This is a genomic window from Psychromonas sp. KJ10-5, assembly GCF_055808325.1.
Genome location: NZ_CM147864.1, coordinates 1,499,457 through 1,557,127 on the forward strand (window position 1 = coordinate 1,499,457; position 57,671 = coordinate 1,557,127).

Annotated in this window: 56 protein-coding genes and 1 pseudogene (2 of these 57 cut by a window edge); 21 read left to right on the top strand and 36 right to left on the bottom strand. The window is 37.1% G+C overall.

Annotation, left to right across the window (positions count from 1 at the left end):
- From crr to AC0L3W_RS06710, 4 genes are all read left to right on the top strand, one after another.
- On the top strand, positions 1 to 348 hold the 3' portion of the coding sequence (crr, locus tag AC0L3W_RS06695) for a PTS glucose transporter subunit IIA (RefSeq protein WP_290037785.1). Its footprint begins 162 nt before the window's first position; the window shows 348 of its 510 coding nt (coding positions 163-510); the start codon falls outside the window, past its left edge; it ends in the stop codon at positions 346 to 348.
- Positions 349 to 473: 125 nt separating this feature from the next.
- Complete coding sequence (locus AC0L3W_RS06700) at positions 474 to 824, top strand: ArsC family reductase (RefSeq protein ID WP_290037783.1); 351 nt, start codon at positions 474 to 476, stop codon at positions 822 to 824.
- A 9-nt stretch (positions 825 to 833) separates the two neighbouring features.
- On the top strand, positions 834 to 1,967 hold the full coding sequence (gene dapE, locus AC0L3W_RS06705; protein WP_290037782.1) for a succinyl-diaminopimelate desuccinylase: 1,134 nt from the start codon (positions 834 to 836) through the stop codon (positions 1,965 to 1,967).
- Positions 1,964 to 2,635, top strand: coding sequence for a M15 family metallopeptidase (locus AC0L3W_RS06710; RefSeq protein WP_409439344.1), 672 nt, complete (start codon positions 1,964 to 1,966; stop codon positions 2,633 to 2,635). The genes dapE and AC0L3W_RS06710 overlap by 4 nt, the downstream gene beginning before the upstream one ends.
- Before the next feature lie 87 nt (positions 2,636 to 2,722).
- Here AC0L3W_RS06710 and AC0L3W_RS06715 read toward each other — a convergent pair whose 3' ends face one another.
- Positions 2,723 to 3,205: a YajQ family cyclic di-GMP-binding protein gene (locus AC0L3W_RS06715; RefSeq protein WP_290037777.1), complete on the bottom strand. Its 483-nt coding sequence runs from the start codon at positions 3,203 to 3,205 to the stop codon at positions 2,723 to 2,725.
- A gap of 180 nt (positions 3,206 to 3,385) precedes the next feature.
- On the opposite strand from AC0L3W_RS06715, the gene AC0L3W_RS06720 reads away from it, so the two are divergent.
- The gene (locus tag AC0L3W_RS06720; RefSeq protein ID WP_409439343.1) at positions 3,386 to 4,312 is read left to right on the top strand and encodes a ketopantoate reductase family protein; all 927 of its coding nucleotides are present in this window, start codon (positions 3,386 to 3,388) and stop codon (positions 4,310 to 4,312) included.
- Here AC0L3W_RS06720 and AC0L3W_RS06725 read toward each other — a convergent pair.
- The 6 genes from AC0L3W_RS06725 to yejK form a co-directional block, all read right to left on the bottom strand.
- Positions 4,290 to 5,294, bottom strand: coding sequence for an LPP20 family lipoprotein (locus AC0L3W_RS06725; RefSeq protein ID WP_290037774.1), 1,005 nt, complete (start codon positions 5,292 to 5,294; stop codon positions 4,290 to 4,292). The two genes, AC0L3W_RS06720 and AC0L3W_RS06725, sit on opposite strands and share 23 nt — an antisense overlap.
- Positions 5,295 to 5,317: 23 nt before the next feature.
- Entirely contained in the window at positions 5,318 to 6,550 is a 1,233-nt protein-coding gene (locus AC0L3W_RS06730; RefSeq protein WP_290037772.1) for a COG3014 family protein, read from the bottom strand.
- Between the two features lie 59 nt (positions 6,551 to 6,609).
- Positions 6,610 to 7,209, bottom strand: a complete 600-nt coding sequence (locus AC0L3W_RS06735) for a penicillin-binding protein activator LpoB (RefSeq protein ID WP_290037770.1) — start codon at positions 7,207 to 7,209, stop codon at positions 6,610 to 6,612.
- A 64-nt stretch (positions 7,210 to 7,273) separates the two neighbouring features.
- Positions 7,274 to 7,621: an HIT domain-containing protein gene (locus AC0L3W_RS06740; RefSeq protein WP_409439342.1), complete on the bottom strand. Its 348-nt coding sequence runs from the start codon at positions 7,619 to 7,621 to the stop codon at positions 7,274 to 7,276.
- 112 nt (positions 7,622 to 7,733) lie between these two features.
- Complete coding sequence (locus tag AC0L3W_RS06745) at positions 7,734 to 8,600, bottom strand: 6-carboxytetrahydropterin synthase (RefSeq protein WP_409439341.1); 867 nt, start codon at positions 8,598 to 8,600, stop codon at positions 7,734 to 7,736.
- A 67-nt stretch (positions 8,601 to 8,667) separates the two neighbouring features.
- On the bottom strand, positions 8,668 to 9,744 hold the full coding sequence (yejK, locus tag AC0L3W_RS06750) for a nucleoid-associated protein YejK (RefSeq protein ID WP_409439340.1): 1,077 nt from the start codon (positions 9,742 to 9,744) through the stop codon (positions 8,668 to 8,670).
- 190 nt (positions 9,745 to 9,934) lie between these two features.
- On the opposite strand from yejK, the gene AC0L3W_RS06755 reads away from it, so the two are divergent.
- Positions 9,935 to 10,159 carry a YejL family protein gene (locus tag AC0L3W_RS06755; RefSeq protein ID WP_290037766.1) on the top strand — a complete coding sequence of 75 codons (225 nt, stop codon included), beginning with the start codon at positions 9,935 to 9,937 and terminating at the stop codon, positions 10,157 to 10,159.
- A 4-nt stretch (positions 10,160 to 10,163) separates the two neighbouring features.
- On the top strand, positions 10,164 to 11,975 hold the full coding sequence (locus tag AC0L3W_RS06760) for a DUF3413 domain-containing protein (RefSeq protein ID WP_290037765.1): 1,812 nt from the start codon (positions 10,164 to 10,166) through the stop codon (positions 11,973 to 11,975).
- Between the two features lie 131 nt (positions 11,976 to 12,106).
- On the opposite strand, the gene pncB is transcribed toward AC0L3W_RS06760, so the two are convergent.
- Together pncB and AC0L3W_RS06770 are read right to left on the bottom strand one after the other, a co-directional pair.
- Positions 12,107 to 13,327 carry a nicotinate phosphoribosyltransferase gene (pncB, locus tag AC0L3W_RS06765; RefSeq protein WP_290037763.1) on the bottom strand — a complete coding sequence of 407 codons (1,221 nt, stop codon included), beginning with the start codon at positions 13,325 to 13,327 and terminating at the stop codon, positions 12,107 to 12,109.
- Entirely contained in the window at positions 13,327 to 13,971 is a 645-nt protein-coding gene (locus AC0L3W_RS06770) for an isochorismatase family protein (RefSeq protein ID WP_409439339.1), read from the bottom strand. The genes pncB and AC0L3W_RS06770 overlap by 1 nt, the downstream gene beginning before the upstream one ends.
- A 310-nt stretch (positions 13,972 to 14,281) precedes the next feature.
- On the opposite strand from AC0L3W_RS06770, the gene AC0L3W_RS06775 reads away from it, so the two are divergent.
- The 3 genes from AC0L3W_RS06775 (at position 14,282) to AC0L3W_RS06785 (ending at position 17,184) form a co-directional block, all read left to right on the top strand.
- A complete protein-coding gene (locus AC0L3W_RS06775) occupies positions 14,282 to 15,664 on the top strand; it encodes a sodium-dependent transporter (RefSeq protein ID WP_409439338.1) in 1,383 nt (460 codons plus the stop codon).
- 182 nt (positions 15,665 to 15,846) lie between these two features.
- A complete protein-coding gene (locus AC0L3W_RS06780; protein WP_409439337.1) occupies positions 15,847 to 16,143 on the top strand; it encodes an HlyU family transcriptional regulator in 297 nt (98 codons plus the stop codon).
- Between the two features lie 90 nt (positions 16,144 to 16,233).
- Positions 16,234 to 17,184 (top strand): AEC family transporter, encoded by a 951-nt coding sequence (locus tag AC0L3W_RS06785; RefSeq protein WP_290037758.1) that lies wholly within the window; start codon positions 16,234 to 16,236, stop codon positions 17,182 to 17,184.
- 27 nt (positions 17,185 to 17,211) lie between these two features.
- On the opposite strand, the gene AC0L3W_RS06790 is transcribed toward AC0L3W_RS06785, so the two are convergent.
- The 4 genes from AC0L3W_RS06790 to AC0L3W_RS06805 all read right to left on the bottom strand — a co-directional run bounded on the left by AC0L3W_RS06790 (position 17,212) and on the right by AC0L3W_RS06805 (position 21,490).
- The gene (locus tag AC0L3W_RS06790) at positions 17,212 to 18,006 is read right to left on the bottom strand and encodes a HalD/BesD family halogenase (protein ID WP_409439336.1); all 795 of its coding nucleotides are present in this window, start codon (positions 18,004 to 18,006) and stop codon (positions 17,212 to 17,214) included.
- A 210-nt stretch (positions 18,007 to 18,216) separates the two neighbouring features.
- Entirely contained in the window at positions 18,217 to 19,254 is a 1,038-nt protein-coding gene (locus AC0L3W_RS06795) for a YHYH protein (protein ID WP_409439335.1), read from the bottom strand.
- Between the two features lie 61 nt (positions 19,255 to 19,315).
- Positions 19,316 to 20,761: a bifunctional diguanylate cyclase/phosphodiesterase gene (locus tag AC0L3W_RS06800; protein WP_409439334.1), complete on the bottom strand. Its 1,446-nt coding sequence runs from the start codon at positions 20,759 to 20,761 to the stop codon at positions 19,316 to 19,318.
- Positions 20,762 to 20,899: 138 nt separating this feature from the next.
- Positions 20,900 to 21,490 (bottom strand): glutathione S-transferase family protein, encoded by a 591-nt coding sequence (locus AC0L3W_RS06805; protein ID WP_409439333.1) that lies wholly within the window; start codon positions 21,488 to 21,490, stop codon positions 20,900 to 20,902.
- Positions 21,491 to 21,952: 462 nt separating this feature from the next.
- On the opposite strand from AC0L3W_RS06805, the gene AC0L3W_RS06810 reads away from it, so the two are divergent.
- Together AC0L3W_RS06810 and AC0L3W_RS06815 are read left to right on the top strand one after the other, a co-directional pair.
- Entirely contained in the window at positions 21,953 to 22,945 is a 993-nt protein-coding gene (locus AC0L3W_RS06810; protein WP_409439332.1) for an XdhC family protein, read from the top strand.
- Positions 22,942 to 23,634, top strand: coding sequence for a nucleotidyltransferase family protein (locus tag AC0L3W_RS06815; protein ID WP_473574835.1), 693 nt, complete (start codon positions 22,942 to 22,944; stop codon positions 23,632 to 23,634). The genes AC0L3W_RS06810 and AC0L3W_RS06815 overlap by 4 nt, the downstream gene beginning before the upstream one ends.
- Positions 23,635 to 23,713: 79 nt before the next feature.
- On the opposite strand, the gene AC0L3W_RS06820 is transcribed toward AC0L3W_RS06815, so the two are convergent.
- The 3 genes from AC0L3W_RS06820 to AC0L3W_RS06830 are packed head-to-tail and all read right to left on the bottom strand — an operon-like array spanning position 23,714 to position 27,800.
- Positions 23,714 to 26,017, bottom strand: a complete 2,304-nt coding sequence (locus AC0L3W_RS06820) for a xanthine dehydrogenase family protein molybdopterin-binding subunit (RefSeq protein WP_409440418.1) — start codon at positions 26,015 to 26,017, stop codon at positions 23,714 to 23,716.
- Positions 26,001 to 26,480 (bottom strand): (2Fe-2S)-binding protein, encoded by a 480-nt coding sequence (locus AC0L3W_RS06825; RefSeq protein ID WP_290037749.1) that lies wholly within the window; start codon positions 26,478 to 26,480, stop codon positions 26,001 to 26,003. Before AC0L3W_RS06825 ends, AC0L3W_RS06820 begins: the two co-directional genes overlap by 17 nt.
- A gap of 18 nt (positions 26,481 to 26,498) precedes the next feature.
- The gene (locus tag AC0L3W_RS06830; RefSeq protein ID WP_409439330.1) at positions 26,499 to 27,800 is read right to left on the bottom strand and encodes a c-type cytochrome; all 1,302 of its coding nucleotides are present in this window, start codon (positions 27,798 to 27,800) and stop codon (positions 26,499 to 26,501) included.
- 766 nt (positions 27,801 to 28,566) lie between these two features.
- Between AC0L3W_RS06830 and AC0L3W_RS06835 the strand changes: the two genes are divergently transcribed.
- From AC0L3W_RS06835 to AC0L3W_RS06850, 4 genes are all read left to right on the top strand, one after another.
- Complete coding sequence (locus AC0L3W_RS06835; RefSeq protein ID WP_409439329.1) at positions 28,567 to 29,712, top strand: alcohol dehydrogenase family protein; 1,146 nt, start codon at positions 28,567 to 28,569, stop codon at positions 29,710 to 29,712.
- 104 nt (positions 29,713 to 29,816) lie between these two features.
- Entirely contained in the window at positions 29,817 to 30,656 is an 840-nt protein-coding gene (locus tag AC0L3W_RS06840) for a hypothetical protein (protein WP_409439328.1), read from the top strand.
- Positions 30,657 to 30,779: 123 nt separating this feature from the next.
- Positions 30,780 to 31,358, top strand: a complete 579-nt coding sequence (locus AC0L3W_RS06845; RefSeq protein WP_409439327.1) for an acyl-CoA thioesterase — start codon at positions 30,780 to 30,782, stop codon at positions 31,356 to 31,358.
- Positions 31,359 to 31,686: 328 nt separating this feature from the next.
- Positions 31,687 to 32,463: a haloacid dehalogenase type II gene (locus tag AC0L3W_RS06850; RefSeq protein WP_290037740.1), complete on the top strand. Its 777-nt coding sequence runs from the start codon at positions 31,687 to 31,689 to the stop codon at positions 32,461 to 32,463.
- Between the two features lie 90 nt (positions 32,464 to 32,553).
- Here the strand turns inward: AC0L3W_RS06850 and AC0L3W_RS06855 are convergent, their stop codons facing one another.
- The 4 genes from AC0L3W_RS06855 to AC0L3W_RS06870 all read right to left on the bottom strand — a co-directional run bounded on the left by AC0L3W_RS06855 (position 32,554) and on the right by AC0L3W_RS06870 (position 36,184).
- Complete coding sequence (locus tag AC0L3W_RS06855) at positions 32,554 to 33,063, bottom strand: 3'-5' exonuclease family protein (RefSeq protein WP_290037739.1); 510 nt, start codon at positions 33,061 to 33,063, stop codon at positions 32,554 to 32,556.
- A gap of 57 nt (positions 33,064 to 33,120) precedes the next feature.
- Positions 33,121 to 33,540, bottom strand: a complete 420-nt coding sequence (locus AC0L3W_RS06860; protein ID WP_409439326.1) for a DUF4174 domain-containing protein — start codon at positions 33,538 to 33,540, stop codon at positions 33,121 to 33,123.
- Positions 33,541 to 33,622: 82 nt separating this feature from the next.
- Positions 33,623 to 35,332, bottom strand: coding sequence for a bifunctional protein-serine/threonine kinase/phosphatase (locus AC0L3W_RS06865; protein WP_409439325.1), 1,710 nt, complete (start codon positions 35,330 to 35,332; stop codon positions 33,623 to 33,625).
- A gap of 39 nt (positions 35,333 to 35,371) precedes the next feature.
- Complete coding sequence (locus tag AC0L3W_RS06870; RefSeq protein ID WP_290037733.1) at positions 35,372 to 36,184, bottom strand: formate/nitrite transporter family protein; 813 nt, start codon at positions 36,182 to 36,184, stop codon at positions 35,372 to 35,374.
- Positions 36,185 to 36,713: 529 nt separating this feature from the next.
- Here AC0L3W_RS06870 and AC0L3W_RS06875 point away from each other — a divergent pair.
- Positions 36,714 to 37,253 carry a PEP-CTERM sorting domain-containing protein gene (locus AC0L3W_RS06875; RefSeq protein ID WP_290037732.1) on the top strand — a complete coding sequence of 180 codons (540 nt, stop codon included), beginning with the start codon at positions 36,714 to 36,716 and terminating at the stop codon, positions 37,251 to 37,253.
- A 63-nt stretch (positions 37,254 to 37,316) separates the two neighbouring features.
- On the opposite strand, the gene AC0L3W_RS06880 is transcribed toward AC0L3W_RS06875, so the two are convergent.
- Positions 37,317 to 37,727, bottom strand: a complete 411-nt coding sequence (locus AC0L3W_RS06880; protein ID WP_409439324.1) for a hypothetical protein — start codon at positions 37,725 to 37,727, stop codon at positions 37,317 to 37,319.
- Between the two features lie 594 nt (positions 37,728 to 38,321).
- Here AC0L3W_RS06880 and AC0L3W_RS06885 point away from each other — a divergent pair.
- On the top strand, positions 38,322 to 39,869 hold the full coding sequence (locus AC0L3W_RS06885; RefSeq protein WP_409439323.1) for an alanine/glycine:cation symporter family protein: 1,548 nt from the start codon (positions 38,322 to 38,324) through the stop codon (positions 39,867 to 39,869).
- Positions 39,870 to 40,253: 384 nt separating this feature from the next.
- Entirely contained in the window at positions 40,254 to 40,820 is a 567-nt protein-coding gene (locus tag AC0L3W_RS06890) for a hypothetical protein (protein WP_409439322.1), read from the top strand.
- Between the two features lie 23 nt (positions 40,821 to 40,843).
- On the opposite strand, the gene AC0L3W_RS06895 is transcribed toward AC0L3W_RS06890, so the two are convergent.
- The 3 genes from AC0L3W_RS06895 to AC0L3W_RS06905 all read right to left on the bottom strand — a co-directional run bounded on the left by AC0L3W_RS06895 (position 40,844) and on the right by AC0L3W_RS06905 (position 43,576).
- Positions 40,844 to 41,104: a YrhK family protein gene (locus tag AC0L3W_RS06895; protein WP_290037725.1), complete on the bottom strand. Its 261-nt coding sequence runs from the start codon at positions 41,102 to 41,104 to the stop codon at positions 40,844 to 40,846.
- Between the two features lie 375 nt (positions 41,105 to 41,479).
- Positions 41,480 to 42,256, bottom strand: a complete 777-nt coding sequence (locus tag AC0L3W_RS06900) for a DODA-type extradiol aromatic ring-opening family dioxygenase (protein ID WP_409439321.1) — start codon at positions 42,254 to 42,256, stop codon at positions 41,480 to 41,482.
- A gap of 870 nt (positions 42,257 to 43,126) precedes the next feature.
- Positions 43,127 to 43,576, bottom strand: coding sequence for a DoxX family protein (locus AC0L3W_RS06905; RefSeq protein WP_290037723.1), 450 nt, complete (start codon positions 43,574 to 43,576; stop codon positions 43,127 to 43,129).
- A gap of 166 nt (positions 43,577 to 43,742) precedes the next feature.
- On the opposite strand from AC0L3W_RS06905, the gene AC0L3W_RS06910 reads away from it, so the two are divergent.
- Positions 43,743 to 44,651 (top strand): LysR family transcriptional regulator, encoded by a 909-nt coding sequence (locus AC0L3W_RS06910; protein ID WP_290037722.1) that lies wholly within the window; start codon positions 43,743 to 43,745, stop codon positions 44,649 to 44,651.
- Between the two features lie 184 nt (positions 44,652 to 44,835).
- On the opposite strand, the gene aphA is transcribed toward AC0L3W_RS06910, so the two are convergent.
- From aphA to AC0L3W_RS06955, 9 genes and pseudogenes are all read right to left on the bottom strand, one after another.
- Complete coding sequence (aphA, locus tag AC0L3W_RS06915) at positions 44,836 to 45,546, bottom strand: acid phosphatase AphA (RefSeq protein WP_409439320.1); 711 nt, start codon at positions 45,544 to 45,546, stop codon at positions 44,836 to 44,838.
- A 244-nt stretch (positions 45,547 to 45,790) separates the two neighbouring features.
- Positions 45,791 to 46,390 carry a YitT family protein gene (locus tag AC0L3W_RS06920; RefSeq protein ID WP_290037719.1) on the bottom strand — a complete coding sequence of 200 codons (600 nt, stop codon included), beginning with the start codon at positions 46,388 to 46,390 and terminating at the stop codon, positions 45,791 to 45,793.
- A 381-nt stretch (positions 46,391 to 46,771) separates the two neighbouring features.
- Positions 46,772 to 47,860: a rhomboid family intramembrane serine protease gene (locus AC0L3W_RS06925; RefSeq protein WP_290037718.1), complete on the bottom strand. Its 1,089-nt coding sequence runs from the start codon at positions 47,858 to 47,860 to the stop codon at positions 46,772 to 46,774.
- 10 nt (positions 47,861 to 47,870) lie between these two features.
- A complete protein-coding gene (locus AC0L3W_RS06930) occupies positions 47,871 to 48,488 on the bottom strand; it encodes a hypothetical protein (protein ID WP_409439319.1) in 618 nt (205 codons plus the stop codon).
- Between the two features lie 186 nt (positions 48,489 to 48,674).
- Positions 48,675 to 48,803, bottom strand: a pseudogene (locus AC0L3W_RS06935) (VOC family protein); the annotation flags it as partial.
- A gap of 45 nt (positions 48,804 to 48,848) precedes the next feature.
- On the bottom strand, positions 48,849 to 49,127 hold the full coding sequence (locus AC0L3W_RS06940; RefSeq protein ID WP_409439318.1) for a LysR family transcriptional regulator: 279 nt from the start codon (positions 49,125 to 49,127) through the stop codon (positions 48,849 to 48,851).
- A 210-nt stretch (positions 49,128 to 49,337) separates the two neighbouring features.
- Entirely contained in the window at positions 49,338 to 49,928 is a 591-nt protein-coding gene (locus AC0L3W_RS06945) for a P-loop nucleotide/nucleoside kinase family protein (protein WP_409439317.1), read from the bottom strand.
- Positions 49,929 to 50,053: 125 nt separating this feature from the next.
- On the bottom strand, positions 50,054 to 51,214 hold the full coding sequence (locus tag AC0L3W_RS06950) for an alpha/beta hydrolase (RefSeq protein ID WP_409439316.1): 1,161 nt from the start codon (positions 51,212 to 51,214) through the stop codon (positions 50,054 to 50,056).
- 50 nt (positions 51,215 to 51,264) lie between these two features.
- Positions 51,265 to 52,314 carry an acyltransferase gene (locus tag AC0L3W_RS06955; protein WP_290037708.1) on the bottom strand — a complete coding sequence of 350 codons (1,050 nt, stop codon included), beginning with the start codon at positions 52,312 to 52,314 and terminating at the stop codon, positions 51,265 to 51,267.
- A gap of 414 nt (positions 52,315 to 52,728) precedes the next feature.
- Here AC0L3W_RS06955 and AC0L3W_RS06960 point away from each other — a divergent pair, with 414 nt between their 5' ends.
- Entirely contained in the window at positions 52,729 to 53,982 is a 1,254-nt protein-coding gene (locus AC0L3W_RS06960) for an MFS transporter (protein WP_409439315.1), read from the top strand.
- Between the two features lie 65 nt (positions 53,983 to 54,047).
- On the opposite strand, the gene AC0L3W_RS06965 is transcribed toward AC0L3W_RS06960, so the two are convergent.
- The 3 genes from AC0L3W_RS06965 to carB form a co-directional block, all read right to left on the bottom strand.
- Positions 54,048 to 55,319, bottom strand: a complete 1,272-nt coding sequence (locus tag AC0L3W_RS06965) for a DUF2254 domain-containing protein (RefSeq protein ID WP_290037706.1) — start codon at positions 55,317 to 55,319, stop codon at positions 54,048 to 54,050.
- Between the two features lie 837 nt (positions 55,320 to 56,156).
- Positions 56,157 to 56,741, bottom strand: a complete 585-nt coding sequence (locus AC0L3W_RS06970) for a uracil-DNA glycosylase family protein (RefSeq protein ID WP_409439314.1) — start codon at positions 56,739 to 56,741, stop codon at positions 56,157 to 56,159.
- Positions 56,742 to 57,372: 631 nt separating this feature from the next.
- A protein-coding gene (carB, locus tag AC0L3W_RS06975) for a carbamoyl-phosphate synthase large subunit (RefSeq protein WP_290037703.1) crosses the window boundary here: on the bottom strand, positions 57,373 to 57,671 show its end. It continues 2,932 nt past the right edge of the window; the window shows 299 of its 3,231 coding nt (coding positions 2,933-3,231); its start codon lies beyond the right edge, outside the window; its stop codon occupies positions 57,373 to 57,375.

Below are 57,671 nucleotides of genomic sequence, written 5' to 3' on the forward strand. Positions count from 1 at the left end.
CCTACTGGTAACAAAATGGTCGCACCATGTGACGGAGAAATTGGTAAGATTTTCGAAACTAACCATGCATTTTCGTTAGAATCTACGGATGGTATTGAACTATTCGTACACTTTGGTATCGATACTGTTGAGTTAAAAGGCGAAGGTTTCACGCGTATTGCTCAAGAAGGACAGAAAGTAAAAGCAGGTGATACTATCATCGAATTTGATCTAGCTTTATTAACCGAAAAAGCAAAATCTATTTTAACGCCTGTTGTTATTTCTAACATGGATGAAATTAAAGAGTTACAGAAAATGTCAGGCACTGTTGAAGTGGCGTCTGACCCTGTACTTAAAATCGTTAAATAATCATAACTATCCTTCGATAAAAAAGTCGCTTTTGCGGCTTTTTTCATTTTAGCCCTACCTTGTTCTTAACTTCTCTTTCTTGTTACAATCATTTATCTTTTTATTTCACATTAGAAGCATTCTTAATGACAACAACTATGTACGGTATCCCTAATTGCGATACCATAAAAAAAGCACAGAAATGGCTAAAAGAAAACGATATTGCATTCACTTTTCATGATTACCGCAAAGATGGGTTAGATGACACACTATTAACTCAATTTTACACAGTGACTTCATGGGATGAGCTATTAAATAAACGCAGTACCAGTTACCGCGCACTAACAGATCAGCAAAAAGAAAACCTTGGTGAACATACCGTAAGTGCTCTTTTCATTGAGTCACCTACTTTAATTAAACGCCCTCTTATTATTCATAATGGTAAAGCCATTGTTGGATTTAATGCCAAAAACTATCAATCTTTTTTTGCTGTATAAGGAAATACAATGAGCAATTCACCAGTCGTATCGTTATTAGAAGATTTAATCAGTCGTCGCTCTGTTACTCCGGAAGACGCTGGATGCCAAGCCCTACTTATCTCACGTTTAGAAAAACTGGGTTTTGTTTGTGAAACAATGGAATTTGAAGATACATTAAACCTATGGGCAAGAAGAGGCACTGAAGCTCCTTTGTTTTGTTTTGCTGGACATACCGACGTAGTGCCACCAGGGCCAGAAGAAAAATGGAATACACCACCATTTGAACCAACAATTATCGATGGCATGTTATATGGTCGTGGTGCCGCTGACATGAAAAGTGGTATCGCTTGCTTCATGTTAGGTTTAGAAGCATTTATCGAAGAACATCAAGATCATAAAGGGTCTATTGCCCTGTTAATTACCAGTGATGAAGAAGGTCCTTTTATCAACGGTACAACACGTGTGATAGATGTTTTAGAAGCGCGTAATGAAAAAATTGATTACTGTATAGTTGGTGAACCATCAAGTACTAGCCATGTTGGCGACATTATAAAAAATGGCCGTCGAGGTTCATTAACTGCAGACATTACCGTTAAAGGTACACAAGGACATGTTGCCTATCCGCACCTTGTTAACAATCCGATTCATTTAGCTTCTCCTGCTTTAGCAGAATTAGTACAAACTGAATGGGATAAAGGCAATCAGTATTTCCCTGCAACTAGTTTTCAAATTACTAATTTCAATTCTGGTACCGGTGCGAGCAATGTTGTACCCGGGGATGCAGTTGTACAATGTAACTTCCGTTATTCAACAGAGCTAACAGCTGAAATGTTAACTGAAAAAGTGGAAGGTATTTTGAATAAGGCTGGCTTTGAATACGATATTAAGTGGACTTATAACGGCCAACCTTTTATCACTGAGCCAGGCTCATTAACTGATGCTGTTGCTCAAGCTATTTTAGCGACAAACGGCATCACTACAGAGCTTTCGACCAGTGGTGGTACTTCTGATGCGCGCTTTATTGCTCCAACAGGTGCTCAAGTAGTTGAATTAGGCCCCATTAATGCAACGATTCATAAAGTAAACGAATCAACAGATATTGCACAGTTAGATGAATTAGTCGATATCTTTAAGTTAACACTGAAAAACTTACTAGTATGAACCGACTTGAATTGACAGGTCAATCGCAAACTCATTTAGTTGAGTTTGCACCTAACAGGTTACTGCATAAGCAAGTAATAGCAGACTTTACTGGGTTACAGAACAGTGCTAAAAATGCAGGCTTTACCTTGCATATTGCTAGTGCATTCCGTAGTTTTGAGCGTCAATTACAAATATGGAATAATAAGTATTCAGGTATCACGGCTATTTTAGATAAACAAGAAAAGCCTATTGATATCAAATCTGTGGATGAGTTAGATAAGCTTTACCACCTACTACATTGGTCAGCTCTACCAGGTGCCAGTCGGCATCATTGGGGAACCGATATCGATGTATACGACCCAAGCTTATTACCGCAAGGTCAGTCACTACAGCTGAAAAAAAATGAATACTTAAATGGTGGATATTTTAGTGAATTAACCGATTGGTTAAGTGAGAATATGCAGAAATTTGGCTTCTATCGCCCTTACCAGAAAGATCAAGGCGGCGTTGCGGAAGAACCATGGCATTTAAGCTATTTCCCAATTTCTGAAACTTGCTTAGTTCAATTAGACCTAGATTTAATTCGGGACACAATCCAATCTCATGATATTTTAGGTAAAACGTTGATCCAACAAGAGCTAGTTAATATCTATCAACAGTATGTGTGTAACTTAACACCCAGATAAATATTGAGTTTTCTTAAAAAACAAAAAGCCAAGGTATAGAATTATCTGTACCTTGGCTTTATTTAACTACAAGAGTAATAGTAAAACTTAATCTTTAAAGTTATTAAACTGGAAACCCATTCCTAAATCGCACTCTTTCACTAAGCGCATAGCTTGTTGAAGGTCATCGCGTTTTTTACCCGTCACACGCAATTGATCACCTTGAATCGATACTTGTACTTTCATTTTGCTATCTTTAATATGTTTCACTAATTTCTTAGCCGTTGGTTGATCTACACCAACTTTAAACTTAACATTTTGAGACCAAAACTTACCAGACTGCTCATATTTATCAGGATCCATAGAGCGAGTATCAACACCACGTTTTACTAAGTTCGCACGTAACATATCGCGTAATGCATTAATTTGCATCTCAGCTTCCGCTTCTAGCTTAACCACTTCTTTATTCAATGTAATGGATGCTTTTACGCCGCGAAAGTCATAACGTGTACCAAGTTCACGACTGGTATTATCCACGGCATTTTTAACTTCTACTAAATCAATTTCTGATACAATATCAAATGAAGGCATCTTTATTCCTTTTTAAAACTATAAAATATTCTAGGGTGTGAATTTACCAGAAAATGCAGCAATCATCTATTACTAAGCATCACGATAGAGGGCCTATTGTCTCTTGTAACTAAATCAGCAAATTAGCATAATAGATGCTTATATCAATAATGGCAGTCATTTAGGGGTTTAGGGAACAATATGATACAAATAATTGGCGCTGGTGCGATTGGTTGCTTATGGCTAGCCAAATTATTACAAGCAGGTTACCCATGCCATATTGTATCGCGCTCGCCGCTCACTACAAACACTTTAACGCTCACAGACTTAATGGGTAAAAGCCACTCATTCAATATCTCTCATGGTGAGTATTTACTAAACACGTCACTGGAGGCACAGCAAAGTAGTTTGTTAGTGTGTGTTAAAGCACATCAAGTACTACCAGCCCTATTACAACAGCAAACTCATATTCACCCACAACAGGCCATTATCTTAATGCATAATGGTTATGGTTGTGCAGAACAAGTTGCTACACATTTTCCTGACAACCCGATCATTTGTGCTAGCACTGCTAATGCTAGTTTACTGACTAACACTTTAACAATAACTCATACTGGCGCTGGACCAAGTTACTTTGGCTTTTACCCGGGACACTCACAGGTTAGCAACTCTCAACAAATAGAAGCAATATTAAACAGCTATTTATTTCCTCTACTACAAGTGATGCCTAATTCACATACTAGCCAAAGTATTATTGAAAAATGTTGGTTAAAGTTAGTCATTAATGCAGTCATCAATCCGCTCACGGCCATTCATCAAATTAAAAATGGTCAGTTACGTTTAACGCAATACGCACCATTGATCCAGCCCTTAGTATTAGAAACTTTTGCAATAGCAGAAGCTGAGCAATTAAATTTCGATTTGAATGAATTACAGGACACTGTCGCTAATGTCATTGCGGCAACCGCAGACAATTATTCTTCAATGAACAGAGACATTTACTACGGTCGAGAAACAGAAATTGAGTTTATTAATGGGTATTTAATTAAAAAGGCACAACAACATAATATTGAAACGCCTATTTTAAGCGATTTATATAAACAAATTAAAGCGTTGGAGAGTCACTAATTAATTGTTGTAAGTACTCGTTCATTCGATTGCTTAATTTATCCTGTAAGCGCAATTTAAGTAGATCTTTTTGTTTTGCCGAGACCTTAATAGGCCAACGCTTACGACTAATTACTTGGCCATTTTCACTAATGCTCAACTCATAACTACCACGTAACCAATACCAAGCATCAATTAATGCGGGATTGGTCATATCAGCTTTGCCAGTGACTTCAATGTTTGCGTTGTCTGTTACTTTTACCCCTAAAGAAGATAATCCAGACTGAATTGCTTTCTCTTGTGATTCGGTATCTGCCTTTGCAGTAATAGTTAATGCAGCTAGTTTTTGCTTAATTAATTGCTCAATTTTATCACTCGAAATATCCGCAGGCACACCAGTACCATTGATATAACGTAATTGGTAGTCAGCCATTTTACGCGTTATTTGTACATCTCGTGCTGAGCGTAATGCATTAATTGATGCAATAGAATTAGGGGATTGGTTAATACTGTAATCGATTAACTCTGCGCTTTTCTGATCAAGCTCTACAATTGATTCAGTTAAATTTTGCGAAGCACTAAGACGATGTAAAACAGCTAAAGCATAATATTCACCACTTGGACTTAGCCAAGTCTGTTTAATCTCTACGCCCTGGATTGCCTGTTCTGTTTCAGTTTGTATATCCCGCTGCAAAGTACTAGAACTTTCCATCGTCACACCTAACGCACTTTCCTGCTTTACAGCCTCTGTTAATGTTCTGGTTTCCGCTTTTACGTTAACTGAAAATATTTCTAATAGGTTAGCGACTGCATTTTTACCAGCTCGGGTACGATTCGATGCTTGCCCAACCGCAGTTAAATATTCTGATTGAGGATAATCTACCTGTGCATGGTCAATCCAAGTTGGACGTTCATTATCAGACTGGCCTGAGGACTGGCTTGAACAAGCACTGAACAAAAACACACTGATTAATAGTGAAACAAGTAAGGTAATCTTTTTCATGTTAACTCCTTAACAAAGGGCAATTATTGTTGATAATGCCATACTTTATCAGATAAATTAGTCACTAAAATAACATGTTGATGCCCTAAACTTAAGTCCACATCTGTTTGAACAGTCTTAGGAGTTGACACAACGATATCATCGGCATTGGTTTCTAAATATGCAAACTGAATGGTGGCAGGCAACATGTTCCAACTTCGTAAATCTGCAACTTCACTGAGTAATGTCGCGAAATTAAGTAAGGTGCCTAGCAGTTGATCTTTTTTCTTTGTTTCTTGTACCACTTGATATTTGGCAATCGCTCGAGTGGTTGTTAATAAGAGAATGGAGGGGTACTCTTTGTCTAAGTCTTCTCGAGCAATAACATTAATATTTTCAGCAACGTCACTGCTCACTAATTGCTCACCATCACTTATTTTGGCATGTAATGAGCGAGGTAATCGTTCAGGGTATGTTGGCATCGCGATGCGGATCAATTGCTGCCCATTAAAACTAGGGACAGTCAAGCTAGCTTGTATTTTATTAGAGACTACGCCATCAAAATATAATACAAATACTTGTTCCTTACCCTTCATTTTTTTTACCAAGTTTGGATAGGATTTACTATAGCGGTCGTAAGCTTGGTCATTCCCCATCTTTAAACTCATTCTTAACAAACCTAATGTTAACCCTTCTGGTAAAGCTATTTTTCGTTGGTTAAGAATATTCTCAGCTAATTGGTAACTAATGAAAGCATCGGAGCGCTCATCTAATAATTCATAAATAATGCCCGACAACAGGTGGGTACTCACTAATTGCCCACTCAACGAATCCTTATCAGCTAGCTTTTTCATCGCAACATCAGCTTGCAACATTTCTACCCGCGCACCGTCGATATCCCGATTAAATAAATAACTCAAGGCTAACATATTATGAACCATTACCCGATCTAGTGGATAACCACTATAACTTCTTAAGGTTTCGTTAACGGTCCCTGCCCCAATATTCTCAGAAACAGAGGTTGCAGCTAAAGATTGCATCTGTTTTTTTGCGATTAATAGGGATTCGATTGATGCAGGAAACTGCCCAGATAATAACTGTAAATAACCTAGATTAAGGTAATACTGAGCAATATCTCTATCGTCTGGCTTGGTTTCTTGTAATGCTGAAAGAATAGATTCTGGTGTTTCAAACTGTAAATCATCTGCAAGTCGATTGTTATTGTGTTGAGCACAGCCAGAAAGTAAGAAGACAAAGGCAAGTAACAATTTATGCATAGTTATTCCATTTCATACAGAATAGGCTCATTACTGAGCCTAATCATGTATCTATAACGTTACGGACGAATTTTACTGTTAGAGATAAGCTTTTTGATTTTCTTTTCACCAATCCATACTTTACGATTATCCTTTAAGCTAATTAACTCAAGGTTGACTTGGTAAAAACGTACTTGAGTAGTACCATCCACATCAACAATGGTATTGATTTGACCTTGCATCATAAAGTCTGCGCCATACTCTTGGCCCGCTTCTTTACGGGTAGCTTCAGAAGCGTTTAAATCTTGATCTGCTCGTTCATCACGAATTTCTTGACGGTTTGCAGCACTTGCAACAAATTGTACTTCACCTGAATTAATCAACTCACGTTCCATATTGGCAACAAAAGTATTGGTATTAATATGTTCGTGACTTAGATTTTTAATACGACCAACAATGACTGCGGGGTCTTTACCTTCACTGCTTACAAATTTGCTGATCCATGCGCGTGAAAGAGAGTCTTCGATCATTTCTTGTGCCACTAACTGAGAGTCAGTGTCATTCCAAGCACCACTTAAGTCGACCTGTTGTTGTGCATCTAAACGCTCTACTGATGTAGAACAAGCCGCTAGCATTACACTACTCATGATCACCAGTAACAAACTAGTATGTATTTTCATCGTAAACTCCACCTTATAAAGAATAAAATAGTATCAATAACTTACCATATATTAATTCAGAAAGTTAACTTACTAACTTTCCTAATTTTTTTCCACCTAATAAATGTAAATGTATATGGTAAACTTCTTGCCCACCGTCACTATTACAATTCATTATCAAACGATAACCTGACTCTGCAATACCTTCTTCTTTCGCTAACTGTTTAGCTACCGTATATAACTTACCCACTAACACTTCATCTTCAACCTCAATATCGTTGGCAGTTGGAATCAGTTTATTAGGAATAATAAGAATATGCACTGGAGCCTGTGGGGAGATATCACGAAAAGCTGTCACATATTGATCTTGATACAATGTTTCCGATGGAATCTCTTTATCAATTATTTTTCTAAAAATCGTTTCTTCAGCCATCTTAAATCCTTATCAATCATTATCAATCATTATCAATCATTATATTATTTAACCTTATGTACATTAAAACTGAAGTTGCTAATGTACATAATCAATCAGCGCCCAGCCTAGTTTAAAGCTCTACAATGGCACCTTTTCCGATACCTTCATAGGCGAATACAGTGACTTTATTTTCGCCCTCTTTGTCTTTAATGGTTTCACAAATAAAGCGAGCGAGCTCTTCTACCGTTGTATCGTTATTTAAAACCTCGCAACGGCTAGCCGGCATTAATAATTCAAAATACCCCTGTGGTGCATGATAGGCAGAACAATGTACTTCCGCGGTCGGTTTCTCGGTAATAAATGAAAGATCGCTACGTTTGATCACATCACTGTCACTTGCTAAATAGATATCAGTCCAGCGTGCTGCCCATTGTTCAACCCATTTACTACTGTATTGATCGTTAATAAAAATATCAATTTTAGAACGATGCCCATGAGCAATGCGTTGGCAGTTTCCATTATGTTTTTTTAAACCATGAGTATAATGGTAAAAGGGAGTATCAATCTCCTCTGACCGTAAACTAATACTCAATCCAGTTACGTTTTCTGGTAACTTATCTAAGATAACTTGCTCTAGGTAATCGGCTAAAAATGCCTCTGTTAATACTCCACATTGAAGTAAACAATATGCCTCATGCGGTGCTTTAACTTGAATTACTTCATCTTTCGATAACCGATAATTAACCTGAGTTCGCTCATCATCTGGGATAACAGAGCAAGCTTGCGACAAACTTGGAACCAGCAATTTATGGTCGACTTCTGCATCAATAATCGCTTTAATCTGTTTCTTTACTAAAGCAAAGTCTAAAATCATAGATTGTTCGTTTAGCTGTCCATCCAACACTACGTCAACTTGATAGCTTTCACCCACAAACCCACGGCTAGCGTCTAAGTAAGTTGAATCAATAACAGTTAAGTCTCGTACAAATAATTTCATTCTTTTATCTCTTTTTTGTTTAAGCACTGTCATCAACAGGTATTTAAACAGTGTAATGTATTAATGCTTAAAAAGGGGCTTTTCCATCATCCGTAACGGTTTCAGTGATCACGGTTTCACCTGCATCAATCAACGCATCACGTTTTAATTGTTCGCGTAAATTAGGTGGAATACCTTGAATCGTTAATGTATCCGATGCTTCATCATAATGAATAGATGAGCCTAAATGTTTTTGGTCAAAGCTAATATTCATACCTCCGCCTTGGCCGACATACTTAGTTAATTTTCTCACTAAGGTTTTATCTGCTGGGAAATTCTCTTCTAATTGATAATCTTCACTAACGAAGTCATAGAAACTGCCTTCTAGATTTGAAGTCGATTGAAACTCTTCCGACAAACTAGAAAGGTCAATGTCTTGCCCTTCTTTTATTTGCTCTTTGCAATAGTTAAAAGTAACCTCTCGGACCTCTTGCTTTTGCTCCGTTGGTAGCTCTTGCTTCTCACAGAACTCTTCTACCGCTTTTAGCAGACCTTCATTCTGTACTTTTGCATCAAAGCCTTCTTTTGCTCCCATAAAGTCTAAAAAGAAATCAGAGACTTTACGACCAACGCGGCCTTTAATAAAGGAGATATAACGGTTAGCTTCAGGGTCACGCTTGAGTAGAGTAAGGTCAATACGAGCCACTAATTGAATTTTACTCGTTTCAATATGCTGACTAACTTGTAGCTCAAGATTCTCGTTAACGCTGATTGATTGGTTATTTTGAAGCAATGCGACTAGTAAATAATCACTGGTTGTCCAAGTGTACTTACTGATTAATAACACCCCTTCTTCAGCAAAGTCATGATCTTTTAATTCATCAACTAAACGACTAGCTGCTTGTTGAGAAAATCCAACAAAATCTAACTCGCCATTCAGCTCTTCTGTTAAAGCACGTTTGAATACTTGCGACTTTTCACCTTCATCAGCAAAAAATGCAAAAGCTTTATTAGATTTACTTTGGTAGCTACGATGTAAATCCATCACCAACTGCTCAATAGAAGGTGAAATAGGCAGTTCGCCTTCACGCATTTTGCACGATAAAACGCCTTCACTGTTGTAATTTAAAGAGTGTAAAATAATATTGGTAGCGGAAACGTTCATAGAAATATGACCTTGTGAGAAACAAATAAACTTAATTGGCAAATTATACACACCGCAATCAATCTTGAAACAGTAATTATTCGCTTAATTATCTGTGTAACTTTTCAAAATCGAGGGGTTAAGTCATTGGTATAATAATACGAGTGCGGTATCATAACGCAATTATCATTCCTTACATTAGAAGTTTATTATGCCAATTCAATCAAAGTACTCTAGCCAAAAAATCGAATCAATTCTGGATCAAGTGATGGATGTACTTCATGACAATGACGTTTCTGTCGATCTTAGCTTAATGATTTTAGGCAATAGTATTACTCATGTCATTAATAGCCAAGTACCAACAGCACAACGTCAAGCTATCAGCGATAAGTTTGTTAAAGCATTAAGTGCCTCTATTAATACAAAAGATAAATAAAAACATGGTTGAAACAGGTCATAAATTTCACGATAACGTAGCTAAAAATGTCACTTGGGCACACTGGTTCACGTTCTTTAATATTATTGCTATTTCTTTAATCAGCTTGCGCTATATTGCGTACTCAGGTTTAGCTGATACGGGGCTCGGCATCACCTACCAATTTATCAGTTTACTAGGGCATTTCAGTTTCCTAGCCGCTGTGGTATTTGGGATTTTATTATTCCCGCTGGCCTTTTTAATATCCAATAATTTAATTTATCGCCTAATTTCAATTCTGATCGCCACAACGGCGATCACTTTTTTAATTGTTGATACACAAATATTCAGGTTGTATGAGTTTCACCTCAACCCCTTGATTTGGCAGTTTTTACAAAAACCAGAACAAGTTGAAGAAATTTATTCAATTAATCTCCATTATATTTCTATCCCGATTACCTTTGCACTTGAAGCTTTTTTTTCTACCATTCTGTGGAAGAAAGTCAGACATATTCACGCAAAACAGATCGGCAAACCTATTGCACTATTCCTATTTGCAAGCTTTGTACTGAGCCATCTTGTTTACATTTGGGCTGATGCAACACAATACCGACCAATTACCCATCAACGTTCGCTTTATCCGCTATCTTACCCAATGACAGCAAGGACTTTCTTGACTAAACAGGGCTGGTTAAATGAAGACACTATTCAGAAGAGTGAGTTGAATGCGTTAGGGACAAACCCGCAAGTACTTAATTACCCATTAAAGGCGCTGACTTACTCTACAGCCCCAACAAGTAGCGCTGACTATAATATTTTAGTGGTTAATGTGGAGTCATTACGCGCAGATATGCTGAACTCGCAAAATATGCCACATTTAGATTTACTGAGCACAGAAGCGATTAATTTCAAAAACCACTTCAGTGGTGCAAACAACAGTGCCCAAGGTGTATTTAGTCTGTTCTATAGTTTACCTAATAGTTATTGGGACGATATAACCGATAACCATATTGCACCAGTATTTATGAATAAAGTTGTAGAAGATAAACGCCCTATCGGCCTGTTTTCAAGTATTGGCTTTGTACACCCAGAGTTTTTACAAAGCAGCTTTAGTCAATTGAAAAAAACACCTAATGTATATTATTCTGATGCTACAAATAATAACCAAGTTGTCCAACAATGGGATGAGTGGATTAAAACTCAACAACAAGACACACCATGGTTTGCTTATGTTTACTTAGAACAGAAAAACGATCATCTGTTTACCCAGCCAAGCATAAAAACGATTCCTGAACAAACAGAGCAATTAACACTTTATCAATCTCAGGTACACGCAATAGATGAGAAAATACAGCGTCTAATAGATAGCTTAAAAGCACAACAAGCTTATCAGAATACGATCATCGTCATTACTGGTACTAATGGTCAGTCTTTTAAAGAGCAAAATAACAACGACTCATTGATCAGTGGTGCAAGTGTACCAATGATATTAGTGTGGCCAAATAAACTGCCACGTACTATTTATGATATGACAAGCCATGTAGACCTGATGCCTACCTTGATGCAAAACGTATTTGGAGTTGAAAATCCAAGTAATCAATTTAGCAGTGGTCATTCCCTATTTGCTAAACAAGATAGAGACTTTGTGTTATCCGGTGATAGTAATAACTACATCATTTATGAAAATAGACGCATTACTCAATTTTCTGGTAATGGCGATATTGATAGTATTGATTGGCAAGGTAATTACATTGAACAAAATGCCGATAGTGATGCATTAAATATCACCCTATTGATTGATGTATTATCTAAGTTAAGACGTTTTAATCAAAAATAATGAGGTAGCAGATCTACCTCAGTAACCCTTTATTAAAAAGCTCACATACGTAAAAAGCCGATAAGACTGGATGATAAAACATCAACCTTATCGGCTTTTTTACTTTAATTACTTTAATTCAGAAATTTAAGCTATTTAGACACTTTAACGATACTTGGATCAATTCCATATTGGCTTGCTAAATATTGTAAGTAACCTAAATCTTCACACATACTCTTACCTGGTTCATCGGATATTTTAGCCACTGGTTTGCCATTAACCGTTACCATTTTTATCACAATACTTAAGGGACGATTACCAACATCATTCATCAAGTTGGTACCAATACCAAATGAAACTTTTATACGCCCTCTAAAGCGCTTCCAAATTTCTATCATTCTTGGAAAGTCTAATGAATCACTAAATACTAAGGTTTTACTCAGAGGATCAATTTCCATCGTATGATAAAGGCTAATCGCCTTCTCACCCCATTCGAATGGGCAACCACTATCATGTCGCAACCCATCATAAAGCTTGCCAAAATATGGATCATTAAAATCACGCATAAAAGAGTCCATTGAATAGCAATCGGTTAGAGCGATCCCTAAACGTCCTCGATATTCTCTTACCCACCCTTCTAAAGCGGCTTTTTGCGCATCGGCTAAACGAGTAACCGCTTGCCAACTTTGAAACCATTCATGGGCCATGGTACCCATCGCAGGTAAATCTAATTTACGAGCAAAATGCACGCAGCTTGTGCCTAAGAACTCATTAGGAAATTCAGATTTTAATGTACTAAGCACTTCTTCTTGCCACGCTTTACTGGCCCGACGACGCGTACCGAAATCGATAAAAGTTAGCCCAGTTAAATCTTTCTCTGCTTTTAATAGTGCAATTTTATCTGCAAGCTTTTCTCTCGCGACAAATAGATCAAATCCACCGCAGTTTATAAAAGTATGTAATTCGCTGATAATCGACAGTGCATAAATTTCTAATAAACTGACATGTAACAATGGACCATCAAAACGGAGGTTAATATTTTCACCATCTGAATGCAGGTGGATAAATTTCATATTTAATTTAAAAATACGTAAAAACTCAATGAAATCAGGCTTAATAAAATGCATTTTGCTTAAGTAATCTAACTCTTCATCGCTAAAAGATAAAGTACAAAGGTGTTCAAGTTGACGTTGTATTTCAGGAATTAAAATCGTTAAATCTAAGCCTTCTTGATTTCGACACGCAAATTTCCATTGCACATTTACTAAACGAAACTCTGCGGCATGGTAAAAAGCTTGTAACATACTTATTTTATAAAAATCGATATCCATTAAGCTATCAATCAACCAACGATCTATTTTTGTATTTTGCATTACAATGCTAACTCCCGACTACTGGCGATTAATGTTACGCCCACCTCTTGCATCTCTTGATAGGCTGATTGGATAGAATCATCTGCAATACCTCGACAAGCCGCTTTATTTAGAATGACTTTAAAACCCGCTTTTACGAGTTGTAAAACCGTCGTTTTTACGCAGTAGTCTGTTGCTAAACCACCAACAATGACTTCATTTACCTTTTTTTCCTTTAACCATTCAATAACTCCGGTACTCTGCTGCTCACTTAGATCGTGATAACAAGCGCCATATGGATGCATATCTGGCTCAACACCTTTTTCAACAACAAAATCATATTCAACTTCATTAGGCAGACCAGGGATAAGTGAGTTCCCCTTTGTACCTACAACGCAATGCGCTGGCCACTTTATATCTAAATTTGGATACTCACCTTCTACAGGTGTCATCACTTGTTCTGCCGATGTTGCCATCCAAGGTGCTTCTGCAGGATGGCAATCTTTACTAACAACTCGGTAGCTTGCAAACTTAGCCTGTTCATTCAATTGTTCAGATATAAGGTGCCCTTCTTCAACAGGTAACTCATCTGGACAAAGTGGTGTGAAACCACATTGTGGATCTACATCAAAACTTGCAGTAATAGATTTCTCAACTTTGACCATTTTCTTCTCCAATTTAAAATGATTATGAAAGCGAACACAAAAACTTAATGAAACAATGCTAGATAACCTTATAGTGACCTCTACTGTCAACTAACAGTAGTAAAGAACTCGGTAATTAAGGTCTATACGTTCATAAAATGACCATAGCACGTCAAAAGTCCTGCCTTTTATGACTTAAATTAATTTTTATGCGTGTTTCAGTAGCCTCTTTGCCGAACTTTTATTATTCTTACGCCATTATTTACATAATAGATATTTTTATGTCGCATAAGACATAAATATACCTATTTATTTACATTCAAGGATTTAAATGAGTACTGATACACAAGTGTCTAATCGATGGTCAAGTCGATACGCGTATGTTTTAGCTGCAACAGGCGCAGCTGTAGGTCTAGGTAACATCTGGAAATTTCCATACATAATGGGAGAAAATGGTGGCGGTGCATTTGTACTGGTTTACCTATTGTGTATTCTACTAATTGGTATTCCTGTCATGATGGCAGAAGTAATCATTGGTAAACGTGGCCGCTCAACGCCAGCGAATGCTATTGCGCATGTTGCCGCAGAATCAGGGCGCTCATCTCACTGGTCTTTAATTGGTACGATCGGGGTTATTGCTGGTTTCCTTATTCTTAGCTTCTATGCTGTTATTGCTGGCTGGGCCGCTGCTTACGTATTCTTTTCTGGCTCAGGCGAGTTCAGTGCTGCGGCTGCAAACCCTGCAACTAATGCGGATGTGATTGGCGCACTATTTACTGAATTAATTACCAGCGTATCGCAATTAATGGTGTGGTCAACGTTAACACTTATTGCTGCTATTTACGTTATTTCAAAAGGGGTGAAAAAAGGCTTAGAAACAGCAATTACTTACTTGATGCCAGCATTACTTGTCTTGCTAGTTGGTATCATGTTTTATTCTGCTGTTGTAGGTGATTTTGCAGCTGCTTTTAATTTCATGTTTCATGTTGATTTCTCTCAATTAACCATTGAAGGAGCTTTAGTAGCATTGGGTCATGCCTTTTTCACACTTAGCTTAGCAATGGGAATTATGATGACATACGGTGCTTACCTGCCTAAAGGTGTGTCTATCGTTAAGACATCGATCACTATCGCTATTGCAGATACTATTGTTGCTTTAATCGCGGGTTTAGCTATTTACCCAATTGTGTTTGCAAATGGTTTAGAGCCAAGTGCAGGACCAGGGTTATTATTCCAATCAATCCCATTAGCGTTTGGTTCAATGCCCTTTGGTGACTTTGTAGGTACATTATTCTTTATCATGATTGTATTTGCAGCATTCACTTCAGTTATTGCACTGTTAGAGTCCCCGACAGCGTACTTAGTTGAACGTCAAAAAATGAGCAGAACTAAAGCTGCAATCGTTGCTGGTGTAGGTATTTGGGTGCTCAGTTTATGTTCAATTTACTCTTTTGCAGGTGCTGAATGGACTAAGCTATCATTTGGTATGGGCGGAGATATCTTTGAATTCTTAGATTATTTGACGGCTAATATCTTGTTACCATTAGGCGGTATATTTATCTCTATCTTTGCTGGTTGGGTTATCAAACCAAACATTTTGCAAGAAGAGCTACACTTAACAGGTACACCATTTGTATTAATCTTGATTCTGTTGCGCTTTGTTGCACCGATTGGTATTTTATTAGTATTCGCCAATGCAATAGGTTTATTGTAAACATTTAAATATGTTTAAATGTTGAATTAACCGGTTAGGTTTACGGAATAAAAAAGCAACTACTTTAGTTGCTTTTTTTATGTCTAAAACTCCTGATTATTCTTATGTAAGATAAATAACACATTAAAAGCACTTTGATTTACAATGTCTTAACAAATATATTTTTATAAGGATTAAAAGTAATGGGATTTTTGTCAACGCTAACATCACTCTTTTCAAGCGATAGTAATAACACGCCGAAAGTACCACCTGTTGAAGAGAGTACCGAATACAAAGGTTTTACTATTACTCCTTCCCCTATTAGTGAAGGAGGTCAATATCGTTTATCTGCCGCAATCACCAAACAACTTGATGAGCAATTACAAACGCATACTTTCATTCGTTCTGATGTTGTTGCTAATCGCGATGACTGTATTGATATGACCATTAGAAAAGCCAAAATTGCTATTGATCAAATGGGTGATAGTATTTTTAGTTAAACCGGCATCAATTAATAATAGCAATGGATTGCACTTTTAATCGTAAGCGCTTCATTGCCTCCTATTTTCTGTTTCTATGAGTGCTAAACTATGTTTTTCGAATCCTTACAATTTTCCTTTTCTATTGTCGGCCCTATCTGTTTATTACTTTTTCTAGGCTGGTTTTTAAATAGAACAGGTACGATCAATGATAGTTTTATTGAAGTAGGCTCTAAACTAGTATTTAAAGTAACGTTACCGACACTTCTCTTCCTTAGTATTGTCAAAATGGACCACCAAGCAGAGATTGATTTTTACTTAATTGCTTTTGGGATTTCCGCTAATTTTATCTTCTTTTTACTGTGCATCATCGCCACTAAATTTTGGGTAACAGAAAAAGTCCAACATGGAGTGATCATTCAAGGTGCATTCAGAAGTAACACTGCGATCATCGGTTTAGCTTATGTGAGTAATGTATATGGTGAAGCAACCTTAGGTTTAGCTGCTGTATACGTTGCTTCACACACAATACTCTATAACATTCTATCGGTAATTATTTTATCGCCGAAAAAGGAAGGGTTTAATCTAGCGATAATTATTAATATGGTTAAGTCGATTCTTAAAAATCCATTGATCATTAGCATCTTGTTAGGTTTGGTTTGCTTTTTATTAAATATCCCAGTACCGGAACTTATCATCAATACCGGACAATATTTTTCAGATATGACTCTGCCCGTTGCACTACTGTGTACAGGAGCAAGTTTAAGTGTACAAGCGTTAAAAAATAATAGCTTTAATTGTCGTTTTTCAACTATTTTAAAAATCGTAGTCGGACCAATATTAATTACTGCTGGCGCTTATTGTTTAGGTTATCAAGGTGAATTGTTAGGGTTAGTGTTCTTTATGTCCGCAGCACCAACGGCGGCAGCGAGCTATGTGATGGCTCGAGCGATGGGGCATAGTGCGGAATTAGCTGCGAATATTATTGCTATGACGACTATTGGCTCATTAATCACCTGTAGCCTAGGTGTTTCGTTACTATACTGGTTAAAATTAATGTAGCCAGTACGCAATAAAGCGTGTTAGATATTAATCTAAGCGCCCAAAGAAAGTCATACGAGCAGACTCAGATAAACTAATATTAGGCTGTGTATTATAAGCTAATACCACTAACATCCTTGTTTGCTCGCCAACGGTTGGTGTTACCCTATGTATTGAGTTCCTACCTCTAAACAATACCAATGCACCATCCGCCATTGGCAAGCTTTCGGTGTCGATAACCCCATCTAATATTTTCCCCGACATTGAATAGTTCATATCACCATTATCAGCATCTCGTACATCTTTTACATCTTTTACATATTCAAAAATACCGCCTTCTTTAGGGCTTTGAACCATTAACGTAATGGCAAATGATGAATTGTCGTAATGCCATCCTAGCTCTTGCCCCTCACCCGCATAATGTAAGTTAATTGATGATAATGGGTCAGTATATTCGTACAAAGCTTGTTCACCCAGCACTTCACATAAGAAATCACGAAACTCAGCCGCTTGATAAAGGCTGTGTAATGCTGAATTAACAGGAATCTGATCAGTAGTAATGCAACCTTTAGAAGAAACTACTTGGCGATTTCTTGGGTGAGAATCACTATAGTTAACATCACTTTCGGTTAAATATACGTTATGTTTATTGCTTGTATAATAAGCAAGGTGTTGATTATCTTTGCCTTCTTGTTGTAGCAATGAAATCACTGTAGGTTTTAAAAAGTCTTTTATTACTAATACACCGGTCTTATCTAAAGTGCGCTTGCATGCCTTAATAAAGGCTTGATCTTGTAAACGGCTACCATCTAAGTTAATGATGTCTGTTAATGCTAAAGCCATGCTAAAAATACCTCCTAAATAACCAACAACGGTTATAAATAAACTTAACTGACGGGGTCTATTATTTAATAAATAATTCAACACCTAAACTAAAGTAGCTAACAAACTAATCCTACTTAACTGCTCACATTTAACAGGTTTATTGTGAGTAAAGTTAAGCAAAGTGAAAACAAGCTTAAAATAGTCACGAAACTCGTACACATGACTTAATTAATCTTTTGGAGGGCCTTGCTGACCGTTAGGACCACCTTCTGGTCTTTTTTCTTCCCCTTCAAAATGTCCTGTTTCCCCCATAAAACAACCGAATATCTGATTTGTTCCAGGTGCGGAAGCATGATAATGGTAACCACGTATAGGATCCGTTTCACCTCCACATGCATCTAAACCTTTAGACTCAACAGTATCTTTATCTGTTTTCGCATAAACTGCATATCCATCTAATGCATAGCCAATCATGGCTGAGTGCCCATCTTCCTGAATACCAATTTCAGAACACCCGTTGGCGGAATGATAATGGTAACCTTCGTGTGGGTTAGCATGTGCACCACAATCATCTAATACACCGAGAGTATAAGAGCTTAATATCATATCTAATGGTGCAGGAGGACCGAATAGTACACCATTCAAAGCAATACCAATATTAGACCTAGCATTAATAGTTGTCGACTTAGTCGCTGGCACAGGCACTTTGGGGATTAAGACTGTTTTTTGAATTCCACCATCTAAGTCTTCCAAGGAGCAAGACAAGCAGAAATTATTAAAACCAGGAATAGGCCTAGGGTCACCAGCAATCTCACAACCTTTCGCACCATCTATAACAGTAATTTCGCCTGTTTTAATATCGTACATTTGCCATTTTTTATCTTTATACAGTGTCGACAAATTTTTAATAAATTCACCGTCAACTTGATAGACAGTACCTTCACCATCAATCCATGTACCTCCATCTTCTGCACTCGACTCTATTGTTGGTGGACAATATGGGCCTTCTGGAGATGAATCAGGATCGGCTGGAGCTCCGGCAATAGTGATTCGATAACAACTGGTTTCAGTACCGCCGCTTAACGTACACTCAACGGTTTCAACATCACCAACAATAGCACCATTAGCAAACAAACTAGGGTCAACTGGTGCATTGATAACTTTTTCACCAGCATTTTTTTCTATACTCTTTTTATCCTCATCAGAACAACCGTAAACTAAAGTAAGTAGAATAATACTAAATAATAATGTTAACTGTCTTTGCATATGTTGAACCTAAACTATTTATTAAAAAAGAGACCATAACATAAACAAGGTTTATACTGGGTTAAGCTTCATTTCGCTGTGGCTTAATGACCTCTGCCAAACAAATTTGATCTCTACCCTTTTGTTTTGCTTGATACATAGCTTGATCAGCACGCATCAGTAATGACTCAATTGACTCTCCACTTTGATATATAGCTAAGCCGGCACTAAACGTTAAATTAACAAAAACATCATCGCCTATCTCAATGCTTTGCTGTTGCAATTTTTTACGTAAGTTATTAGCCATTTGTAAAGCACCAGCTTCACTTGAAACAGGCATCGCAAAAATAAACTCCTCTCCACCAATGCGTCCACAAAAATCAGTTTCTCGGCCTAACTCTTTAATTATACTGGAAAAGCCTTTTAACGCATGATCGCCTGCAATATGCCCCCATTGGTCATTAATATATTTAAAATGATCAATATCAATAAAAATAATAGTGAGATTGTATCCTGCCCGACTAGACATTTTAGCTTGTTCGTTTAATCGTTCTAACATTGCTCGCCTATTTAACAAGCCAGTTAATTCATCAGTACTCGCTAATAATAATAACTCTTGTTCAGAGAGTTTCTTATAAATTAAAAAACTTAAAGTATCCGCTAATATCCCCATCAAAATATAATCATCTATACAAAATGGTTCAGTCGGTTTGTGGCTTGAGAAGTTGACTGTCCCATATAACTCCCCATCAACCTTGATCGGAGTTCCAATATAAGATTCCAGCTGAAAATTCTGATAACAAGGGTGATCTTTAATGTCGCTTTGCGCCGTAAAATGAAACCCTATGGTTTTATCGGCTTGCAATGTATGAACACAGTATGTGCCTGAAACATCAAAACAAGTAGAGGGTTGCAGCTCTTCATTAACATCAACACAACTTTCAACAATATAATCACTCCCCGTGATATGCGATATTATCGCGATTTCAAAACCAAAATGGTTTAACCCAATATTTAATAGCCTATCTACACGTTGGTCATAATTTAAATCAACATTAGACGTAATATTATGGATTTGTTGTAATGTGTCTAAGGACTGTTCAGCAGAACGTGCTGAACGGATAATGGCAATATAACCAACCACTTCACCTAAAGAAGAGCGCATCGCAGCACTAGTGGTTAAGCCTAGAAACTGTGCTCCGCCTTTACGTTGATAACTGACACGATAAGTATTGGCAGTTGCTTGGCTATCAGGGTTAAAACGTTTATTTCCCTGCTCCAAAAAGTCTGATTCATCAGCATAAAGCATCTTTGTTTGATGGCCATATAGTTCTTGTTTTTGGTATCCAAACAACTCTGCAAAGGTATTGTTCATATAGATCATTTTTCTTTCTGTATTCGCAACTAAAACGGCTTCAGAAAAATTATCAAACATTTCCGTTAATAACGTCAGCTGTAACATATCTGTTTTAAAATCAAACGTATTAAACAATATTTTATTTGAACTCTTGTTGTGTTCTTCATCCATAAATACACCTTAAAAAGTATCAGGCCTAAAAGAAACTGATCCCTGTCTTAATAATCTATACCATTAAATATATTATAAGCTTAATGGTATTACCTTAATGCTAGCCCTTTTTTAATCAATCAATGACTAAATAATTGATTAATTTATACCTTCTTGTAGCATCATTGTTTGTACTGCATCACGTTTTAACATTGCTTGATAATGGTCATTAATGTGTGTCCAATCCTGTGCTCTACTCGTGTAACATCGACTCCAATATGCAATCATAAACAGATGAAAATCTGCACCGCTCAAGGTATCACCTAATAACCAAGGACCATTACTTGATAACTCCTTATCTATAATGCTCCAACAATGAGAAAGATCTAACGCAGCTTGTTCAACGACCTCTTGAATCGCATTTTCAGTACTAACAAACTGTTCAGGATGAGCCCAACGATCAATCGCCTCTTGCAATGTATTAGTCATCCATGACATATATTGATAATAAATACCGCGTTTTGGAGAATTTAAATCAGGCGCTAATCTCGACTCGGGATATTGATCTAATATATACATTAAAATGGCAGCTGACTCATAAATGATTTGCCCATTATGTAATAACGTAGGTACCTTACCATTGGGGTTGATTGCTAAGTATTCTGCTGATTTTTGCATCTTTTTTGACAGGTCTATTTCAACCATTTCATAATCAATATTTAATTCTTCAAAAATTGCATGGCTTGCCATATTGGCACCGCCTTTATCCCAATATAAAGTGTAAATAATCTTGTTCCTTTTTATTGTATTTTCAATTGCGACTGTTCAAGGTTTTGTTTAACTATATGAATAGTCGAATTAAATATTATACATAAAAGTAGTGATGATTATTAATAAGCAATAGAGATAGAACATATATCATCTATATATGACTTTAATACCAAATAATTAGTATGAATAAAGATAGCCCGCAATAAAGTTTTTTCAATATTTAAGCGTTTTTAATTACTGCAGATTTAAAGAGTAGACTAAAAAACATGATAAAAGTCTCGAATTATCGTAACATTACCAGTTACTAAGCATATTTAATTGTATGCTTATTTTTACTACAATTTATGAGTCATCAATAGAAGAAGACACATTATAAACTGTTCATAATGAATAGATATTCAGCAAAATAGCATCATATATACAACAGTGTATTGGAGTTTAATGGCACACCATATTGAAGATTTATTAGCGCAGTGGAAGTTATTCCCTAATGATAATTGGGTGCTTGCAGTGATTACTAAGATCCAAGGTTCATCTTATCGAAAAACTGGAGCCATGATGTTATTTCATGGTTTGGGTAAGAGTATTGGTTTAGTCAGTGGAGGTTGCTTAGAAGGTGATTTACTGCGTCATGCACAACGTTCAATTCAACAAGATCAAGCCATTAACGTCACTTACGATGCCAGTGATGAAACTGATGCCAGCCACCAATTAGGTTGTGGCGGTATTGTTGATTTATTATTAATACCGGTGACGCCAAATAATAAATACTTACACTTAGAAACACTTCGACAACAATTAGAAAGCAGCCAATGTGAATTTCGCATCCCGCTAGTTGAAACGGGCACCCCCTCAGCAGCAGTTAACGTACAAGTCGTAGCTATTGATATCAAAAAGAACAATCTAAAAGCATCCGTCAATAGTGTACCCAATTCAGGATTAAAAATACTTAATATCCCTTTTAGGCCGCGCTTTCATTTAGCTATCTTTGGCGGTGGCTTAGATGCACAACCTTTAGCTAAATTGGCTTTACAATTAGGTTGGAAAGTATCTGTATTTGACCAACGCAGTAGTTATGCACATCCCATTAATTTTGTGGATGCAAAGATAATTAAAGATCCTATTTCATCATTACAACCATCTCACCTTAATAAAGTCGATGCGGTTGTTGTTATGCAACATAATCTAGGTTTAGATGCACTAGCAATAAAATTGGTTGCCACCAGTAGCCCTGCTTACATTGCTCTACTCGGTCCACGCCATCGGAGAGACCAAGTATTCGCTAAGGCACAAGTTAGTTTGTCGGATTTTTCTAGTTTTTTCTCTGCGCCAGCTGGATTTGATATCGGAGGAGAGCTACCTGAGTCTATTGCTTTAAGCATTCTAGCGGAGTCTCATGCGGTCTTACACGGTAAGTTAACTAAAACAAAATGAAAGATCTAACCATTAAAAAAATTAGCCTAATCTTATTAGCGGCAGGCCAGAGTCGTCGCTTTAAGGGTATCAAATTAATGCAGCCAATTACCGCAATTGACCATAATGGGGAACAAGTCACTCAACCACTATTGTTACATGGCTTAAATAAACTTAAGGCCCTATCTAATTATCTACAGTCTTTGAATATTGAAAGCCAAATCATTGTTGTCTTAGGCTCTCATCAAGAGAAATTACAAGATTTATTACCTAATTCCACTCAGGTTGTGATTAATAAAAACAGCCATGAAGGGTTATCCACATCAATAAAAGCAGCCATAACAGCCAGTTACCAAATTGATGCCAGCGATATGTTATTAACCTTGGGCGACCATATAGGAGTTAGTATTGATAATTACCAACAGTTAATTGACCTTTGGGTGCAAACCCACCTTAACGTCTGCTCATATTATCAAAATCAACTCGCTGCACCGGCCATCTTTAACCAAAGGCATTTCAATGATTTAAATCGATTGCAAGGTGACCAAGGAGCCAAGCCTCTGTTACAAAAACTAGCAGAAACCGAACAATTGAAAACATTAACTTTAGCTAATGGTATTCATGATATTGATACAGAGGAAGATCTATCAGCTTGGCAACAACAGTTTTTATCTATTACGATAAAAGACAGCCATACTAAAGAAGATTAATAAAAGTAGAAAATAGAATAAAAAAGTGTGCTGCTAAATACTGTATTAGCAATAGTTAACAGCACATTAGTCATTTACTTTAGATTTGGCTCAATGCCGCTCTTAAGTCTTTTGGCTTCATTGGTAGTTTACGTAATCGTACACCCACTGCATTATAAATTGCATTAGCAATCGCAGGAGCAACAGGCGTTACCGCAGGTTCGCCCAAACCAGAAGGTGGATATTGGTTAACCATAAACTCAATCTTCACCTCAGGGGCTTGTGCTAAACGTAATGGTGTATACGTATCAAAGTTATCATCTTTGTATTGCCCATTAAGTAGCTCTGTCCCTTCGTATAAAGCCATTGAAAGTCCCCATAAAGCAGCCCCTTGGCACTGTGCTTCAGCCCCATTTGGATCAACAATAATGCCTGCATCAATTGCAATCACTAACTTTTCTACATCTACCAAGCCATTTGCTTTGTCTACTTTAACTTGTACACCGCAAGCCACCCAAGTAGGCATTTCACGCTCTTGACCAAAGGTAGAAGCAATACCTATACCGCTATTTTCCGGCTGTTCACTGCCCCAGCCAATCATTTCGCCAGCTTTCTTCAATACAGCAGCTTGTCGTGCAGCACCACCTTCAGCAACAGGTGTTGAGCCAGCGTTACGCCCTTCTGCGATCAACATATCCAACCGGAATTGCAATGGATCTTTACCTGCATGATGTGCAGCTTCATCCATAAAGCTTTCAACTGCCCAACCTGTCCAACCAGGCCCTACTGAACGTAACCAACCCGGTCTAAAGGTAGCCATTGCTAGATCATTAGAAATCGCACGTACTTTTTGAGCTCCAACTTGATACCAATGGTCTGCACCAGCAATCGAGAACGGATCATAGGGCTCATCATTAACCCCTTTAGGCATAAAACCAGGTGCTAAAGCTTGAGTTGGCCATCCCGCTGCGGCGTGGTGTTCCATACCAATCACAGATTTATTTTCATCAAAGGCCATTTTTAATTGTTGTACCGATGCTGAACGCGCACTATCAAATTGTATATCTTGTGCACGGGTCAATATCATTTTAACAGGAGCCCCACCCATTGCTTTCGAGGCTAACGCAGCAGGTACAGTATAGTCACCATTTAATCGACGACCAAAGCCGCCACCTAGCATATAACTGCGCAGTACGATGTTTGCTTCATCTTCAGCTAATGCTTTAGCTAAAACAGGCAAAGTTAATGATTGCCACTGACACCCCGAATGCACTTCCCAAATTCCATCAGGATTTTTAAATACTAATGCGTTCAGCGGTTCCATTTGCGCGTGTAATACAGTATCAGTAATATATTGTTCAGAGATATTGCTACTTGCTTTAGCAAAGGCACTTTCTGTATCAACATTTCCAGTATCTAAAATACTGCCTTTGCTTTGGTCATCAATCAGGGTTTTACCATGATTAATAATGTCCGCTTCTGAAACCTTGGTGGTTGCGCCAGCATCCCAAGTTACTTCAACCAATTTTGATGCTTTTTGTGCCGCTATAAAACTGCTTGCAATCACCATTAACCAGCCAGTTACACTTTCACTCGGGTCATCCAAAATAATGGTTTTTTGGTAGCCTTTAACCTGCTGTGCAGCGGTATCATCAATACTGACTACTTTTGAGCCATATCGCGTTGGTGGCAAAATTGGATTGGCATAAACCATTCCTTCAACTTTTGCATCGATGCCATAAATAGATTTACCATTGGTTTTATTGGCAATATCTAATGAAGGAACTTGCTTCCCCACCAGCTTAAGATCTTGGTTCGGTTTAAGTGGTAATGTTTTTAATTCATCTTCGGTGAATTGACGGGTTAACCCTAACTCCACTAACTTCCCATAACTGATCTCACCTTTGCTAGACACTATCTTACCGTCTATTGCTTGACACTGTGCAGCAGGAATTCCCCACTTTTTAGCTGCAGATTCAATCAAAGCGATACGACCGGCAGCACCAGCTTTACGATACACAGGCCAACTTTGTGACACAGACCAGCTGCCGCCAGTTACCATAAAACCCCAGCGGGGATCACTGTCTACATGAATAATTTCAATATCATCCCATGACGCTTCAAGCTCATCAGCTAAAATACGTGCGATGGCGGTACCAACATGTTGACCCATTTCAGATCGAATAATGTTTACTTTGATTTTTCCTGCCGTATCGATGGAGTACCATAAAGACGGTTCATAAACATCCCCTTCACTTGGTAAAACTTTACCATCAGGAGACGCAGGGTTCATTGCAGCTAATAAATGACGTGGAAAACCAAAGCTCATTCCCACTGAGGTCATCGCAATTAAAAAACCACGACGAGTAATACCTCCAGATTTACCTTTAGATATTCTGCTCATCATTATGCTCCTTAATTTTATTTGCTGCTTCATGGATCGCATCACGAATACGAATATAAGTCATACAACGGCATAAATTACCGCCCATCACTGCATCAATATCCTTGTCAGACGGGTTTGGAATATCTTTTAATAAGGCCGCTGCCTGCATGATTTGTCCAGATTGACAATAACCACATTGCGGCACTTGAATTTTCTTCCAAGAGATCTGTAATGGGTGATCATCTTTCTCAGCTAAACCTTCAATAGTGGTGATTTCAGCGCCTTCAACAGATGAAACTGGCGTGATACAAGAACGTGTTGCACGTCCGCCCACATGTACGGTACAAGCACCGCAGGTACCAATACCGCAACCGAACTTAGTACCGGTCATCTCTAATTCATCACGTATAACCCACAATAGAGGCGTATCGCTTTCAACATCGGCGCTCTTTAATTCACCGTTTAATATAAATTTTGCCATGATTACTTCTCCAGTGAATTAATGCTCAAATCGAGGTTGGTTTCGAATCTCACCGACTTGCTCAAGCAACTTAGGCCAACTCTCTTCCCCTGCCGCTTGACGTAAATAAGCGGCTATCGATGCGACATCTTGATCACTTAATGCATTTCTGAAGCCAGGCATAACAACGCCATGGATTCCTTGGTCACTACGTACACCATCTAACATGATATTAACTAAATTAGTTGGTTTATCGAGGTGAGTAGATGAACCCAAAGTAATTAATGGGCGACCTTTAACAATAGTTTCACTACTGTAATGACAAGCCTGACAGGTTGTCGCATATAATCTAGCACCTTCATCAATACGAAGATCCGCTTGTTTATGCTGTGCTGCAATCGCTGACTTTAACGACTCGCTAGTACTTGGGTCGATACTTTGATCTGTTCCATTGTTAGCAGCAAAATACACACTAATAGCTTCAATATCACTATCAGGTAAAGCGGATAAACCTTTATGCATCACTGGAGCCATTGGCCCTGCGGCACTGCCATGATAAGGCGAATTGCCAGTTGTTAAATATTCATAAAAATCTTGTGCTCGCCAAGGGATCGGCGACGTACTGGTTTCAGTTAACGACGGTGCAATCCAACCATCTATAGCAGCACCTTGATACATTTCATCATACTTTTCACCACCTAATGCATTACGTGGAGTATGGCAAGCACCACAGTGGGCAACGCCTTCAGCAAGATAAGCACCACGATTCCATTGTTCAGACTGTGCGCTATCTTTAACAAATTGCCCTGTATCGGCAAAAAGTAATTTCCATCCTGCTTGTAATGCACGGATATTTAAAGGAAATGGGATACCATTGTCTTTTTTAACTTGTTCAACGGCTGGTATTGAGGTCATGATATACGCATAAATTGCATTAATATCTTGATCGCTCATTTTGTTGAAGTGTTCATAGGGGAAAGCGGGCAATAGATGATGTCCATCACGACTCACACCTGTACGCATAGCGCGCATAAATGCTTCTTCAGACCAACTACCAATGCCGGTTTTAACATCCGGGGTAATATTACTGGAATAGATGGTGCCAAACTCAGTATGCATCTCATAGTTACCTGCATATTCTTGACCACCTGGTGGTGTATGACAGGTACTACAATATCCAGCAGATGCTAAGATCTTACCTTGAGCAATAACTTCTGGGGAATAATCCTTGGTCAACGGCGGGGTAACGGGATCAATTGATGAGTTCCAAGCATATAAACTAAATAGACCTAAACCCAGCAACGATGCTCCGCAAACGCCTATTACGATGCGTTTCAACATAATGCACAGCCTTTTTTTGAATTTAATAGTGATAAGGAGTTGATTTTAAAGCGCACTCTCCTTGTTTGGCTTTGTAAGACAGCAGTAATGTCATCAGTATTTTGTCCAGAAATACCGGCCATTAGCCATTAGTGTTTTAAATATTTGTTGTTAAAAGGAAGTGTTCAAATAGAACACTTAAACAAACATGGGCACATAAAAACAATAAATTACAAACGTAGTATAATGGTAGTGTTAATAAAATGTGAAAGCAACCTCTGAGAATCATATAAACGCTAGCCGCCTGCTTATTAGACAGAATAAGTTGTACAATTGCCCCTCGTGACGAATTTAACCTTAATACGGCACAAAAAAGTAAATCAAACCTGTATTTACAAAGGGCTGATTTACATTAATTTCAATAACTCGTTAATGTGCCACATATTTTCCTGAACTCCCTATCACTAGCAGTCTTGCCTAATAATTGAGTTAACTGTCAAGTATTAGATATCAGCTGAGGGCAATTACCCTCAACTAAGGTTAAATAATCCATTCCCTGTTAACTTACTGGCAATGCGTGTAAGCTTATAAAAGAGAACACCTATTTATCCAAGATAACTAAGTCGAACAGACTAATATCTATTACAAACCGAACGACTCCACCCCGTTCGGTTTTTTATTAGGTGAAATTGATACTACCGATATCTATTAATTTGAAGATAATTTAACTGGCTATTTATTATGGTTAACTTCAACAAATCGGTAACAATATAAGGAATATATAACAGTGGCTAAACTTGATCGATTCGACCTAACCGATGCAGCATTAACCATGAAAGCAGTGGTAACAACCGGTAATGGTGGCTATGAAAAATTAGATTACAGAGATGTACCTGTTCCAACACCAAGCACAGGAGAAGTACTGGTACAAGTCCTTGCCGCTGGTGTTAATAACACAGAGATCAATACTCGTTTAGGTTGGTACTCCTCAAAAGTAACACAAGGTACAGAAAACTTAACCAGCAATGAAGATGAGATGAGCGACGCAGCAGAAACAGCTGATGGCGGCTGGAATGACGCAACACCTTTCCCATTTATTCAAGGTACAGACTGTTGTGGTCGTGTGATTGCCGTTGGTGAAGGTATCGACTCTGCATTAATTGGCCAGCGTATTTTAATCCGCTCTTGTATTCGTTCGAACGGTTGGGATTCATTAGAAAACATCTGGATGGCTTCTGACTTTGATGGTGCATTTGCTCAATTTGTTAACATCGCCGCTTCAGAAGTATTCCCAATTGACTGTGATTGGAGTGATGCTGAACTAGGTACTATCCCTTGTGCTTACGGCACTGCAGAAAACATGATTCATCGCGCAGGTGTAGACCAAAATTCACATGTGTTAGTAGCCGGAGCATCTGGTGGTGTGGGTTCTGCCGTAGTACAACTGTGTAAGCGCCGTGGAGCAAAAGTCACTGCGATTGCTGGTAAAAGTAAAATTGACCAAGTTAAAGCATTAGGCGCCGACACGGTTATTGAGCGCAATGATAGTGTTTTAGACATTTTAGGTGAAAAATCAGTAGACGTGGTTATCGATAACGTAGCTGGCGATGCATTCCCAGAAATGACTGAGGTCTTAAAACGTGGAGGACGTTATGCCTCTTCAGGTGCTATTGCGGGTCCTATGGTAAACTTAGATATGCGTACTATGTACCTTAAAGATCTAACCTTAATAGGCTGTACAGCATGGGATGAACCTGTATTTCCAAATCTTATTGGTTACATTGAACGTGGTGAAATTAAGCCATTACTAGCTAAAAGCTTCCCATTATCTGAGATTGAACAAGCACAACGTGAGTTCACCGAAAAACATCATGTGGGTAAATTTGTATTGTTACCACCAGCAATGACAGAGCAGCAAAAAAGTCATTTTTAATTAAACAATATTTTTACTTCCCATCAGCCCTGCTTTATCAATCGTGATAAAGCAGGTTACCGGAGAACATTCATTACTACACTAAGTAGCAATCTGAGGTATACATGCTTTCAACTTTTAAAGCGACTATCTGCAAAGCTTTTAAACGTCTAGACACCATCAAAAATCAGAACCCCAATCTCAATCAACAAACCTGGTTTGAGATCCAACCCTGTTCCACAATCAATATGTTTGGCAAACAGGTAGTGATCACTCAACCTAGCTCCTCATTCCTTGTTTATCTTCTAGGCGTGTTAACGACTTCGGTAGGCATCTATTATCTCGCCATAGAAGATGGCCATATGTCTCGTATCTTATGGGGCTGGTCCTTGATTCTTTGGGGTGTTGGTGCATTGATTGCCGGAACTAGCTATCAGGCCTTTGGCTATCAATTGAAATGCCAAAATCGTTCAGTTTGTCGTTGGACAAGTTGGTGGGAAGTGATTTACATGATGTTCCAACAGGTAAGTATGAACATCATGCTGGTTGCAGTATGTTACTCTTGTACTGATGGAAACCTACTAGCTGCATCAATTATTTATGCTATTACCTGCAGTATTATTTATATTGTACTGACCTTTATTGGTGGTTTTAAACCCATAAAATCTTGGATCACCTTTGAACGTATGGTGCTATTTTGCGCACCTATCATGTTCTTTTTTATGGGACTTAATGGCTGGCGCTACTTTACATTAGGCACAACAGTTGATCTCGCCTTACTTGGCTCTTGGGCTTTAATCTGGTTAACTATGATCCTATTTTGGATATACGATTATCTAGGATGGACAAACAAACTCTGGAAAGCAAAACGCATTTGGTTCTCTGAAAACGATGTATTGCATGTTGTTTTAATTATTTGGGCTATTTACCTGATCCCGATGGCAGAATATATTGGGGATCTGTAAGCTGTTACAGAAAACTAAATTTATTTATAACTCACTTGATACTAATAGGGATGTTTTATCGATCAACGAATACCATTCGCAATAGGATCGACTCAATGAATGGTGCACTCTCACTTGGAGAATATGATGAAATCAATCAAACCCATTGATAGAAAACAAGTAAGACCCACTGACGCTTACGTCGAAGATAATATGGAACCGAAGTCAATCGCCTTCAGTAGTATCACTGTGGTACAACAAATGATGGATGCCGATGCTAATATCGCTGGTAATGTACATGGTGGTTCAATTATGAAACTGGTTGATAACACGGCTTGTATGGTAGGAATGCGACACACGGGCGGTAATGCCGTAACCGCTTCTTTAGATCGTCTTGATTTCCACTCGCCTGTTTATGTAGGTGACATTCTACGTATCAAAGCGAGTGTCAATTATGTCGGGGCAACTTCGATGGAAATTGGAGCACGTGTTGAGGCAGAAGCAGTGCTAACCGGAGAAGTTCGTCATACCGCTTCTGCTTATTTAACCTTTGTCTCTCTTGGTCCTGATAGTAAACCTCGTCAAATTCCTAAAATAATCTGCGAAACCGACAGAGAAAAAGCCCGCTTTGCTGCGGCATTAGTTCGCAAAAAGAAACGCTCAGAAGCGATAAAAGAAGCACGCGAGCAGCGAGAATTACAACAACAAAAAAACAATATCTAACTACCATTTCAAATTTAAACACAAATGGCTATTTACAGAACTCGCCACATTAAATAGCCAATACTAGCCATTCAACTTAATTCATGAAAAGAACATGAATATTGTTCAAAAACTATCTATTTACTTTAAATTTTTACCAATATTCACTTATTGATGAAATTTATAAAATCTATTTCGGTCTTTAAAAGGTAGTGAGAATTTCTCTATTGTTTAGACACATATTTAAATCAGCGCTCTACACAATAAAAAGTGCAGGTTGCGTATTTAAAGTAATCAACTTAATAGCTCACTGCTTTTTTAAACTTTCAACCTAATAGGTAATTATTAAATGATAAAACTTAAGTCCTTTATATTCAGCTTGGTCATTTCGACCATTTTCACTTCTCCATTAGTACATGCCTCACCAACCGAATCGCACCAAAAAATGATACCTAAAGTTATTTTTTTTGACGTTAATGAAACACTATTAAACTTAGATAACGTTGGAAAATCTGTTTCTAAAGCCCTTGGCGGCCGAGATGAGTTAGTACCATTCTGGTTTACAACCATGTTGCACTATTCTCTAGTAAGTAATGAGACGGGTGAATACCATAGCTTCGCTGAGATCGGTATTGCCTCATTGGAGATGATAGCGAAACAACAAAATATTGATTTAACACCAGAGCAAGCAAAAACAGCGGTATTAACCCCTTTTAGAGATTTAGCACCTCATGCTGATGTCGTCGAGGGCTTAACCAGAATTCGTGCACTAGGCTATAAGATGATCACATTAACCAACTCATCAGATGCAGGTATTGCAGCACAGCTTAAAAATTCAAACCTAGCACAATATTTTGATGGTTCATTAACGGTTCAAAATCTACAAACATTCAAACCTGATTTAAAAGTATATCAATGGGCTGAAAAAGAGATGGAAGTTGCACCTGAAGATGCGATGTTAATTGCCGCACATGCTTGGGATATTGCAGGCGCTGATAAAGTAGGCTGGAAAACAGCTTATATTCTCCGTCCAGGAAAAGCATTGTATCCACTTGCTAATAAACCAGACCTAACAGGCAAAGATTTAATTGAGATTGCCAAGCAATTAGAAGCTGATGCTAAATAATACAAATTGATGGAATAGCCTAAAAGCATCTAATCCGGTATTTACCGGATTAGATGCGACTAAACCACTTAGATAAATTAACTAGCACATTTAATTTGTTTCTTTAACTAACGCATTAGTTTGACGATAAGTTTCTTGTATTACCCAAGCATCATTAGTTGCTCTGTGGCGTTGAATTTTAGTTTGAACAATAATTTTATCTTTGGTTTCATGCCAGATTTTCATCTGCTGTTCCGATAAAATCATCTCCAATGGACTGACATCAAACTTCATTTCTACACCTGATGCATGAAATAAGCGAATCAACCAAGGTTTATCCACTACCCAACCATCTGAATATAAGGTCATTCCAGCCAATATTTCATTTAGTTTATGCGCGACTTCGGCAACAGGTTTTCCATAACGTTTTAATGTTTCTCTTGAAATTTTATGGACTTGCTCTGCTTCCTCATTCCAATAATCCCAGTTTTTTGAAGGAGAGATTAAAGTACAAAATTTAGTTCCATCACTTAATACTAATCCAACCTCAATAGGGTAACTTTCACCTCCAAAACCAGAGGCTTCTATATCAATAATATTAGGATTTCCTGTTGGTTGCATAGTGTTTCCTGTTACGTTAAATAATAAAGATACGCTTGATCAATAATTCATTCATACTCACTTATTGCGACTCATTTCTTGTTGTCTCATGGGCATTAAATCTATATTTGAAAACAGTAATTGCAATTCAAATGTGTCAGCCTGTGTTTTAATTCCACCATCTTTACCTATCAATAAAACAGGGTATTTATCCAGAGGGAAATTATCTTTTGTACTATCAACAAACTGCTCAGATATCCCGCCACTATAATTGCTGATCACTTGTCTATCTTTAACGATAAACCATACAATATGACGATCGATAACAGCTTCATTGTACTTAGTAAACAACTGTTGGTTACGTGTATCGTCTTCACTTGATAACAATAAAATAACGCGATATTTCCACCTTAGATCACTGATATTATTTAATTTTTTTGCTGAAGAAGCACAGCTAATGGTAGCCACCATAACAAGTGACAGTAATAAATATTTCATCAGGAAACTCTCTCTTAATTAGGTTCATATTCATAGGCTAAACTCAACATTTAAGGGCGTATTTGAAGAACATTAAGACTTATTATCTGGTTAATAATAATCCAACAATAATACACAACAGCAGCACACTCATACCTTGCCAAAAAACAACGGGTTGCCGCTCTATTAAAGGAGCACGTGCTTTTGCTAAAAATTGTTTACTTGGATGCCTTAAATCGTACATAAATTCAGAAAGCACTTTATAACGATTTTTAGGCTCTATTTGTAACGCACGTTGTAAAGTGTCATCAACCCACAAAGGTAATTCTGAATCTGCATTAATAATGCTTCGATAAGGCAATTTTCGCTGTGCCGATAAACTTCTACTTTGTGCAATATCCGCTTTATAAGGAAACTGTCCAGATAGCATCTGGTAGGTAATCACTGCAATAGAATAAATATCCGACGCAGCAGAACCCCAATCCCCTAAAAAATACTCAGGTGCGGAATAACGCATGGTACCGCGCAGCACTTGCTCATGTTCCATATAACTAACACCAGCAATATAAGTAGAACCAAAATCAATAATTTTTACCGTATTATCACTATCAATCATAATATTTTGCGGGCGTAAGTCTTGATGGATCATCTCCTGTCGATGGAATGCTTGTACCCCTTTCACGACTTGCTCAATAATAATACGAACTTGTTCTAAACTAGGATTAGGGTTATCGATCATCCATTGGTTGAGCGAAATCCCATCTATATATTCACTCACCAAATACACAAAGTTTTGTTTACGATTTGGTATAATCGTTTTGGCAACGTGTGGGTTATTAATACGCTTTGCAACCCACTGCTCTAACATAAAATGTTCAAGGTATTGTTCATCACTACGCATGTCAATTGAAGGTATTTTAATCACTACATATGCATGACTAGTAAGATCTTTTGCTAGAAAAACATGGCTGCGACTACTTATATAGAGTTCTCGTAAAATTTCATAACCATCAAAATGCATTCTTGGTGCTAAATGTGGTGGCATAGGTAACTGTGTTAATTGATGTACTTCATCTAATTGATAATCGGACGTACTATTAATTCTTACAAGTTGAATACTTAAATTATCGTCACTTCCCGCAGCCATCGCCTCCACAATAATATCTTCTGCTGCTTCCTCTAGAGTTTCTTTATTATTTACAATTGTCGATATCCTGCGTTCATCAATAAACTCAAACACGCCATCTGTTGCCAGCATAAATAAATCATCTTTTTCTATTGATAAACTTGAATAATCAATAGGCAAAGTTTTATCAATACCTAAAGCACGAGTCAGATAACTAACATCATCTGATACGTGTAATCGATGATCTTCTGTTAATTGTTCTAGCCTGCTGCCAACTAGACGATAGATACGACTATCGCCTGAATGAAATATATGCGCAGTATTTGACTTCAACACTAGCGCGGTAAAAGTACAAACATAGCCCTTGTTTTTATCAAAACGATTGGGGCTATCTAAAGTTTGTGCATGTAACCAAGAGTTAATGGATTTAAGTACGGTTTGCCCAGCGCTTTTTACTGACCACGTATCAGCAGTGCAATAGTAGTCAGACAAAAAATTAGACACTGCGGTTTCACTGGCTATTTGACTCACTTGGCTAGAGCTAATGCCATCAGCCATAGCGAGTACAATACCTTTCGTACTTAATAAAGGCTCTTTGGGTACACGGTAACCAATATAATCTTGATTAATCGATTTGATACCTTTATCGGTTGCACTACCAATAGAAACACTCAATGGTAAACTCACTGTACCTCCACGTATTAAATGCCCCAAAGTCCTTAACAATTAACGAATTTTACGTTCTGCAGAAGTTTTAACATGCGTGTAGTAAAGTGGTAAACCCACTAAACATAAACCACCTACTAAATTACCTAGCACAGTTGGTAACTCATTCCATAACAGATAATCAGTTACTGTAAAGTCGCCCCCCATAATCATCGAAAAAGGAAATAGAAACATATTCACGATAGAGTGCTCAAAGCCCATGTAAAAGAACAACATGATCGGCATCCACATAGCTGCCATTTTACTACCAGCTGAAGTAGAGATCATCGCCCCCACTACTCCCATTGATACCATCCAGTTACATAACATGCCGCGAATAAAAATAGTGAACCAACCACCTGCTCCATGTGCTTGGTAGCCTAAGGTTCTTGACTCACCAATAGTCGCGACTTTTGCTGCAATCGCACCACCGTCCGTGGCGTAACCTAGCGTTAGAATAAATGACATTAAAAACGCAACCGTAATGGCACCAAAGAAATTACCAATAAATACTAACCCCCAGTTACGCATCACCCCTGCAAAGGTAACACCAGGGCGTTTATCCAGTAACGAGAGAGGTACCAAGGTAAATACTCCGGTGAGCAGATCGAACTTCATAAGATACAACATGATAAATCCAACTGGGAATAGGCAGGCCCCGAGAATCGCACTACCGGTTTTTGTGGCAACAGTAATCGCAAAGACGGCAGCTAAGGCTAAAATAGCTCCCGCCATAAAAGCCCTAATTAACGTATCCTTTGTTGACATATAAACTTTAGATTCACCTGCATCAACCATTTTGGTAACAAATTCACTTGGCTCTAAATACGACATAGCTATCTTTCCTTAGATTAATTTAAAAACAATAACTTACACTTAACCAAAGCACAAAAAGTGCCAAAAAATTAAGTCATTGATTTATAATAAATTTATTAAATAACAGAAGAATTTCTAATGTGAAATAGGAGTTTTATTACCAATACAAGTGAAAATCGCACCAAAACAGAGCGGAAATACTTCTAAGGTTTAACATAAATAAAATGTAGATTTAGTCATGTGCTAAGCATCTGGTGTCGGAAAAAATTACACAAAATAACATTACCCAATTAAATCAATAGATTAGATTAACAACAATTTTAATGTCTCTCCCCCTTTAGATATAACCCTTGAGAGGTGTTTTTTATAAACCTTAAACTAATAAAACACGATAAAATTTAATGTCGGTAAAATTTACACTAAAAATATAATTACCAATAAAGCCATAAATAACAGTAACTTAAGATGTGGTATGTTATTTGCTTTTCCTGAACTGCTATTGATAATAGCGCTTAACATTATTCTCAATTTAAAAAGGACTTTTAAAATGAAAAAAATTATCGGTTTAGCAGCATTATTGTTTGCAGTTAACTGCAATGCCGCATTAATAACCTTTGAGCCAACTAGCGCAAGTAATAGTGGTGCACTTATTACTTACGATAACGTGATTACACCTACCACTATTACAGGTGATGCTATTTTTACGTTAAATGTTAATGGGGACTTTAATTCAAGCTATGAGTATGCCGATTTACTATTAGATGGGTTTAGCTTAGGACGTATTCTAGATGGTGATAGCGGTAATGATCTATTTGATTTTACTAATGATACCGGTAATCAATCAGTATCAACATCAACAGGAGTCGCTACTATCTCTGAATCTATTTTCTCATCACTAATCAGCGATGGCTTTCTGAATTTCTCTTTTGATGCAAGCTCAGACGTAAATTGTTGCGGTACAATTAACCAACTATCTGGAAGCATCTCTTTTACGGAAACGACTTCCGTACCAGAGCCACTACAAATCGGCTTATTGGGATTAGGTTTACTTGGATTAGTTAAACTGAGAAAAAGAGAGCAAGGTTAACAATTTCTATGAATCCACCAACCGCAGCAATTAATAGGTGCGATTGGTGGATTATTTGCGCCGTTACATCGAGGCTAATTGGCCATTAATATCGCCACCAGTATTAGCAATGGTTTGAATACCATCATCATTTAAATCAACTTGTTTTCCAGTATGCTCAAAAATAGCTTGTTGAATCTTCTCGTTAGTTACTTCGCCTTCAATTTTAACTAGGTTATTATTATCTAGCCCTTTAGAAGCTGAACCACCCGGTAGATAAATAGTGCCATTATTGAAGTCAACAGCAAAAGCAATCACCCCCGGAACCAGAAAAAATAATAAGCCAATGGCATTTAATGCAACGATACTAGCATCGAGTTGACCAGCACTTTGCCCTTTCCTTTCTGGTTTGAGGATTGTGCCACAACCAGAAAGTTGAATACTCAAACCTACTATCAATGGCAATGCAATACTCTTTTGTATATTAACTTTCATAATACTCCCTTTGAAATTGGCTACTTACTATTATTAAACTATCTTTTGTTTGAGTAAAAAGTTTCTATATCTCTTATGGCATAGAAGCGATACTAAAGTTCAACCCTCTCTTTGTTATTAAGTTAAAAATGACGATTCATAACCTCGTATTATTTGCATTTATAAAAAATATTAAGGTCTTAAATGTTTGCACATCCTTTGGTAATACGAATAGATTGCTTAGAAAGTTTACGAGTGATTAATTAATAAACGATAATTAACTAATAAAAATATTTTGAATAAATAACAACAACCTCTAGTACATCCGCGTGATCTACATCACATAATATTCAATAAAAACTCGTATGATTAAAAAGGAGTAAACTTATAACACTTAAATATGATCTACTTTATAGCAAGTTAAATTAAGTCAGTTTCGCTTATCAGTTTTAATGATTTAGTTTTTTATTCTAATATTTTAAATATAACAGCATAAAAAACTATTTAGGCGATTAAAGAACTTGAATTTTAGTTAATGAAACTGAACAAAAGCACTTACACTATTAAGAAGAACAAGGATTTGTTTTAAAACAATAAAACCACAAGGAAGTAAATATGAATAAAACACGCAATCTCTTATCTGTCTTTTTATTAGCATTTAGCACAACAGCTTTTGCTGATGAGGCCGGTTCATTTAGTCAAACCATTGCAAGCTTCAGTGAAACTGTTGACGGATTTTTCAATGATTACACAGGCTGGTTTGTTGGCTTGATCTTCAAAAGCGTTCCAGTAGGCGAAGCTAATTTCCCATTAATTGTAGGCTGGCTTTTAGTAGCAGCATTAATCTTCACACTTTACTTTGGTTTTGTGCAGTTTAGACGTGCAGGCATGGCGATTGATATCGTAAAAGGTAAATACACAGATCCTAATTCAAAAGAAGAAGGTGAAGTATCTCACTTCCAAGCATTAACCACTGCTCTATCTGGTACGGTTGGTTTAGGTAACATCGCAGGTGTAGGTGCAGCACTTGCTATCGGTGGCCCAGGGGCAACATTCTGGATGATCCTATGTGGCTTATTAGGTATGGCTTCTAAATTCTGTGAATGTACGCTAGGTGTTAAATACAGAACAATTTTACCATCAGGTGCCGTTTCAGGTGGCCCAATGTATTACTTGAGCCAAGGTTTAGGCGAGAAAGGTCTAGGTGGTTTAGGTAAAGCATTAGCGATTGGTTTTGCATTGATGTGTATTTTAGGTTCACTTGGTGGCGGTAACATGTTCCAAGCTAACCAAGCACACGCAATGTTAACTTACGCATTTGATGTACCAAGTGAGTACGGTATTATTACAGGTGTGGTATTAGCTGCATTAGTATTCTCAGTAATTGTTGGTGGCATGCCTTCGATTGCTTCTGTAACTGAAAAAATAGTTCCATGGATGGCTGCATTATACGTTGGTATGGCACTAATCGTTATTGGTGTGAACATCGGTCAAGTTGGTCCAGCATTCGCAGCTATTTTTGAAGGTGCGTTCACAGGTGCTGGTGTTGTTGGTGGTTTTGTTGGAGCATTAATTCAAGGTTTGAAACGTGCAACTTTCTCTAATGAAGCTGGTGTCGGTTCTGCTGCCATTGCCCACTCAGCAGTAAAAACAAAAGAACCAGTTACTGAAGGTTTAGTATCATTACTAGAACCATTCGTAGATACAGTAGTTATCTGTACTATGACTGCATTAGTTATTACTATCGCCGGCTTAAACGTTGCTCCATTTGATGGTAGCGGCTTAACGGGTGTAACACTAACAGCCGCTTCGTTTACTGAAACAGCAGGTGTATTTAAATACCTATTAGCACTAGCAGTAGTAATGTTTGCTTTCTCTACTATGATCTCATGGTCGTACTACGGATTAAAAGCTTGGACTTACTTATTCGGTGAAGGCAAAGGGACAGAATTAGTATTCAAAATTATGTTCTGTGTGTTTGTTGTAATCGGTGCAACTATTCAGTTTGGTGCAGTAATTGACTTCTCTGACGCAGCTATCTTTGCAATGTCTATCTTTAACATCATCGGTCTATACTTCTTAATGCCGGTTGTTAAAAAAGAACTACATTCATTTATCGCTCGCGTTAAATCAGGTGAGATAAAAAGCTACGATACAAAATAATCAAAGCTTAAAATAAATATGCGACCTACTCGTCGCACTTAATAAAAAACTCACTTCGGTGAGTTTTTTTGTATATGATGTTTAATCCAACACTGTGAATTGGTATTGATCATCACTATAAAAAGAAAGCTAAATAAGCAGGGTTAACACCAATTATATTGAATAATTAATTTAAATTTTGCCTAGAAAAAATGGATTAGTTTAACATGCAGTTGATCCTTTCGAAGATTAACTTCGTTAACCACCTATTGGAAAATTAGCGAAATGGTGTTAATTCTTTAATGGTTATCGCTTTGCGAAACTTGCAACCAAAAATAAATTATTTTAACAAGCAAAACAGATCAGTTAATGAGTAAGCTTGGTATAAATATACAAGGATAGTATATGAACCAGAATGACACCTTCATCGTCGATTTAACCCGAACCCTGCTCAAAGATGGGCCTAAGTTTTTATCACATAAAGTTATTATAAATGGCGATATTGCTTATTTACGCCCAACTATCACAGCTATGTTGTTTTGTGTCGTTTATATTGTGGTGGGCATTTTTTTAATAGGCTTAGCCACTTACCAGCTGATCATTTCAACCAAGTATGACCTTGCTATTTTTGTTGGAGGTTTTGGTATTGCGATAGGCACTTTTGGGATATCGCTAATCCAGCCCTTTTTAAGCCGTGCTACCTTTAATAGAGTATCCGGTGTATTTAACAACCACAAAGATCGTAACGTAAAATTACATCATATTGTCTCTTTGCAAATCAACAATAAAATGATTCAACGGAAGCATGCTATCAGCTATGCCTGTTATGAATTAAACCTATTAACAGAACATGGCCGACGCATTAACATTTTAAATCACAACGATCTCATTCAAGTAATGCACGATGGGCATATATTAGGTTTATTTTTAGGAGTTGAAGTGCTTGATTGTCGTCGTGAGATCATTTTGTAATGCCTCACATCAAACGGTATTAGCTAAGTAGCCTTTTTAAAAATTTTATTAACGTGTACTAAACTTAATAGCTTAATAACAGGTTTAATAATTAACTGAGCACTACCAACAATAAATAGCCAAGTGCCACTTTCAATCAGTGCATCGTTGAGGAAAAAAACACTACCTATCAAAAACCAAATGGCAATAAATAGATCATTAAATGCACCTAAAGCTTCGTACCTACGTTGTATCGCTATATGTCGTTGTCCTATATCTAGGTCAAATTCATTTTTGTTATCCACTAATACTCCTCAAATAATTTGATCACAGGCTTGAAATTAACTTCCATCATAAATATGAAGTGGCTGGCAATAAAGAGATTATTTATGGTTGGACTAAATAAAGCAGCCCAAATTAAGCCCTGCTTTGCTAAAAACGATTAACGAACAGATAAAGCTATCAATATGTCCTCTAAAAAGAACCTAGTATTATCGCTATCGTCGGTGCGAGAAGGAATAGAACTACCAGCTGCAATGCAATTGGCTTTATGAGCTCATCTCAGTTAGTCAAAAGTTAAACATTTATACGGAAAATTTCCTACACAATGGAGCAGTCAACTGATTTCATTAGGTTTTTAGTCGATAACGGCAATAAATAAAAGGTCCCTGCTTGTTGATTTACGTCCCCCAAATATAGCTTTCCATGGATATAGTATGATGCAATATTGGGCTTTTTAAAACATGAACCTGTTCATTAGGCTCACTGGCAGCTAATGCGATAATTAACGGTAAATAATGATCTGAGCTTGGATGTGATTGCCTATAAAAATTTGATGTTTCAGGGTGTTTAATAGCTGTAATATCGTTTTTTATTATTGCTTCTCTCACCCAATCCTGAAAGCCTTGTGCATAATCAGCTACTAGATCATGTGTCATGCGTAACTCGTATAAATTATGAGTAACACTACCAGAACATATAATCGCAATGTTTTGCCTTCTTAGTTGTTTTAATATTTCACCAAGTTGTTGCAGACTATCAACACTATAATCAGCATTCAAAGATACTTGTATAACAGGTTTATCACCAGCAGGTCGAAGATGACGTAATGGGATCCAAACGCCATGATCCCAACCTCGAACATTATCAGCTTTACATTCAATGCCATTATCACGCAATAACGTTATCACTTTAGTTGCAATCACAGATGAGCCTAACGCGGGGTACTGTAACTCATACAAGGCTTGTGGAAAGCCTCTAAAGTCGTAAAGAACTTCAGGATGTTCACTGGTTGTAATGTAGTTTCCTTGGGTTATCCAATGAGCAGAAATAACAATAATTGCCTGTATATGATCAAAATGTGTCGATTGTTTAGCAAGTTGCTTTTCAGCTAAACCAGAGTCAATGGCAAACATCGGTGAGCCATGACTTATAAACATCAAAGGAGCGAAATTCATAAACTTTCCTATCAATACTTAAACCAAACCATATCGCGGCCTTTTGGCACAATCATCGAAGGGTTTAACACCTTAATTGAATAATACCCAACTTAAGATGGGCTATGCGCGTATTCTTTGCAAAAACATCGAGCTTAAATAACCATTTTAAGTAAGTTGATAAATGAGCGCCATCAGCTATTAAAGTTTGCTTTAAATAAACCGGATAACCGACATAAAGCGAGTCAGCGTTACCATTAAACAAATATCACTTTCAATAAACTATTCTTAGACGCACAATGAAATGCTTCAAAATATTCCTTTAAAGAGTTTAAGCTAGCACAGACCACACAAATGCAGCTTCGTCATGAGTTAGCTGATCTGAAGCAAAAACAGCACGATAAACACCATTATTTAGGCTGCCACAAATACTACCGATGAAAATGTCTATCTATTGATGTAATTCAACTGGATATAAATTAATTAATATTGCGAAAATCATCATTAAAAATACATAAAGTGTCGTCAGACTGATTATTAATAATGCTGTTATTCTTACACTTTCAGATTGTAGAAACCATTGAATATCCTGCATGTTCAAAAAGGTCATAGTATAGAGCGATGTGCAAAATCAGTTAACGCAGGTTCCCCCTTCCTCACTATTAATTAACCAACACTTATAAGCGCAGGCCATAATCGATTGCAGTATGAGGAACATCATTTTGCCCAGTAAAACCTGTGTTATTTAATAAAACGACTTGTACTATCTTGATTCTGTAGCGACTCTCATTTGCGTTCCAATACACTATTAACCACCGCCCTTTCCTACGAAGGCCTCTAACATTCATCAGAGGCCTAATATATTGTTAATCCAGAGCTGCGGCCTATTGATTATTTACCCAATAGTGTTGCTAATCGGTTATCAATAGAGAAGCGCCCGGCACCTTGAAACGTTAACGCTAAGGTTGCCGCAAATAAAGTCAACGCATACTCGATACCGCCATTACTTATAAATAAACCATTACTGATATGCGCAGTAAAAATAGCCACCAGCATAGTAAAGGCGATCAATAGTGCAGCAGGACGGGTTAATAAACCTAAAATCAATGCAATACCACCAAAGAATTCAGCACTACCAGCCAATAAAGCCATCAAGAAACCCGGTGCTAAACCAATACTTTCCATCCACTGTCCTGTCCCTTCAAGCCCATATCCTCCGAACCAGGCAAACAGCTTTTGTGAGCCGTGAGCAACGAGTATCAGGCCAACAGGAATACGAATGATCAATGACCCTAAACCTGCATTTGTTTTAAGTACTTTGTTGATGAATTGCTTATTCATTATTTATCCTTGGTATTAATTTAATGAGTTAGAAATGTGTAGTTCAATTTGAAAAGGAGTTTACTCCCAACAAATATAATGATAAACATTGCTAACATTGAATTATTGCCAACAAAATATTGGTAATAATATTATGTATGACATTTTAATCTTTGGGGTAATAACAATGGATAAGCTTGACATGATGAAAGCCTTTATCACTGTTTCAAAAGAAGGCAGTTTTACTAAGGCAGCAGAAAAATTAGATACCTCTAATCAACTTGTCAGCAAATATGTTGCACATTTAGAAGAGCATTTAGGCGTCAGGTTATTTAATCGCACCACTCGTACTATTCGTCTAACAGCAGAAGGCGAGCAATGTGTGCAACATGTACAGCAAATTTTAGAGCGTGTTCATGATTGGGAAGGTAGCCTAGGACAACTTAACAATGAAGCTCAAGGGACACTGCGCATTAGTGCCCCCGTTTCATTTGCCACCAAACATATCGCTCCTTTACTGAGAGATTTTCGTCAAAGTCATCCCGCAGTTAAAATTGATTTACAGCTCAATGATCGTAAAATTGATGTTATCGAAGAAGGCTACGATTTAGCATTGCGTATTAGTGACCTAAAAAGCTCTTCCCTGATCGCTAAACGTATCGCGCCTATCCATATAGTGACTTGTGCATCACCCGAGTACCTTGCCCAAAATGGCACTCCAGAACACCCTGACCAACTTAACCCTGACCATTTTTTACATTATAACTACATGGACTATAACCGGGGTCACTTACCCCTCATCAACGCATTAAAGCGATCAATTAAAGCACAAAGACAAAGTATTTCTTCTAATAATGGGGATGTATTAGTGGAGGCGGCGATTGCCGGAGAAGGTTATGTGGTACAACCGACTTTTATTGTTAGCGAGGCGATAAAGCAAGGTAAGTTAAAAGTCATATTAGAAGATTTTAACCCCGATGTAATGACCTTGTATGTGGTTTATCCTCATCGAAAATTAACCGCAAACAAACTCACTGTTTTTATTGATTTTATTAGCCAATATTACGGTGAAAAGCCTTATTGGGATGAATTTTAAACACGACTTTATTTGTTAATGAAAATATTTTAAGAAGTTATAGCTACTAATGGCTTGTATTACCGTCGTCAATAACGGTAATACAAGCTTACTCATCAGAGCGATAAAACAACTCGATAACATTCAAATGAAAAAAAGAATATTAAACTAATCGATTGAATTTTTAACGCTTCTTGCTAGAAAATTAATACTGCGAATCTAATACAACACGCTCACCATACAATCCATTTTTTGGAAGTGGTTTATAACTTGAGTTGGCTGCTCGCATAATACGGATCCCTTCAGCGCCAGCTTGGCGAGCTGAAATAATATCTCCATCTGAATCACCGTAATAAATTTTGATATTGTGTTGTTTGATGTACGGTGCTTTTAAATAAGCATCTTTACTAGATCCAGAGAAAATAACATCATGCATCTGATTGATATCAAATGTTTTTTTAATATAATTTGTCATGAAGTCACAATCAGATGGCGTACGAGCTGTAATAAAATAAATATCGTCACCTCGAGCTTGATGCATGGCAATTAACTTGCTGGCAATGGTTTTAGGTTGGCTAAATGCATCCCAACCACAGTTCGCTTTGTCCCAAAACTGTTGATTGGAAAGATATGAATACCCACCCGGTGAAAATTCTTGCTGGCCGCGATAAAACACAGGGCTACTAAACAAAACTGTATCATCGATATCAAAACCAACCGTCATTGCAGGTTTGCCTTTTAACTCCTTTGCCAATGCTTCAACCGAAACAGTATTTATATCTGATGGAACACCTTTTGCTAATAAATCTGCACTAGAGTAACCAGTTTGAGTACCAGGTGTTTTAGGATCTGCAATTGCAGTTTGAGAGAAAATCGATGAAATAATAATCGAGAGCGCCAGAAAACTTTTTTTCATGGAAGAGTCCTTTGAGTTTATGAACGGAAATTAGATCAGATTTTGCGTTATTGAATACAACACAAGTGTTGATAATACGAGGTAAATAAACAGAACAAAAGTAGAAGTCGTTAAATAGATTAATCTTAAACTATTGTTTTCGAGATATAGTTTTTTATGATGGAGTACTATATTCCACCAACAAAAAAACCAGTTTAGTTATTATTTCTATACAGGTGGTTTAGATAGTAGTTAGCATTCTTTTCTACTTACCGCTATAACGTCCTGGTTTATGGTTTATCACCAATATTAAATTACAGGCTGTTGCACCAATAATTGATAATAGAATGGCTCGCCAATCCACAATAAAAATGGCGAGTAATAACACAATAAAATCCACCGACATTTGAAACTTACCGATAGAGATATTGTATTTTTGATTTAAAAATTGTGCCAAAATCATTAATCCCCCCAAGCTTGCACCATGTCTAAATAACATCAGCAAACCAAAGCCAATTAAAAGCCCACCCACCACAGCTGAATAAATAGGATCTAAAAAGCTCACAGTAATAAATGTAGGTGTAAACTCAACAAAAACAGACAGTAATAAAACCGCGACAAAAGTCTTTAGCGTAAATTTCCACCCTAACTGTTTATAGGACAGAATATAAAATGGCAGATTAATAATAAAAAATATTTCACTAAAACTAAACTGAGTTGCGTATTGCCCTAAAAAAGACAATCCAGCCGTACCACCAATTAATAATCCTGTTGTTTTAAAAAGCATTACTCCCAATGAAGCTAATAGTGTGGCAATAATAATGGCTTGGACATCTTCAATAAAACTATGTTTGTTACTTGGCATTAAATTCTCTTCCTAGTGTCACGCAATACGCACATTTTTCAACATTGAATATAGAGTTTCAATTAAAAGAACTCCAGCACCTATAATCTCAATAGGTTAGCAATAAATAAGCCAAATACATTTATGAAATGATATTGAAGTAAGCCCTATTATCAACCGAGATAAAATCTGTGTTAGCTGACTAGAGAGATGGCTTAATCACAGAAAATGGATCAAAACAGTGCACTTAAGGGATTTATTGCTATATAAAAAGCCATAGTAAACGATCAACAACTCAAGGTTTAATCATTTCATCAAAGTACTCAATATAACTTGTTTATATAACAAAAGTATTAACGTCAGCCGACACCCCATTTCATGGCTGTCGGTATAAATAAAAACTTAACGTTTCACTTTCACTTCTTGGCTATTAAGCATCGCCAACAGAGGGTTTGTAGCAAATACTTTCTTTTTAACCAGCAAACCAATCACAATACCAACAATAAAACCGCCAATATGAGCCCAATAAGCGACACCTCCACCGCTTTCATTTGCTAAATAAAGACCCACAATATTAGTCACAATCCAAAAACCAAAGAAGATCATAGGGCTCACTTTTTTCTGATAAACAATCACCATCAGTGTCAAGCTAGCGTGCCTAAACCATAATAAATACATACCAAATAAGCCTGCAATCGCACCACTTGCACCTACCATTGGAATAGTTGAATTAGGATCAGCTAAAATCTGTGCAACAGCTGCACCAAGACCACACAAAGTATAATAAAGAATAAATTTGCCACGACCTAATGTATCTTCTAAATTGTCACCGATGATATATAAGAAGTACATATTACCAACTAAATGCATTAGCCCACCATGCATATACATATGGGTTAGTAGTGCCCACAATTGTTGACCATGACTGACTTGGTCAGAATGCAACGCAAAGTAATTAAAGGCAAAAGATTCATTAACGACTCCCACACTATAACTAATAAAGAATAAAATATTAAAAAATAGCAAAGAGTACATTGCCCATGGTGTTCTTTTAGGCTTTAGATTGTATTCCACTGGCATTTGCGATAAAAATTGAAACAACCAAGTACGTTTATGTGTCGGTTTATCTAATTCCAACAGAGCTTGTGCAATCGCTGGAGATTGGGTTACTTTTTCTAACTCTTCATGATCTAGCCAAACTCCAAAACAGTTAGAACAGGTATCAACTTCGACCTCAAAACCGGACATTAGATGATAACGAGATAGCTTTTTATCACATACATGGCAATGACGTTTAGATTCGCCCAATACCTCTCCCAAGGCCTCTTCCATATAAACCTGTGAATTACCATTATCAGCAACAGATAAAGCACCGTCTAACTCGCCTAGTTCTAACCAGATACCATGACATTCTTGACACTGCTCCACTTCTTGTTGATGAAACTCATATGCTCTCATTGAAGTACTGGCGCAATTTGGGCAATTTTTCATTGTAATTTCCTTAATTATTTGACAACGGGCCGACTTCAATACCAGCTTCTATAAGTTCGTGATGTAGTTGGGTATAATTGTTAATTAGATTTTTTAGCGCACCATCACTTACTTTTTTATTAAGTGCTAGTAGTAAATCCGCACCATATTTAGGACCAAATTGATTGTTTTCTATTTTTGTAATGATCTGCGCAGTTTCTGAATTATAACGACGAACACCGGAGAGTATGTAACTTGGTGTTTCTAATGCATTGGATGAATACTTCATGTTACCCCATACAAAATCGTCAATCGCAGGGTGGTAGGCTTTTATATTGTAAGGTGACTTCTCTTTCAGTAATTTAGCATAGCTATCAAGTGTCTTAATATTATCGCCAAGCTCATCAGCCAAAGCATGTTGCAAATAGAAATTCTTCTCTTTGCTATTTAAATTTTCAAATAATAAAGCTTGGGATAAACCCTCTTGAGCAGCTAAATAAACCCCTATCACAGTCGCAATGACCATAAATATTTGTCCAACCCAAAAACCGCTTTTTATTAAGTCAGAATTATCAAAACGAATTGCAGGCCGTTGTTTTTTATTTTTTTTATCAAGAGTTTCAGCTACTTTTGGCGTTTCAGGTTCCATTATCTCTTTCTTCCTTGTTCGTTTAGTTAAAATTAATCTGTGTATTAATGTTTACTGCAATAAACACCTAAAAAATAATATCACATATTAATAATATTTTTATATTTACCTGAAAAATTAGTAAGATATAGCTATATATAGCAAAGACTGTAAACAGAAGATAAAAAATCAGTAATGGTAGGGAGATTTATAAGATTGCCTTTCTGCACGATAATGTTCAGTACTCACTTGCAACCCAAGAATGTCAGTATAAAAATACTTTGACCTTGAATAATCAGAACAAATAACCGCAACATGATTAATTGGCTTAAACAATCGACACTGCCAATAGAAGAATAGAATATTTACATTACTATTATTTTATAGTCGATTAACAACATAAAGTAGAAAGGTCATTTGGTTATTAGACAAGTGATGAATGGGTGAAGATACTTTAACTAAGGCACCGGATTCAATCCCTTGTTTACAAATAATATCATCAGCTAAGAATAAGCCTTCCCCATCTAGTGCAGCTTCTAAAGCAAGTGACAAATCTGAATAAACATAACCATGCTTCCAGCTGTTGCTATTAGGCAAATATTTAATAAACCATTGCTTCCAAACCGCTCTACTGTTGTCATGAACTAACGGTACCTGCACGAGGCTGCGTAGAGTCCAAACTAGCGAATCCAGACTGGAAAGTAGAAATGATGTTTATTGCCGCATTACCGACAATTTGATAAAAAAGTAGCACTGCGCTGCCTTTTATAATAAATAGATTAGGTAACATCAATTACCTAATCTGTGCAGACTTATTAATACAGTCTCTGTTTGGTCAGCCATAAGAGAATGGAAAACCTGAAAAATCAACTACGGTTTCTTTTCTAAAATAGAAACCACCTCTTTCATTGAGTTTTCATATTCTTCTTGGTTGGAGTTTTTAAATAGAAGTAGATCATCGACGATATCGGGGTTATCAAGGCTCAATGGAATAGAGAAATCAACGTCTTTAATATACTCATCCCAATTGTCGAGCTTCCATGTATCTCTTGATGAGTTTCTTTCAATCATACGACTTTTGACTACGTCAACATCTGTCATCACCCAGACAACGGTTAAACGTGCATCTTTTTCGATGAGTTGATTCTTTAAATTATCAATAAAAGCAGTGTCTCTAATTTCACGAGTAAATGGCGCGTTAATTAGTACAATATCATCATATTCAAGAGCTTCCATTGCTAAAGCTAATACCGCGTCGTACTCGTAATTACGAATATGCTCTTCAAAGAAATCGGAGCTTCGGTTAACCTCTTCATTCATCACTTTAAAAATCTGATGTGATAGCACTATTAACGTATCTTTATCTAAATACACAACATGCTTCAGTGCTTTAGCCAATTTTTTAGAAATGTAGGTTTTGCCACTTGCTGGCGGCGAGGTTACTAGAATAAGTCTTTTCATTATTAATCCTTAATAATATAAGCTATTTTGAAAATTTATTTCATTAAATTAAACAATAAAAAATGTTTAATTAGCGTGGTATTACTATCAAATATCACCGTCTGCTTCCTGTATGTACTTATACATTATTGATTATCCATTACGCGATCCAGCTCTGTCATACTTTTATCAAAATAAGGATTATAAGTTAATCGAGCCAATGTTTTACCTTCAACATGCCAACCGTAAGAAGAGTACCAAATATCCTCACCTGCTTCACAAGCCTTTTGTCGCTCTTTAGACTGGCCATTATTACATATAGTGATATCGGCTTTTGCACCATATTCGGTATTATTAGGTGAATATAACAACCCCATATGAGAACTATTAACGATATGTAAATCAGGGCGATTCATACTAAAACGGGTACTTTGCGAGATTGATAGGTCTTCTTCACCTAGCCATACAAGGTGATTGTTTTTATTTTTAAATTGTTGTTCGAATACAGCAATAGGAAATGCCCTATCAATGACACGGTCGCCTTCACTGATCATCATAAACACAGGTTTGTTATAAGTGATATCCTGTAGGTCTTCTTGAACTGTTGCAGCAGTATCGTAATAAACTGCTGCACCATGCATAGGTAAAGAATTATAACGTATGTAATTGGTTTCAGGGTCTTGATCAGCCCATGTCACAAAGTAACTCGCCAAACTAGCCCACTTCACCACTGATTTTTCTGGCTTAAAAGCTGGAGAAAACAATAATAATCCAGCGATGCCATCATCATTTAACGCTTCAGATGTTACCAAGTTTGCTCCAGTAGAATAGCCTCCCAGCCACAGTTTATTTGACTTAGTTTTTAATAACTCAATATGATGGTGTACCACACCTTGCCAGTCTTCTAAACTAGGCAACATTAAATCGCCAGATTTACTACCATGCCCAGGCAATAAAACCGTTCTTACCAAATACCCCTGCGACACTAAATGATCAGCAATATCGATAAATGAATATGGAGAATCGCCCAAGCCATGCACTAAAAGCACCGCGTCACCATTTGGATTTTCAGGAATTAATTCAAAAGGTAAATTAGCGCGTAACTCTTTTTCAACATCATCGGTTTTAAAGACTCTATGCGTTAATAGCCACTCTCTTGTCTCACTAATATATTGCTTAAAGGTATCTTGCGAATAACTAGGTAAAGCATCGGCGACTTGATAATTAGGGTTAAGATTGGCTTGGCTACAAGCAGCAAGTAACACAACAGAGCTCAGAACAGCATGACGTAAAAATGATGAAATCAAGTTAAAATCCTATTGAAAAGTTAATAATAAATATATTCATTTACTACGACTTACGGCGCAATTAAGTTTATTACCGGTATTTTTTTAATGAATAAAACCATAAAAAATGATAGTAGAAATACAATCAACGACGTTAAGGGTATAAATAATAATGGGTCACCTGAAAATGCAGATAATTCAAGCCCAATGCTCCCTGTTTTAAATAAATAGATGAAGACAGGATGAATGAGATAGATGCCAAAACTACAAGCACTAAGTTTTTTAACCATCTTCAAAAGAGTTGTATTGTTAAATACAGCGCTGTTTATTGCCACATACTTTATAAGGATAAAACAGGAAATTGCAGCAATAATAGTATTAGGCGCAAGGTAAGAGTATAAATAATCTGAAAACTTCCCATCATTACTTAGCGTTAAATAATAGGTACCCGAAGCAGTAAAAATAACCATCAGTAAATAAATAGCAACAGAAAAAATGAATACCTTCAATGAGATAGTCTTTTTCCCTAAGATATACCCTAATACCAAGTATCCAATGTAACCAGAAATAGAATGTAGATCTATTTTACTATCTACACCAATCACTTTTTCAATAAAGGGAATGACAGAAACGGCTAAAAACCAAATTAAGCAATAATAAACAAGCAATTTATTATCAGTAGAATTGGTCACTATTCTTAAGATAGGGACAAATAAGTAAATACCTATTAGCGCGTATAAAAACCAGAGATGATAGTAACTGGGTTTAAGTAATAAACTGTAAAACTGCTCAAATTTTGGAAGTTCACCATTCTCAACAATGTTTTTCCATAAAATAAAAAATAACGACCAAAAGATAATGGGTACCAGGAGTTTTTTAAATCGCTTTGAAAAATAAAAGCCTAAAGGTTCCTGTTTTTGCAATAACAAAAAACCAGATACCATAAAAAATAGCGGGACACAGACTCTCACCATAGAATCATAGACATTTGCAATTAACCAGTAATCCAAAGGTAATTGATTGAATTTATACAATAAAGGCGAGGCTGAGTGTAAAAATACAACCATACCGATAGCAATAACACGGAGATAATCAACCCACACTACTTTTATATTTTCCAATTTAACTCCTGAGTCTGATTAATAATTAATATGTGACAGTACAAATATAAACCCAAGTGGCTAATGATATAAATATCAAACTGATTATTAAGCAATAAACACTAATTAACAAGAAGAGGGTTAAACAAGCAAAGCATAAATTAAGACATGATAAACAATAACGCATACGTGAATATTTCATAGTTTTACCTACGAACCAAAGCTTCATTAGAGCGAAATAGTTATATGCGCTATTAAACTATACATATTAGCGACAAAATGTTGCCTATTTAGACATCTCCTTAGTGGCTTTTATTTTGCTTGATCTTTATTGATTGAGAACGTTACATTTTATGTATCAACACGTTATGATAAATGAAAAGTACTTTTCCTGCTTTACAGCTGTTTAATCCAAAATCTCGAGGTTAACCGACTTTGTCCAATTCATTAAGTGATCACAATGATCAAGTTTCTACGACAACACCGTCTTTAAAACCCAATAACTTATTAGTCTATGTAATGGCTATTGCATCCGGTATGGCGGTGGCTAATCTTTATTACGCACAACCTTTACTACACACCTTAGCGAATATGTTTGGCACCTCTATCGGTACCACTGGGCTGATTATTACCATGACGCAATTAGGATATGTAATGGGTTTAGTGTTGATCGTGCCACTTGGTGATTTACTTGAACGACGTCGTTTAATTACGATTGTTACAGCAGGCACTGCTATTGGCTTAGCCGGTGCAGCACTGTCGAGTAGCATTGGAATATTTCTACTTTCTTGTTTAGCAATTGGTTTAACAGCAGTTGCAGCTCAAGTGTTAGTCCCTTTTGCGGCTGTGTTAGCAGAAGAAGGACAACGAGGAGCAGTGATTGGGCGCGTGATGTCAGGTTTATTATTGGGTATTTTATTGGCCAGAACAGTATCAGGAGTGATTGCTGATGCCTATGGTTGGCAAGCCGTATTTTGGTTTGCCACATTTAGCATGCTTGTTCAAACCGCTGTGCTATGGAAAATGCTTCCCGAAAGTCGAGGTGAAATGCGTTTATCATATCCAGCATTAATTGGCTCAATACTGCACTTATTACGTGATGAGCCTTTGTTAAGACGTCGAATTGTTTATGGAACACTTGGGTTTGCTTCCTTTAGTGTGCTTTGGACTTCCTTAGCTTTTTTACTTGCTCGTCCTCCTTATAATTACACAGATTCATTGATTGGCTTATTTGGATTGCTTGGCGCAGCAGGTGCTCTCAGTGCAAGTTTTGCTGGTAAACTTCATGATAAAGGTCATACCCGTATGGGAACAGGATTACTGTTGTCATTAATCATGATTGCATTCACAATCATGGGCTTATTCAGCACTCACCTTTTTGCCATCATGATTGGAGTGATCCTGCTAGATATTGGGCAGCAAGGATCTCATATCTTAAATCAAAGTGTGATTTATACATTGAACCCTGCTGCAAGAAGTCGTATTACAACAGCCTATATGACCAGCTTTTTCTTTGGTGGCGTAGTCGGTTCAGCTTCTTCTGGATATGTATTTGAGATAGCAGGTTGGACTGGTGTATCGTGGTTGGGCGGCTCTTTTGGTGTTATTGCTTTTTTATATTGGTTAACAGAGTTTAAAACAAACACACAACACGCTACTGACAGTGAAACCAGTTTAGAGAGTCAATAATTTAAAACATTGAACAAGCTTTTAAAGTTATACCTCGGTTTAAAGGCCTGTTCATTATTCAACGATCAACTAGGCTTGTTTGCTGCATTTTTAACAGCGATCAAGTCTTCTTCTATATCAAGTGCTTTACATGCCCGCTTTAACGCTAAATCCTTTTGATAACGAGCAGCTTTTTGAATATCATCATTGTTAAGTGACTCAAGAGAATTAAATGCTTTTTGTAAGCGAACACAGACCTCTATGCTACCGGCACCATCACGAGCGATAGCGGTAAAAGCATCTTCAAACATATCCGATACCAGAATCTCTGGCACTGCGACTCGGTCAAACTCAACGTGGTTTTTATTTTCAGTTTTTGCTGGTGCGTTAAAAGTAGAAATTAAACGTACCAATGTGCCAATCACTTTTATCGCCGTCCCTGGATCATTAACAGCTGGAGATAAGGCACGAACTGCAATTTCAGATAATGTAACCAAACCAAATCGAGGATCATCTTCAAAGGTACGATCTTTACCAATGTGAAACGCCTCCATTAAACATGTGCAATCCAATTCAGACAAATCGCCTGATGGAATGCTAACGTAAGCCAATGCTTGATCAGGTGAAGCAAATGTACCAGGTAAAGCCGACAACACTACCGACACGTCAACATCATTTGCCCAGTCTTGAATCACTGCCATGTCAATATGCTGTACATAGCCTATTTTGGATGTATACACAGCTTGGCCTTTAGTTGGTGAACCTAAAATTGATATTCCACCCAATGTCGGCTTATCTCTTCTTCTAGTCAGCGCTTTTTCCGTTGCACTTTCCACTTTATCAATAGTTGAACCCACTCGTCCCAAACGCGCAATGCTGTCTACCCACCTTACAAAAGTCAAAATCACCACAGCGAATACAAATACAGTTAGAACAAAAAGCGTAAAAAGCCCCGCTTTATCATAGAAAGTATTTTTGACAGCAGTAATTGCAACGACACTAAAAATGAAAGCACCAACAAAAGTGGAAAGTGCATTCTGTGACACATCGTCGGCAACCACCAGCGAGAAAGAACGAGGGCTCGCAGAGTTACTTGCAGCCGCGTATGCTGCAACCATAGATGACACAGAAAGCGTCGCAATCACCAACATGCTAGAAGCCATAATGGAAAGTAAGGTTTCAACCGAATCCTTTTCAACTAAAGGCGCAAAGTTCGCTAACTGAGAGCCATCTATAAATTTCGCAGCAAAGACAACAACTACCGACAATAAACAGATTGCTAATGGGCGCACCCAAAGCCGTTCAGCAAAACGATTAAACAAAAATCGAAGGCGATCTAACGAAATGAATGAAGTCATAATGGCACCCTATATTCACCTAGCTAAGCTGTTGAATTTCTTGCTATCAGCCTAAACAGTTGAAATAAAAACCACATTAATTCACATTTACTTGAGATTCAAATTTATTATTTGGTTTTGATTAAATGATTGATTAAATTAAAGTGAAAAAGCACTACGAGTCTCATTAGTTTATCATGTCATCGATGAACATCCATTTAGGCTTAATCTAAGCAATGTTTTGGCTTCTCTATATTATGAACGACCTAATACAGCTCACATGCTTACTCACTTTACCTAAATCGTACAGCCTATATCACCTTATTCTAATTGACAGCGCTACAGCAGTACTTGGTCGTTAGCTATTTTATCTGCTACCAATATTGCTATAGGCACTTTCATATTTTAATACAAGAGATGATAACCATTAGTTTCAAAGAATCGATATTCCAATAATGACGGTTTTTTCTTTAATAGGTTATAGAGAATATTGTTGAAAATAATCGAATAAGCATTCTGATACTTGATTGGCTACTAGCAGTTTGAGTTACAAGGTAACTAATAATATATGCAGAAGAAAAACCAACCAACTACGGGTCGATAAAAACAAATACAGGTGTAGCTAAACTTTTAGTGTGCAGACGTTTAACCAACAATAAAAACCTTATAAAAACAATAAACCATTGATTTAAAAATTTAAACCTAGTAACAAAAATTTTCCATATACTGATGTATTCTATTTTTAAAAAATACTAAACAGAAATTTTACGGCGTCAAAAATACATTTCAAATCGCCGAACTAGTCACAGGATAATCAAATAATGGAAGTAAACTACCCTATGAAAAGCTAAGTAAAATCTATTTAAGAATATTATGAACTCTATTTTGTAATACCGTTAATACATCTGCTTCAAACCATGGATTATTTTTTAACCAAATATTATTACGTGGACTTGGATGTGGTAGCGGCATAATCTGATCTCCAAACATAGCCCAATTCTTGACTGTCTCAGTAAGATTTTTACCTCTATTTTTTAAATGCCATGCCAAAGCATATTGTCCAATAACAAGTGTAAGTTGTATATGTGGCATCGTTTCAAGCAATTTATTACGCCAAGTCTCTGCACAGATTGGCGGAGGAGGTAAATCACCTGATTTCCCCTTTCCTGGATAACAAAAAGCCATGGGCAATATGGCAATTTTTTGTGAATCATAGAAAGTTTCTTTATTAATCCCCATCCATTCTCTTAATCGGTCACCACTCGGATCATCAAATGGAATACCTGTAGCATGAACTCTTGAGCCAGGCGCTTGACCTGCAATAAGAATTTTCGCATGCGGATTAACTTGTAAAACAGGACGAACGCCTGCTTTTAAGTTAGTTTCGCAAATAGTGCACGAATCCACCTCTGTTAATAATTGATTGAAGTCTTTTATTTTCACGATTTACTAAAAGCCTATTATTGTTATTAAAGTGAGGCCTAACCAATTAGATAGACTGTATTTTGGACTCAGTGAAAGCACCGATTCAATTTCAACACCTAAAAACTTTCTTCATACGAAAAGTAATAGGTATATAGCACTTTATTTTCAGCCTCTTATTTTGATAATTATACCGATAACATTAAATATGTTATCAGAATTTTATACAGCAAAAGGAGTTCAATTCAAGGCGTAAATGATGTTCTATTTACGAAATTCACAACGAAGAAGTGAGCTGATTTAACAAGTGAAATAGATAAGTTATTTATTGTGTTCGGTATTATTTCCTACATACTTTTAAAAAACCTTTAGGTTCGACAATGATTTACTGCAAATGCACGTCGGCTTGCTTATCAATATCAGTTCTACTAAATATTAATAAGCAACCGGCACTATGAGTAACTTCTAGAGATGATAGCCGACCATCTATCTTTGGTGTTTAAAACACCTCTATGATACCCGCACACATACATATCAATTGCCGCGATAGGTATTTTAGAATCAAACTCCCCTAGCTCAAAGACAAAAAAGCCACTCATTTGAGTGGCTTCCTATTTACTACATCACTAGCTATTGATTATCAACTTAATGATTAACCATTAATGCGTTTATGTAGCTCTTGTACTGAACTTACTGTTGCTTCTGGTGCTGTTGGATCAGCAGTGTGAGCGCGGCAAGTTGCAAATGCACCGTTTAGCGTTGTTGTGTAGTTTACTTTATAACGTAATGCTGCACGACGTAACTGACGCGAATCTTCAATTGATATACGCCCTTCTGTGGTGTTCACAATGTATTTGTATTCACTGTTTTTAACACGGTCTAGAATGTGTGGACGGCCTTCGTGAACCTTGTTCACTAGGCGAGCTTCAATACCAGATTCTTGTAAGGTGA

Excerpts from the sequence above, each read along its gene's own strand:
- AC0L3W_RS06845 (WP_409439327.1), top strand. The coding sequence starts at position 30,780 with ATGATGAAATCAATCAAACCCATTGATAGAAAACAAGTAAGACCCACT.
- AC0L3W_RS06830 (WP_409439330.1), bottom strand. The coding sequence starts at position 27,800 with ATGTTGAAACGCATCGTAATAGGCGTTTGCGGAGCATCGTTGCTGGGT.
- AC0L3W_RS06905 (WP_290037723.1), bottom strand. The coding sequence starts at position 43,576 with ATGAATAAGCAATTCATCAACAAAGTACTTAAAACAAATGCAGGTTTA.
- AC0L3W_RS06745 (WP_409439341.1), bottom strand. The coding sequence starts at position 8,600 with ATGAAATTATTTGTACGAGACTTAACTGTTATTGATTCAACTTACTTA.
- AC0L3W_RS06715 (WP_290037777.1), bottom strand. The coding sequence starts at position 3,205 with ATGCCTTCATTTGATATTGTATCAGAAATTGATTTAGTAGAAGTTAAA.
- AC0L3W_RS06965 (WP_290037706.1), bottom strand. The coding sequence starts at position 55,319 with ATGACTTCATTCATTTCGTTAGATCGCCTTCGATTTTTGTTTAATCGT.
- AC0L3W_RS06780 (WP_409439337.1), top strand. The coding sequence starts at position 15,847 with ATGGGATTTTTGTCAACGCTAACATCACTCTTTTCAAGCGATAGTAAT.
- AC0L3W_RS06785 (WP_290037758.1), top strand. The coding sequence starts at position 16,234 with ATGTTTTTCGAATCCTTACAATTTTCCTTTTCTATTGTCGGCCCTATC.
- AC0L3W_RS06850 (WP_290037740.1), top strand. The coding sequence starts at position 31,687 with ATGATAAAACTTAAGTCCTTTATATTCAGCTTGGTCATTTCGACCATT.
- AC0L3W_RS06800 (WP_409439334.1), bottom strand. The coding sequence starts at position 20,761 with ATGGATGAAGAACACAACAAGAGTTCAAATAAAATATTGTTTAATACG.
- AC0L3W_RS06700 (WP_290037783.1), top strand. The coding sequence starts at position 474 with ATGACAACAACTATGTACGGTATCCCTAATTGCGATACCATAAAAAAA.
- AC0L3W_RS06875 (WP_290037732.1), top strand. The coding sequence starts at position 36,714 with ATGAAAAAAATTATCGGTTTAGCAGCATTATTGTTTGCAGTTAACTGC.
- AC0L3W_RS06795 (WP_409439335.1), bottom strand. The coding sequence starts at position 19,254 with ATGCAAAGACAGTTAACATTATTATTTAGTATTATTCTACTTACTTTA.
- AC0L3W_RS06885 (WP_409439323.1), top strand. The coding sequence starts at position 38,322 with ATGAATAAAACACGCAATCTCTTATCTGTCTTTTTATTAGCATTTAGC.
- AC0L3W_RS06710 (WP_409439344.1), top strand. The coding sequence starts at position 1,964 with ATGAACCGACTTGAATTGACAGGTCAATCGCAAACTCATTTAGTTGAG.
- AC0L3W_RS06820 (WP_409440418.1), bottom strand. The coding sequence starts at position 26,017 with ATGAGCAGAATATCTAAAGGTAAATCTGGAGGTATTACTCGTCGTGGT.
- AC0L3W_RS06720 (WP_409439343.1), top strand. The coding sequence starts at position 3,386 with ATGATACAAATAATTGGCGCTGGTGCGATTGGTTGCTTATGGCTAGCC.
- AC0L3W_RS06860 (WP_409439326.1), bottom strand. The coding sequence starts at position 33,540 with ATGAAATATTTATTACTGTCACTTGTTATGGTGGCTACCATTAGCTGT.
- AC0L3W_RS06775 (WP_409439338.1), top strand. The coding sequence starts at position 14,282 with ATGAGTACTGATACACAAGTGTCTAATCGATGGTCAAGTCGATACGCG.
- AC0L3W_RS06755 (WP_290037766.1), top strand. The coding sequence starts at position 9,935 with ATGCCAATTCAATCAAAGTACTCTAGCCAAAAAATCGAATCAATTCTG.
- AC0L3W_RS06920 (WP_290037719.1), bottom strand. The coding sequence starts at position 46,390 with ATGCCAAGTAACAAACATAGTTTTATTGAAGATGTCCAAGCCATTATT.
- AC0L3W_RS06725 (WP_290037774.1), bottom strand. The coding sequence starts at position 5,294 with ATGAAAAAGATTACCTTACTTGTTTCACTATTAATCAGTGTGTTTTTG.
- AC0L3W_RS06900 (WP_409439321.1), bottom strand. The coding sequence starts at position 42,256 with ATGAATTTCGCTCCTTTGATGTTTATAAGTCATGGCTCACCGATGTTT.
- AC0L3W_RS06810 (WP_409439332.1), top strand. The coding sequence starts at position 21,953 with ATGGCACACCATATTGAAGATTTATTAGCGCAGTGGAAGTTATTCCCT.
- aphA (WP_409439320.1), bottom strand. The coding sequence starts at position 45,546 with ATGAAAAAAAGTTTTCTGGCGCTCTCGATTATTATTTCATCGATTTTC.
- AC0L3W_RS06730 (WP_290037772.1), bottom strand. The coding sequence starts at position 6,550 with ATGCATAAATTGTTACTTGCCTTTGTCTTCTTACTTTCTGGCTGTGCT.
- AC0L3W_RS06735 (WP_290037770.1), bottom strand. The coding sequence starts at position 7,209 with ATGAAAATACATACTAGTTTGTTACTGGTGATCATGAGTAGTGTAATG.
- AC0L3W_RS06890 (WP_409439322.1), top strand. The coding sequence starts at position 40,254 with ATGAACCAGAATGACACCTTCATCGTCGATTTAACCCGAACCCTGCTC.
- AC0L3W_RS06790 (WP_409439336.1), bottom strand. The coding sequence starts at position 18,006 with ATGGCTTTAGCATTAACAGACATCATTAACTTAGATGGTAGCCGTTTA.
- AC0L3W_RS06870 (WP_290037733.1), bottom strand. The coding sequence starts at position 36,184 with ATGTCGTATTTAGAGCCAAGTGAATTTGTTACCAAAATGGTTGATGCA.
- AC0L3W_RS06910 (WP_290037722.1), top strand. The coding sequence starts at position 43,743 with ATGGATAAGCTTGACATGATGAAAGCCTTTATCACTGTTTCAAAAGAA.
- AC0L3W_RS06805 (WP_409439333.1), bottom strand. The coding sequence starts at position 21,490 with ATGGCAAGCCATGCAATTTTTGAAGAATTAAATATTGATTATGAAATG.
- AC0L3W_RS06770 (WP_409439339.1), bottom strand. The coding sequence starts at position 13,971 with ATGGTCAAAGTTGAGAAATCTATTACTGCAAGTTTTGATGTAGATCCA.
- AC0L3W_RS06825 (WP_290037749.1), bottom strand. The coding sequence starts at position 26,480 with ATGGCAAAATTTATATTAAACGGTGAATTAAAGAGCGCCGATGTTGAA.
- yejK (WP_409439340.1), bottom strand. The coding sequence starts at position 9,744 with ATGAACGTTTCCGCTACCAATATTATTTTACACTCTTTAAATTACAAC.
- AC0L3W_RS06815 (WP_473574835.1), top strand. The coding sequence starts at position 22,942 with ATGAAAGATCTAACCATTAAAAAAATTAGCCTAATCTTATTAGCGGCA.
- AC0L3W_RS06930 (WP_409439319.1), bottom strand. The coding sequence starts at position 48,488 with ATGGAACCTGAAACGCCAAAAGTAGCTGAAACTCTTGATAAAAAAAAT.
- AC0L3W_RS06740 (WP_409439342.1), bottom strand. The coding sequence starts at position 7,621 with ATGGCTGAAGAAACGATTTTTAGAAAAATAATTGATAAAGAGATTCCA.
- AC0L3W_RS06855 (WP_290037739.1), bottom strand. The coding sequence starts at position 33,063 with ATGCAACCAACAGGAAATCCTAATATTATTGATATAGAAGCCTCTGGT.
- AC0L3W_RS06925 (WP_290037718.1), bottom strand. The coding sequence starts at position 47,860 with ATGAAAAATTGCCCAAATTGCGCCAGTACTTCAATGAGAGCATATGAG.
- AC0L3W_RS06880 (WP_409439324.1), bottom strand. The coding sequence starts at position 37,727 with ATGAAAGTTAATATACAAAAGAGTATTGCATTGCCATTGATAGTAGGT.
- pncB (WP_290037763.1), bottom strand. The coding sequence starts at position 13,327 with ATGCAAAATACAAAAATAGATCGTTGGTTGATTGATAGCTTAATGGAT.
- AC0L3W_RS06840 (WP_409439328.1), top strand. The coding sequence starts at position 29,817 with ATGCTTTCAACTTTTAAAGCGACTATCTGCAAAGCTTTTAAACGTCTA.
- AC0L3W_RS06760 (WP_290037765.1), top strand. The coding sequence starts at position 10,164 with ATGGTTGAAACAGGTCATAAATTTCACGATAACGTAGCTAAAAATGTC.
- AC0L3W_RS06945 (WP_409439317.1), bottom strand. The coding sequence starts at position 49,928 with ATGAAAAGACTTATTCTAGTAACCTCGCCGCCAGCAAGTGGCAAAACC.
- dapE (WP_290037782.1), top strand. The coding sequence starts at position 834 with ATGAGCAATTCACCAGTCGTATCGTTATTAGAAGATTTAATCAGTCGT.